Here is a 45,157-nt window from a genome sequence, read left to right on the forward strand (position 1 = left end):
CCGTCATCAACCGCAAGGACTTCGGCATCAGCATCGACATGCCGCTCGAGGGTGGCGGCGCCGTCGTCGGCGACAAGATCACCATCAACCTCGAGTCCGGACGCCGTGCCGAACTGCTCGCCATCGCAGCCGACCTGTTCGCCTCCCGAGGCGTGCGCGCGACCACCGTCCGTGACATCGCCGACGCGGCGGGCATCCTGTCCGGCAGCCTCTACCACCACTTCGATTCGAAGGAATCGATGGTCGACGAGATCCTCCGCGGATTCCTCGACGACCTGTTCGGCCGCTACCGCAAGATCGTCGCCGCCGGACTCGACTCCCGCGCGACCCTCGAAGGACTCATCACGGCGTCCTACGAGTCGATCGACCGATCCCACTCGGCGGTCGCGATCTATCAGGACGAGGCCAAGCACCTCGTCGGCAACGAACGCTTCGCGTACATCGCCGAACTGAACACCGAATTCCGCGACCTCTGGGTCGGTGTCATCGAACGCGGCATCGAGGACGGAAGCTTCCGCCCCGATCTCGACGTCGAACTGGTCTTCCGGTTCCTGCGCGACACCGTGTGGGTCGCGGTGCGCTGGTACAGGCCCGGCGGGACCCTCACCGCCGACCGCGTGGCCCAGCAGTACCTCAGCATCGTCCTCGACGGCCTGTCGAGACCCGAATCCTCATAGGAGCAAACATGACCGAGGCATACATCGTCGACGCGGTGCGCACCCCGATCGGCAAGAAGAACGGCGGCCTCGCCGGAGTGCACCCCGCCGACCTGGGCGCCCACGTGATCAAGGCGGTCGTCGAACGCACCGGCATCGACCCCGCCGACGTCGACGACGTCGTGTTCGGCTGCGTCGACGCCATCGGCGGGCAGGCCGGCAACATCGCCCGCACTGCGTGGCTCGCGGCGGGCTACCCGCAGCACGTCCCCGGCGTCACCGTCGACCGCCAGTGCGGCTCGAGCCAGCAGGCGATCCACTTCGGTGCCCAGGCCATCCTGGGCAACACCGCGGACCTCATCATCGCCGGTGGCGTGCAGAACATGTCGCAGATCCCGATCTCGTCGGCGATGACCGCCGGTCAGCAGTACGGGTTCGACACCCCCTTCGGCGGGTCGAAGGGCTGGACCGAGCGCTACGGCAGCGACGAGGTGTCCCAGTTCAAGGGCGCCGAGATGATCGCCGAGAAGTGGGACCTCAGCCGCGAGGAACTCGAGAAGTGGGCGCTGCAGAGCCACGAACGCGCGAAGGCCGCGATCGCCGCCGGCCGCTTCGACAACGAGGTCGTGCCGCTCGGCGACGCGACCGTCGACGAGGGCCCGCGTGAGACCAGCCTCGAGAAGATGGCGGGCCTGCAGCCGCTCGTCGAGGGTGGCCGCCTCACCGCGGCGGTCGCGAGCCAGATCTCCGACGGCGCATCCGCACTGCTGCTCGCGTCCGACGAGGCGGTGAAGAAGCACAACCTGAAGCCCCGCGCCCGCATCCATCACCTCAGCGCCCGCGGCGACGACCCGATCTTCATGCTCACCGCCCCGATCCCGGCGACGCAGTACGCCCTCGAGAAGGCCGGTCTGACGATCGACGACATCGACCTGGTCGAGATCAACGAGGCGTTCGCGCCCGTCGTGCTCGCGTGGATCAAGGAGATCGGCGCCGACCCGGCCAAGGTCAACGTCAACGGCGGCGCCATCGCCCTCGGCCACCCGCTCGGCGCGACCGGCACCAAGCTGATGGCGACGCTGCTCAACGAGCTCGAGCGCATCGGCGGCCGCTACGGCCTGCTCACCATCTGCGAGGGCGGCGGCACCGCCAACGTCACCATCATCGAGCGCCTCGAGGCCTGACGCGGAGCAGGTGTCCGTCCCGGCCGACAGGGGGGGCCGGGACGGACACCTACCGCAGTGTCGGGTCGGTGACGCGGTCGCTGCTGCCGGCGGTGCGGAACACGATGTCGGCGGCATCGGCCAGCGGATCGGCGGGCAGCACGTGGACGATGTTCTGGTAGATGACGCCGCCGTCGGGGCACCACACCAGAACGCGGCGGGGACCGGGTGCGACGTTGTGCGCGACCATCGTGCCGGACGGTTCCAGCGGCAGGCTCTGGGTGTTCCCGTCCGCATCGGGGTCGACCCGGCAGCTTTCCGGATGCACCGGCACCCCGTGCACGGTCACCTTGATCCGGGTGCGTCCCGGGACGACATCCGCCGTCGCCGCGGCACCCGCGACTCCCGGAGTGGTCAGGGCGATCGCCGCGGCGGACAGCACGGCCACGGCGGCGCTCACGCGTCGGACTCTCATTCGGCTCCCTTCCGAAAGTGGTCGGGTCGACCCTACGGGGGATGTGGGGCATACGCCCGTATTTTGCGCGGTGGTGTCGGGCGGCGGGACTACCCTCGGAGCCATGTGCCGGAACATCACCGAACTCCGCGGACTCGAACCTGCTGCCACGGCGGAGGAGATCGAAGCCGCCGCGCGCCAATACGTGCGTAAGGTCAGCGGCATCCACAAGCTGTCCGACGCGACCCGGGAACCGTTCGAACAGGCGGTCGCGGAGGTCGCCGCGACCACCACGCGACTGCTCGCGGCCCTGCCGGAGCGACGACAACCCCCGGCGAGCGTCCCGCCGTTGCGGCGCCCCGAGGTGCAGGCGCGCATCGCGGCGCGCGGCTGACTCGCCGCTGGCCGGGTAGCGAGCTCAGCGGGCGCGCACCGACACCGTGGGACACAGGTCCCGCGGCATCAGGGTGAGCCGCTCGGCGACCCGCAGCCGATAACTCGGATCGAGGTCGAAATCGAAGCGCCGCAACAGGCTTCCCAGAACCAGGGTGGCCTCGTGCAGGGCGAACTGCCGCCCGATGCAGGCACGCTCACCCGTGCCGAACGGCTTGTACACGTGCCCCGGCCGGGCTCGAACCCGTTCCGGCAGAAAACGATCCGGATCGAACGTCTCGGCGTCGGGGCCCCACACCTCGGGATCGCGGTGCACCGCCGGGAGCAGCACGAGAACCCAGTCGCCCTTGCACAGCCGGTACCGTCCGCCCAGCGTCGTGTCCTCGCGTGCCTCGCGGGCGTACCCGGGCGCGGTCGGCCACAGCCGCAGTGCCTCGTCGAGCACCCGCCGCACGTACCGCAGCTTCGCGACCTGTTCGAAGGCCGGAACGTCCTCGCCCCACACCGCGTCGACCTCGGCCCGCGCGCGGGCGAACACCTCGGGGTTGCGCATCAGGTAATACAGCGCGAACGACAGTGCACCGGAAGTGGTTTCGTGGCCGGCGACCAGGAAGGTGAGAACCTGGTTGCGGATGTTCTCGTCGTCGATCCGGTTCGGGTCGTTCTCCCGCGCCGCCCGCAGCATGAGTTCGAGCAGATCGTCGTGCCCGGTCTCGCCGGCGGCCTGCCTCTCGCGGATCACCTCGTCGACGACCCGATGCAGATACGCGCGATCCAGGAGGTACTGCCGCTTCTGCCGAGGGAACAAGTGCCGCCCGACGACCGGCAACCTCCGTAGGGCGCTGCGCTGCGAGAACGCCAGACCACCGACCATCGCCTCGACGAACGGATGCGGACGGTCGCGCTCGAACGGGGCGAACGAATAGCTGAATCCGGTGCGGCCGATCGTCTCGAGGGTCAGTTTCGTCATGTCGGCGGCCACGTCCACGCGTCCGTCCTCGGCCGCGCGCCGATCCCAGTGCGCGAGCAGATCGGCGGTCACATCCAGCATCGTCGCGTGGTAGGAGCGCATGGCCGACTGCGTGAAGGCGGGGGCGAGCAGGTCGTGCGCGCGGCGCCAGTTTGGTTCGTCGTTGTATGCGGTGAACAGTCCGTCCCCGCCCAGGCTGCGCAGCGCTTCGACTCCGGGTGCCAGGTGTTTGGCGAAGCGGCGGTCGTCGGACAGTTCGGCGGTGAGTTCGCCGGAGCACACGAACACGAACCGCAGGTCGAACGGCCGACGTTCGAAGACCGGGCCGAGCCGGCGGTGCAACTCCATCGAATCCTGCACCGGCGTGCTCACGGACATTCCCAGCACGTCGCCGAGTACGGGCAGGCGCCACGGCGGGTGCGGGATCTCGGTGTCGAACACGTGTGATGTGGCCACGGCCATCTGTTCGTCCCCCGGACAGTTCGAACTCTTATTGAACCGACGTACAGTAGTCACGCTACGCCCGGATCCGGCGCTGTCAAGACGCTAGATTGGCGACGTGGCATCACCACGGCGACGACTGAGCCCCGACCAGCGGCGCACCGAGCTGCTGGACATCGGTGCCCGGTTGTTCTCGCAGCACGCCTACGAGGACGTGCGCATCGAGGAGGTCGCGGAGCTCGCCGGTGTCTCGCGAGGCCTGATGTACCACTACTTTCCGACCAAGCGCGACTTCATGGCGGCGGTCGTGCAACGCGAGTCCGACCGGTTGCTCGCCGTCACCGAACCCGATCCGGCGCTGTCGGTGCACGACCGGATCGCCGCGGGACTCGACGCCTATCTGGACTACATCGAGTCGCACGCGCAGGGTGTGCTGGCGGTCAACCGCGGTGCCGCCTCCGCCGATGCGAGCATCCGCGGCATCGTCGACGCGGAACTCGACGTGCAGCAGCGGCGCATCGTCGACGCGCTCGCGCCGTCCGACGGAGACCGCGAACTCGTCGAACTCGCGGTGCGCGGGTGGATCGCGTTCGTGCGCAGTGTGTGTGTCGACTGGCTGGACCGCCCTGGCGTCACCACCGTGCAAATGCGCGAACTGTGCCTCGCTGCGCTCGCCGGACTGCTCGGCGATCGGCTCGGTTGAGTCGTGACCCGGCTGCCGCCTCAGATCTCCGTGACTCCGTAGGTCTTGAGCTTGCGGTACAACGAGCTTCGCGCCATCCCGAGCATTTCTGCGGCGCGGACGCGGTTTCCGTCGCACTCGCGGAGCGCGGCGACGATCGCGTCCCGTTCGGCAGCCTCGAGCACACTGAGGGTGCGAGTACTCGTCGACCGGCAGTAGCCGGGGAGATCATCGGCCTGGATCTCACCGACCGGACGTTTCAGCACGGCGCTGTGAAGCGCTTCGCGCAGCTGAGTCATGTTCCGTGGCCACGAGTAGGCGCCCAGGACACGCATCGCCTCCGGACTCAGTCGGATCCGGCGCTCGGGGGCGATTTCGCGGAGCGTCCTGTCGACGAGACGAGGGAAGTCGACGGATCGGAACCGGATCGCGGGGACGGTCACCGACTGGTCGAAGTTCGCCAGGACGTCTTTGCAGGGCAGGTCGGACTCGATGCCGGTGTCCGACAGTGTCGCGGCGACGATGAAGTTTCTCGTATCGAGATCCAGGGAATCGAAGAACTCGTTGAGAACGTCGACGCCGTAGGTGGTGAGCCGGTCGAGATTCCGGACGATCAGCAATGTCGAGGTGGTCGTGTCGACCGCAGTGAGCTCACCCTGCCGCGTCACGCTGTCCGCGTCGATCGCGATGCTCCGGCCGGACGGGTACATCCGATGGAACAGCTCCGCGAGGAGAGTGAACTTCCCTGTCCCGGGTTCGCCGAGGACGAGCAGGTTCTCCCGTCGTCCGAGTGACTCGATGATCGAGTCGCACGCCTGTTTCCATGCCGGACAGCGGCTTTCGGTGATCGATGGTGGCGGGTTGTGAAGTCCGGATGCGATGGCGGTGGTTCGGGGGTCCGGTGCGTCGACCGCGGGAAGCGTCCGGTCGACCGCCGGAGTGCCGGCCTTGTCCGGGGTGTTGTCGTCGAGAAGCAGAACCATTCCCGCAACCTCGTCGCCGCACAGGATCCTGGTGGCGCGGATGTGGACGGTCCGGCCCGAAGGCAGCGAAATCGATTCCGCGCTGCGGTCGCGTCGGGTCATGAGGAAACGCGCGTGCTCGTGGATCGCGAGTTGTTCCTCCGGGGTGAACATGTTCTGTGAGCGCCGGTTCATGATCACGGTCTCGCCGATCGCCATGACCGCTTGACGCGGACGCGAATCGGCCTTGACGTACATCTCGAACAACGCCTGCTCCGCCTGGTTCCGGTCGAGGAGCAGATTGCGGCCTATGTCCATGGCTGCGGACTTGACCAGGGCGTGCAGGAGCGGGGACCAGCTCTCGGCGAGCATGCTGACGTCGAGGACGCCTTCGATCCTGCCGGAGATGGGATCCAGAATCGGCGCGCCGGTGCAGGCGAACTGCACCAGTGCGTCGTTGAAATGTTCGGGGCCCACAATGCTGATCGCAGAACCGGATTCGAAGACGGTGCCGATACCGTTGGTTCCCACACCCTGTTCTGCGTAGCTGAACCCGGGCAGGAAATCGACCCGATCGAGCAGCCTGCCGACGAAATTGGAGCAGTCGCGGCGATCGACGATGCGGGCGTGGGCGTCGGTGAGCGCGATACCGACGGGGACATCCGCGATGTCGGCGGAGAGTCGCTCGAGGACCGGTCGTGCGCACCGTACCAGTCGCGAATCGAAGTCGATGTCGTCGTGATACTCCACGTGGAACGTTGCGTAATCGACGCCGGCGGACTGGCTGCGCTGCCACGAGGCGGCAACGACGTCGGGAACCCCGGCTGCTCCGGCGCTCCCGTATTCGAGGAAGTCCGCTCGCGCCGCGGCAATGCGCAGTCGCTCGCGCTCGTCGACCATGGATGCACCCTTCTTGCGATTCGATTTGTCCGAAAATGAGACCTGCGTCACATCATTATCGGCTCGTTTCCCGAGTCTGGCGACCTCCCGGCTGTCCGATCTTGGGACAGTCCGGCCTCTTGGGACAGCGGAAGCATTGTTCGCAGTCGTGATCCACATCACAGGAAAGGGTCGAACAATGGCTATCGGTACACCAACTGCCCACCGCACCCTGGACGCCCTGATCATCGGCGCGGGGGTGGCCGGCCTCTACCAACTGCACCTGTTGCGGGAACAGGGACTGAACGTCCGCGTGTTCGAGACCGCCGCCGACGTGGGGGGGACGTGGTACTGGAACCGTTACCCCGGTGCGCGCTTCGATTCGGAGGCCTACATCTACCAGTACCTGTTCTCGGAAGAGCTCTACAAGAACTGGAGTTGGAGCCAGCGGTTCCCCGCTCAGCCCGAGATCGAACGGTGGATGCACTACGTGGCCGATGCGCTCGACCTTCGCCGGGACATCTCGTTCTCCACGACCGTCACGAGCGCCGAATACGACGAGAAGTCGGGCCGGTGGACCGTGCGGACCGACAGCGGAGAGGTCGTGGACACGCAGTTCCTCATCACGTGCTGCGGGATGCTCTCGGCGCCGCTGCAGGACCTGTTCCCGGGACAGCAGGACTTCGCGGGGCAGATCTTCCACACCTCGCGCTGGCCGCGTGAGGGAGCCGAGATCGCGGGCAAGCGGGTCGGCGTCATCGGCACCGGCGCCACGGGTATCCAGGTCATCCAGACCATCGTCGACGAGGTCGCGGACCTGACCGTGTTCGTCCGCACGCCGCAGTATGTGCTCCCGATGAAGAACCCGTCGTACAACGCTGACGACGTGGCGGCGTACAAGGCCCGCTTCGAGGAACTCCGCAGCACGCTGCCGCACACCTTCACCGGTTTCGAATACGACTTCCGATACGTGTGGGACGAGTTGACGCCCGAGCAACGACGCGAGGTGCTCGAGGAGATCTACGAGAACGGATCGCTGCAGCTGTGGCTGGCGTCGTTCGCCGAGATGTTCTTCGACGAGGCCGTCAGCGACGAGATCTCCGAGTTCGTGCGGGAGAAGATGCGGGCGCGGCTGGTCGACCCGGAACTGTGCCGGCTCCTGATCCCCGAGGACTACGGGTTCGGCACCCACCGGGTGCCGCTCGAAACCGGCTACCTCGAGGTCTACCACCGACCCCACGTCACGGCGGTGGGCGTGCGCGAGAACCCGATCTCCCGCATCGTGCCCGAAGGGGTGCTGCTCGCCGACGGCACCCTGTACGAGCTGGACGTGATCATCCTGGCCACCGGTTTCGACGCGGGCACCGGCGCCTTGACCCGCATCGACATCCGCGGTGTCGGCGGACGGTTGCTGAAGGACGACTGGTCGCGGGACATCCGCACGACGATGGGGCTGATGGTGCACGGCTACCCGAACATGCTCACCACCGCTGTTCCCCTCGCCCCGTCCGCGGCGCTGTGCAACATGACCACCTGCCTGCAGCAGCAGACCGAGTGGATCGACGAGTGCATCCGGTACATGCGGAAGAACGGCTACACCGTGATCGAGGCGACCGAGGAGGGGGAGGCCGCGTGGGTCGCCCACCATGACGAGACCGCCGCCGCGAACCTGATCTCGAAGACGAACTCCTGGTACACCGGCTCGAATGTCGAGGGCAAGCCGCGCCGGGTGCTGTCGTACACCGGCGGTGTCGGCACCTATCGGGAGAAGACGCTCGAGGCCGCCGCTGCCGGCTACAAGGGATTCGAACTGCGATGAGCACCGACACCGTGAAGGGACGACAGATCATGACCGAAGCACTTCGCGCATCCGTCGATGCGATCCTGAACAAGACTGTCACCGCCGAGGCGCCGGTGCCGGGAGTGGTCGCGATGGTGACCGACCGGGAAGGCAACGTCTACGAGGGCGCGGCGGGAAAGCGCCGAATCGACCAGGACGCGGCGATGACGACGGACGATGTCTTCGCGCTCTTCTCGACGACGAAGGCCTTCACCGCGACCGCGGCACTGCAGCTGGTGGAGCAGAACCGCCTCGACCTCGACGCGCCGGCGGGCAAGTACGTTCCGGAGCTGGGAAGCGTCCAGGTCATCGAGGGGTTCGACGACTCCGGCGAACCGGTGCTTCGAGAACCCCGCCGCGACATCACCACCCGCATGTTGCTCACCCACACCGCCGGATTCGGCTACGACTTCTTCAACGAGAAGTACCGGCGCCTGGCGGAGGAGAAGGGACAGCCGAGCGTCATCACCGCCACGAAGCAGGCACTGGACACTCCGCTGTTGTTCGACCCCGGGGACCGTTGGGAGTACGGCAGCAACCTCGACTGGTGCGGCCGGGTGATCGAGGCGATCACCGGGAACCGGCTCGGCGACGTGTTCTCTGCCGGGATCTTCGAGCCGCTCGGCATCGAGAGCATGACCTTCGAACTCGACGACACGCGCCGTGCCGATCTGGCCGGGATGCACGCCCGCAATTCCGACGGATCGCTTTCCGTGATGGACTTCGAACTGCCGTCCCCGCCGGAAGTGCACATGGGGGGTCACGGCCTGTACGGCACTGTCGGTGACTACATGCGGTTCATCCGGATGTGGCTGAACGACGGAAAGGGTGAACACGGGCAGGTCCTGCGACCGGAGACGGTCCGGATGGCCGTGCAGAATCATCTCGGGGAACTTCCCGTGACACCGCTGCCCGGCGTCATCCCGTCGCTGTCGAACGACGCCGAGTTCTTCCCCGGGATCTCGAAATCGTGGTCGCTGCCGTTCATGATCAACAACCAGCAGGCTCCCACCGGGCGACCCGCCGGTGCACTGGGGTGGGCGGGGCTCGCCAACCTGTTCTACTGGATCGATCGACAGTCCGGATACGGGGGATTCTGGGCGACCCAGATCCTGCCGTTCGGTGATCCCACCTCGTTCGGTGGCTACCTCGAATTCGAATCGGCGCTGTACGCGTCGCTCGACCGACGGTGAGCCGGGGGGACGCGCTCGGGCTCGGCCCGAGCGCGTCCCTGCGTGTGCCGGTCGGGGAACTACCGCACGATCGGGACGGTGGCGAAGCTCGGCGCGGACGGATCGAGCCGGATGTGCTGCGGTTTCAGACCGCTGTCGTGAAGCATCGGACCCAGTGGCAGCGACCGCGGCACGCTCGACGCGTACACGTCGATCCGGAGCCGGTGACCCGGTTGCAGGATCGCGTCGGTGAGCACCGTCGAGATGTCCAGGCGGGTGGGCACACCGGTCTCGAGGGTCTCCCGCGTGTCGAGCGTCAGGTACGGGACGGCGTGGGCGTAGTCGCCGGCGGGGGTGAAGGTGCTGCGGGAGTCGTCGATCGCGCGCAGCGACGCGACGAGCGAACCGGAGGTCAGGACGGTCGAACGGCCGTCGGGCGCCACGTCGTTCACGGTCACCGACCAGAAGCCGTCGGGGGCGTCGAGGACGGTGTTCAGGTGCACGTTGATCGCGCCGGAGATCTCGGTCGGTTCGGTGACCGGGGCGCCGGTGAACGTCAGACCCTCCGCCTCGTTGAAGCGGGCGTCCTTGGTGCAGTTCGAACCGAGCAGCACCGTGATTCCGGCGGTGCCGACGGCCGATTCGCGCGAGCAGAACCCGCGCAGACCCGGCGCGATCGTCAGATCCTGGGTGCCGGAGGGCGCCTCGGGCGTGAGGCTTCCGTCGAAGGCGGCGTGGCCCGCGGTGCCGCTCGGGGCGCCGGACAGATAGAACTTCTCGAATTCGGCACCGGCACGGGGGAACTGATCGGTGGTGGTCCATCCGCCGCCCTGCTGGAACAGGGTGACCGGCCCGTAGTTCTCGATGCCGTTGTCGATTCCTTTGAGCCAGTGGTCGAACCAGGCGCGCTGCAGGGTGCCGAGCTTCGGCGGGAAGCCCGGCCTGCCGAAGTCGGTACCGGCGACGACGTGGTAGCCGTCGCCCATCATCAGCTGCTTCTCGCCCGGCGCGACCGGGATGCGGTTGTAGATGTCCGGCTCGCTGTTGGCGAAGATGTCGTGCCAGCCCCCGTACACGAAACTGGGCACTTCGATCGACTCGAGATTCGCGGTGCGGTCCTGGTAGAACGGTCCGTCCTGCGCGACCTCGAGTGCGTTGGGGGAGACCCCTTCGACGGTGGGGGCTGTGACCGCCTCGACGAGTTCGGGAAGTTTGGTGGCGGGGTCGGCCATCCGGTCGCGCAGCCACTGCGCGTCGAAGTTGCCCTGCAGCAGCGCCTGCACGTCCGGGATCCACTTGAGCCCGTTGACGAGAGCGAGCCACATCGGCATGAATCCGATACCGAGTGCGCCGCCGGTGCCGACGATGTCGCGCAGCAGGTCGTTACCGGGTTCCACCGCGAAAATCGCGTCGAGCGCGTCCGGTTGCAGACCCGCACCCTGCAACTGGTTGATCGCCGAGTAGGACACGCCGCTGGTGCCGACGCGGCCGTTCGACCACGGCTGCTTCGACGCCCAGTCGATGACCTCGACGGTGTCCTGCTGTTCGCGCGGGCCGAGGACCTGCCATTCACCCTGCGAGAATCCGGTGCCGCGGACGTCGACGATGACCTGCGTGTAGCCGTTCTGCACGAGGTCGCGGTTGAGTCCGAAGACCTGCACGAGTCCGCCGCCGGTCGTCTTCGCGAGCTCGGTGACCCCGTCGTACGGGGCGGCGAAGTTCAGCGTGTCGCCGAGGCCCTCGACCAGCGGGGCGAGGGTGGGGTCGTCGGCCACGACGGTTCCCAGGGTCGAGAGCAGCTTGGTGTAGGGCGTGAGGTTGAGGACGACGGGGGTGGGCTCCGCGATCGGTGTCCCGTTCGCGTCCGCGGGGCGGAAGACGTTGGCGCGCAGGACGGTGCCGTCGCTCATCGTGATGGGGACGTCCCATTCGACGGCGGTGTTCGGGTACGCGTCGGGTGCGTCGACCGCGGCCTGCCAGGCGGCAGCGTCGGTCCCGCCGGACGGATCGGCGCCGGCAACCGGTGTCGCGGTGATCGCGGCGGCGACTGTGGTGGCGGCGACGGCCACCGACGCGATCGCCCCGCGCAGGAATCGTCTCTTCACCCGGAACCCCCATCTCGACGGTGAAAACCCCGGAAAACGTATCCCGATCGGTGGGGTGGGTCAACGATCTGCGCACGGGTGTCCGCTATTTGTTCAGCGGAATCCGCCGTCGGACCGGACGATGGTCCCGGTGGTGAAACTCGACGCGTCGCTCGCGAGAAACAATGCAGCGCCCACGATTTCGTGGGGTTCACCGATCCGCTTCAGGTGCACGGCCTCACCCGACTGCCGGATCTGTTCCGGGGTCCAGGCATTGGAGATGTCCGTGCGGTAGGGGCCGGGCATGAGGGTGTTGACGCGCACCTCGGGCGCGAGCAGGTCGGCGAAACCCTCGGTCATGGCGTTGAGACCGCGCTTGGCGGAGGCGTAGTGGATGAACGCGCCGGAAGGGTGCAGCGAGCCGCTGCTGCTCACGTTGATGATCGAGCCGCTGCCCTGCTCCTTCATTCGGGGACCGACGAGCTGGGTGAGCCGGAACGGCCCTTTGAGATTCAGTCCCAGCACGCTGTCCCACAGCGCCTCGGTGACGTCGGCGATGTTCCGGTAGACGGGGGACATACCGGCGTTGTTGACGAGGATGTCGATGCGTCCGAAGGTCGCGTAGGCGGCGTCGACGAGTCCTTCGATCTCGTCCCAGTGGCCCATGTGGCAGGCATAGGCGAGGGCGCGCCGGCCGGTGGTCTCCTCGATCTCGGCGACGACCTTCTCGCAGTTCTCGATCTTGCGGCTCGCGACGACGACGTCGGCGCCGGCCTGTGCGAACGCGAGCGCGATCTCCTTGCCCATGCCGCGGCTGCCGCCGGTTATCAGCGCGACCTTGCCGTCGAGACGGAATCGGTCGAACGGTGCGGGTATCGCGTCGGTCATCGAGCTGCCCTCTCGTCAGAAAATGGTGTTCTCGTTCTCAAGAACGTTATTCTTGACGTTAACGGACGACGGTGGCTCTGGGAAGTACCCCGCACGCCGAAGCGCCGCCCCGCGACGGAAAAGCGGGACGGCGCTCGGGTTCTGTGAAGCTCCGGTGCTGCGAATACTCGCGTACTGCGCAATCAGCGCAGCGCAGCCAGTGCGTCGATGCGTTCGACGGCCTCGGCCACGATGCGGTCGATCAGTTCCCGGCAGCTCGGCAGGTCGTCGATCATGCCGACCACCTGACCGGACGCCAGCACCCCGGCTTCGGTGTTGCCCTCGACCAGTCCGGCCTTGAGCAGCATCGGGGTGTTCGCGGCCATGATGATCTGCTGCCACGTCCGGTCGCCGGACCGCTTCATCGCCAGGCCGTCCTTGACGAGCGTCGACCACTTCATGCCGGTCATCGACTTGAACTTCATCGCGTTCTTCGTCGCCGCCACGAGTCCCTTCGCATAGCTGGACTTCTCGAGCGCGTCGACCAGGTCCGTGTTGAGGACCCGATGCGGCATGCCGTCGACCTTCACGGACACCGTGGTGTCCTGCAGCCCGCGCGAAAGGTACTGCTGCTTCACCGAATCCGGCACCGCGGAGTCGCTGGTGAGCAGAAACCGGGTACCCATGGCCACGCCCGCCGCACCGTACGCCAGCGCCGCCGCGAGCCCGCGGCCGTCGAAGAATCCGCCCCCGGCGACCACCGGGATGTCGACGGCGTCGAGCACGGACGGCAGCAGCAGCGTCGTGGCGACACCACCGGTGTGGCCGCCGCCCTCGCCGCCCTGGACGATCACCGCGTCGGCGCCCCACGACGCGACCTTCACCGCGTGCTTGGCGGCGCCGATCGACGGGATCACGACGATGCCGTGATCCTTGAGCTTGGCGATCAGATCCTTCTTCGGTGCCAGCGCGAACGAGGCGACCTTGACGTTCTCGCGGATGAGCAGGTCGATGCGCTGCGCGGCGTCCGACGCGTCGGCGCGGATGTTCACGCCGAAAGGCTTGTCCGTCAACGACTTCGTCTTCGCGACGGCGGCCTCGAGCTCGTCGTAGGTCATCGTCGCGGACGCCAGGATGCCGAGCCCGCCGGCATTGCAGGTGGCCGCGGTGAGGCGGGGGCCGGACACCCAGCCCATGCCGGTCTGCACGATCGGATGTTCGATGCCGACCAGCTTCGTCAGCGCCGTCTCGATCCGGGGGGCACTCATGCGGCGACCTCGCGGTCGCGCAGGTTCCTCGGATCCAGGACCTCACGGATGATCCGCAGTTCCTCGGCGGTGGGTTCGCGGGTGACCCCGGCGTCGGCCAGGTCCGCGACCTCGAAGGAGGTGTTGTCCGCGACCTCGTCGGCGGTGACGCCGGGGTGCAGGCTCAGCGCGCGGAAGGTGTGGCCCGGGCCGCCGAAGTCGAAGACGCCGAGGTTGGTGACGACGCGGTACACGTTCAGGTACTTGTATGCCGGGTTCTCCGGATCGACCTTGTCCCAGCCCACACCGGCGACGACGTCGACCTTGTCGCAGAACACGCGCTTGTTGTGCTTGCCGACCCAGTAGCTGGTGGCGTGGTTGATGGTGTTGCCCGGGGCGCCGCGGACGCCGAACATCTGGCGGGTCGGCTGCTGCAGCGGACCGAACGCAGACAGGTTCTGGTTGCCGTAGCGGTCGATCTGGTTGGCACCCATGACGACATGGCGCCGGCCGGAGGCGACGACGTCGAACACCTTGCGGAACGGCATCCAGCCCTCGATCGCACCCTTCGCACCGACCGCGGGGGTGTCGGCGAGGATCAGTGCCTCGCCGTCGGTGATGAGCAGGTCGGGCTCGGTGGTCAGGCGCGCCAGGCGCGCACCGATCTGCGACATCGTCGACATCGGGCTGGCCATGATCTCGCCGGCCCCGGCGAAGATGTCGGCGCACGCGATCGCGCAGTACTCGGCGCGCGTGATGGTCTCGGTGGAGGTCATGCTTGCTCCCCAGTCTTTTCGGAATCCGCGTGGAATTTCTCGACGGCGGCCTGGTAGTCGTCCTCGGATCCGGACAGGAACCGGTCGACGAACGCCTGCCACGACGCGGGGGTCTTGGCGGCCTCGGCGTAGTGGCGCTGGAACTTCTCGTCCCGGCCGTAGGACTCGCCGGCGAGGGTGAAGTGGGCGCCGTTCGGGGCCTCGACGACACCGTCGACCATCATGCGGTTGAGGATCAGCTGCTGCAGCGGAACCTCTTTGACGAGCTGCTCGGTCTCGACGATCTTCTCCACGGAGACGAAGCGCTTCTCGGCGGCCAGGCAGTACAGGTCGTCGAAGTACGGGTCGACGCCCTGGTAACCCGCATTGCCGTGGGCGTCACCGATGTTCAGGTGCACGAAGGCCGCGTCCAGGTTCAGGGCGGGCATCGCGATCAGCGTCTCGTGCTTGCCGGAGGCGTCCGGGTAGGGGGAGGTGACGGTCTGCAGTTCGTCGCCCCAGAAGTTCTGCACGTCCGAGCCGAGGCCGGCGCGGATCGGCAGGAACGGCAGGCGCGCGGCGGCGGCTTCGAGGCCGCACTTGACCATGCCCTCGTCCATCTCGCGGGCGACGATGGCGCCCTCGGTGCGGGCCTTGGAGAACCACGGATCGTAGAACGGGGCCGAATCGAGCGACACGAAACCGTAGTACGCCTTCCTGACCTTGCCGGCCGAGCACAGCAGGCCCAGGTCCGGTCCGCCGTAGGTGACGACGGTCAGATCCTTCACGTCCGAGCGCAGGATCGCGCGCACGAACGCCATCGGCTTGCGTCGCGAACCCCAGCCGCCGAGTCCGATGGTCATGCCGCTGCGCAGCTGCCCGACGGCGTCGTCGAGAGTAATCCTCTTGTCACGCACTGTTTTTCTCTCCCTACTTGTTCGCGCGCGGCTTGCCGGTCGCGACGAATTCGTCGCGGTGCTCGTCGGCGACGCCGGCGAGGTTCAGCTCGAAGGTGAATCCCTGTTCGAGGCGGTAGGCGTTCTTCACGTCCACCGGGTCGATGCGGTTGATCGCTTCCTTCGCGCGGCGGATCACGCGGGTGTCCTTCGCGGCGATCAGGCCGGCGACCTCGCGGGCGGCGGCGTCGAGTTCGGCGCGCGGCACCACCTTGTAGACGGAGCCGAAGTGGTGCAGCTGCTGCGCGGTGACGTTCTGCGCCGTGTAGTACAGGGTGCGCATCAGGTGCTGCGGGACCAGGCGCGACAGGTGGGTGGCGGCGCCGAGCGCGCCGCGGTCGACCTCGGGAAGCCCGAAGACCGCGTCGTCGGACGCGACGATGACGTCTGCGTTGCCGACCAGGCCGATGCCGCCGCCCACGCAGAAGCCGTTGACGGCGACCACGACCGGGACCTCGCAGTCGTAGACGGCGGAGAACGCGGCGGCGCAGCCGTGGTTGGCGGCGATGAGCGCGTCGTACCCCTCGGTGGCCTGCATTTCCTTGATGTCCACGCCGGCGTTGAAGCCGCGACCCTCGGACCGCAGGATCACGACGTGGGTGTCCGGGTCCTTGCCGGCGGCGAGGACCGCGTCGGCCAGTTCGAACCACCCGGCGGACGGAATGGCGTTCACGGGCGGGTAGTCGACGGTGACCGTGGTGATTCCCGCGCCGTCGGAGGTGGAGGTGATGCCCATGGCATGTTCCTTACGTCGGTACCGAACCAAGCGATTGCTTGGTAAGCTAGCACACGCCCGCTCCGCGGCACAGGGTCCGCCATGTGGTGGTGGAGCCGGACTCAGTGCCCGGACGGGTCTTCCGTCCAGGGGTGACGCCGGACGATCTTGCCGGTTGTGTTGCGCGGCAGAAGATTCCGCGTGATCTTCCAGCGGGTGGGCACCTTGAAGTACGCGAGCCGATCGGCGAGATAGGCGGTCAGTTCCTCCTTCGTCGCCTCCCTTCCGGGGGCGAGAACGACGACCGCGCACACCTCCTCACCCCACTCGGGATGCGGATCGCCGATGACCAGGCATTCCCGCACGGCGGGGTGCCCGCCGAGTACCCGTTCGATCTCCGACGGGTAGATGTCCTCGCCGTTCTGCCGGATCAAATCGGCACGCCTGCCCAGCAGGCGCAGCCGGCCGTTCTCGACCACGCCCAGGTCACCGGTCCGCAGCCACCGATCGGGGGTGATCGCCGCCGCGGTCGCGGCCTCGTCGCCCCAGTAGCCGAGCATCACGAACGGGCTGCGCACGCACACCTCGCCGACGTGACCGTCCGGCAGCCACCCGCCGTGCTCGTCCCGGATCTCCATGCTCACCGTGATCACCGGTGGACCCACCGTGCCCGGATACCGCTCGAGATCCTGCGCGCTGGCCACCGCGATCGACGTGCTGCACTCGGTCATGCTGTAGCTGTCGACGACCGTGTACCGGCCGAACGGCAGCCGCTCCCGCAGCCGCTGCTTGAACTCGGGGGACGTCGGTTCCGACGACAGGGTGAACCGGGTCAGCGAACCCAGGTCGTACCGGTCCAGGTCGGGGATCTCGAGCATCCGCGCGGCCATCGAGGGGACCGCGTTCCAATGCGTGATCTGCTCGTTCTCGATGATCTCGAGGACGCGGTGCACGTCGAACCATCCCTGGTTCATCACGACGGTGCTGCCGGTCGCGAGCCGCGGGACGATCGTGTTGTGCAGGCTGGTGATGTGGCACAGGGGAGAAGTCAGCAGGTACCGCGCCTCGTACGGGGCGTCCCGGTCGTACACCTCCCCGCACCAAGTCGTGGAGATCGCATCGGCGAACCGGTGATAGTCCGTGACCGCCAACAGATTCCGCTGTGAATGCAACGCGCCCTTCGGGTCGCCGCTCGTACCCGAGGTGTAGAGCAGGACGGCCGGATCGTCCTCGTCCACGCGCGGCGGCGGCGGTCGCATCCCGGCGAACTCGGCGATCAGCCGCGGGAGATCACCCTCGACGGTCAGCACGATCGTGCCGTCCGGGCTGCGCCCGGAGAGGGCCTCGGCGCGCGGCTCGTCCGCGAACACCACCCGCGGCGCGGAGTTGCGGATCCCGAAGTCGATCTCGGGCTGCGCCCACCACGCGTTCAATCCGACGGTGATCGCACCGAGCGCCTGCGTCGCCCAGAACGCGGTGACCCACTCGGGCCGGTTCGCCGACAGGATCGCGACGCGGTCGCCGACCCCGACGCCGTACCGCTGCTGCAGGGCCGCCGCGAGCGCGTACGCATCCCGCGCGTGCTCGGCGAACGAGATCCGCCGCGTCGCCGTCACGAGATACTCCCGGTCGCCCCAGGCCTGTGACCGCTCCAGCAGATCCGCGACGGCGGTGTCACGGTTGCGCATGACGGGCATCTCGGTGCCCAGCACGTCGCTCATCACGATCTCGAAGGCGCCGCCGCGCCCCGTCAGACGCGAGACCAGCTGGTCGAGGAACTGCTCCGGATCGGGTGGCACGGTCATCGCGGGCCTCCCTTCTCGACCGAACGTCCGGCCGAAGACTCTCACGCCCGTCGCGCCGCCATCCGAACGTACCGGTGAGTGGGACCTGCACAGATGCCCGGGGTGGCCGCGCTCCTAACGTGCTTGCCCGGGCGTCCGCGTGCGGGCGCCGGCAACGATTCGGAGGTGGCAGTGCAGACGTTCGCCGAAGTCGTACGTGCCCGCAAGGGCGACGACAAGGTCGGAGTGCGGTTCGAGGACCGGCAGTGGACCTGGGACGAGGTGGTGCAGCAGAGCGCGGATCGTGCCGCCGCGCTCGTCGCGGCCGTGCCCGCCCCGGCCGGCCGGCAACGCCACATCGGGGTGCTGCTCGAGAACGTGCCGGACTTCGTGTTCTGGATCGGGGCCGGTGCCCTCGCCGGAGCCGTGGTCGTGGGGATCAACGCCAGCCGCAGCGGCCCGGAGCTCGCCGAGGACATCCGCCAGGCCGACGTGGATCTCCTCGTCACCGAATCACGCCTGGCGCACCTCGTCGACGGCACCGGCCACGGACTGCCCGCCGACCGCATCCTCGACATCGATACGCCCGCCTACACGCGGTTCCTCGAACCGCACCGCGGGTCCGCTCTCCCCGACACGGTGCCCGCGGCCGACGACATCGCGCTGCTGCTGTTCAGCTCCGGGTCCACCGGCCGCCCCAAGGCGGTGATCGTCACGCAGGGCCGGCTCGGGCGGCTCGTCGACGTGCTCGTCGAACGCACCCACATGCGCCGCGACTCGGTCGCGTACCTGTGCATGCCGCTGTTCCACGGGAACGCCGTCATGCTCAACCTCGGCACCGCGATGCGGGTCGGCGCGACCGTCGGCCTGATCCGCAAGTTCTCCGCGAGCCGCTTCTCGGAGGACATCCACCGGTTCGGCGCGACCTTCGTCAACTACGTCGGCCGCGCCCTGTCGTACGTGCTGAACCGGCCCGAGGACCCCCGCGACCGCACCGGAACCCTCGAGGTGGCGTTCGGCACCGAAGCATCCGAGGTCGACGTCGCCCGGTTCTCCGAGCGGTTCGGCTGCACCGTCATCGAGGGCTACGGCTCGAGCGAAGGCGTCCTGCGCATCAACCGCACCCCCGACACTCCGCCCGGGTCGCTCGGGGTCGCCGCCGGCGGCACCGACGCCCGCATCCTCGACGAGAACACGGGGCTCGAATGCCCCCGGGCTCGGTTCGACGAGACGGGCCGGCTGCTGAACCCGGAGGCGCTCGGGCAGATCGTCGCGATCGGTGCGGCCGCCTCGTTCGAGGGCTACTACAAGAACCCGGGTGCCGCCGCGGACCGGATCCGCGGCGACGACTTCTGGACCGGCGACCTCGGTTACCGCGACGCCGACGGCTACTTCTACTTCGCGGGACGGGCCTCGGACTGGCTGCGCGTGGACAGCGAGAACTTCGCCGCCGCGCCCGTCGAACGGATCCTGCAGCGCCTTCCCGGCGTGCTGTCGGCCCCGGTGTTCGCGGTGCCGGACCCGACGACCGGCGATCAGGTGATGTGCGCCGTCGAACTCGACGCCGGTGCCGTGTTCGACCCGGTCGCCTTCGGCCGTGAGCTGGCCGAACAACCGGACATGGGGGACAAGTGGTGGCCGCGGTTCGTGCGGGTCACCGACCGGATTCCGCTGACCGGCAGCAACAAGATCGACAAGGCGCCGTTGCGGGCGGTCGCGTGGTACACCGACGACCCCGTCTACGTGCGTGTCGGGCGCACCCCCGAATACGTTCTGCTCGACGAGTCCGCCCGCGCCGACATCGAACGCGACTTCGTCGCGAACGGTCGCGCGGCGCTGCTCCCGGCGCCGGTCGGCTGAGCCCGACCCCGGATCCCGGCGAGTGGGACCTGCGATTCCGCCGCTTCCGGACTCACCTACCGTGAGGATCGAAGGAGCACGGAAACCTCAGTAGCACTTTCGATCCCACCGACCACCACTGCCGAAAGGACGGCCAGCCGTGAGCTTGGAAACCACCGGTACTTCCGACATCCGCGAGATCGTCACCGGTACCGCTCCCACCCGCTTCGCCCGCGGCTGGCACTGCCTCGGTCTGGCGGAGAGCTTCCGGGACGGGAAGCCGCACTCCGTCGAGGCGTTCGGCACCAAACTCGTCGTGTGGGCCGACACCGCCGGGGAACTCCAGGTTCTCGACGGGTACTGCCGGCACATGGGCGGCGACCTCAGCCAGGGAACGATCAAGGGCGACGACATCGCCTGCCCGTTCCACGACTGGCGCTGGGGCGGCAAGGGCAAGTGCACCAACATCCCCTACGCCCGCCGGGTCCCGCCGCTCGCGAAGACCCGCGCGTGGCGCACCCTCGACCAGGACGGTCTGTTCTTCGTCTGGCACGACCCCGAGGGCAACCCGCCGCCGGCCGACGTCACGATCCCGCGCATCGAGGGTGCCACCAGCGACGAGTGGACCGACTGGGTCTGGTACACCACCGAGGTCGACACCAACTGCCGCGAGATCATCGACAACATCGTCGACATGGCGCACTTCTTCTACGTGCACTACTCGTTCCCGACGTTCTTCAAGAACATCTTCGAAGGTCACGTCGCGACCCAGGTCATGCACGGCAAGGCACGTGACGACATGCGCCCGAACACCGAGGGGCAGCCGAAGATGCTGGGCAGCCGCTCGGAGGCCTCGTACTTCGGACCGTCGTTCATGATCGACGACCTGAAGTACGAGTACGAGGGCTACGACATCGAGTCGGTTCTGCTCAACTGCCACTACCCGGTCTCGGCCGACAAGTTCGTGCTGATGTACGGCATGATCGTCAAGAAGTCGCCGCAGCTGCCCGACGACGTCGCCCTCGAAACCGCCAGGAAGTTCGGTGATTTCATCGCCCGCGGTTTCGAGCAGGACATCGAGATCTGGAAGAACAAGACCCGCATCGAGAACCCGCTGCTGTGCGAGGAGGACGGCCCGGTCTACCAGCTGCGCCGCTGGTACGAGCAGTTCTACGTCGACGTCGCGGACGTGACCCCGGAGATGACCGACCGGTTCGAGTTCGAGATGGACACCACGCGTCCGGTCGCGGCGTGGATGAAGGAAGTCGAAGCGAACGTCGCCGCCCGGGCGGCCCGCGCGGCGAAGGCGGACACGGATGCAGCCCCTGCGGTGCAGTGAGTGCCAGGCCCAGGTGCTCGTGCGGAAGAACAGCTGGGAGCACACCGAGGTCCAGTGGAACGCGCAGGCGCGCAGCCGCTGTCATGAACTCGGGGGTGCGGCGGGATCGGGTCGCCGGCCGGGCGCACCGGTCCTGACGTGTTCGGCGTTGGAAGCCGGTGTGGCCCGCGCCGCAACCGAGGGGCTGATCGACGTCCTCGACGACGCGCCTATTCCCGGCCCGATCCTCCAGTAGTTCGATCCGATTCGTGTCGGCTCGCGTAACAACGGAAATCCGAAGGACAGTGATGAGCGAAACCCTGCAGATCGACAGTGCCCGTTACGGCAGGTGGGCGGTGATCGCCGGTGGCTCCGAGGGAGTCGGCGCTGCCTTCGCCGACGAACTCGGCCGCGCCGGGTTCGATCTGCTGCTGATCGCCCGCAAGCCGGGACCGCTCGAGGACACCGCCGCCGCGGTGCGCGAGCACGGCGTCGAGGTGCGCACGCTCGCACTGGATCTGCTCGCCGACGACGCCGTCGAGCAGATCCGCACGGCCACCGCGGACCTCGAGGTGGGACTGTTCATCTTCAACGCCGGCGCCAACAGCTACGGCCACGAGTTCGTCACCGGCGACCTCGACGGTTTCCGCGGCGTCATCGATCTGAACGTGCACCGGCAGGTCGAGCTCGCGCACCTGTTCGGGGCGCGCATGAAGGACATGGGTCGCGGCGGGATCATGTTGCTCGGATCCCTTGCCGGGTACATGGGTTCGGAGCACCAGAGCATCTACGCGGCGTCGAAGGCCTTCAGCCGGGTGTTCGCGGAGAGCCTGTGGCTCGAGCTCGCGCCGTACGGCGTCGACGTTCTCGAACTGGTTCTCGGTGTCACCCGTACCCCCGCGATGGAACGTGCCGGGCTGAACTTCGACGTGCCGGGCATGCTCGTGTCCGAGCCGGAGGAGGTCGCCCGCGAAGGTCTCGAGCACCTCGCCGACGGCCCGGTGTGGGTTGCGGGCGGCAACTACAAGGCTGCGGTCAAGCGCAGCGGATTCCCGCGCGACGCACTGGTCCGCGGCGCGGCCGAGGCGATGCGCGCGCTGCTGAACCGCTGACCCCGCCCCCGTGCGCGTTTTCGGTAGTTCCCGCTACCGAAAACGCGCACGAGAAGTTTCGAGGAAGACGCCCACGACATACGTTGGGCGTCTTCCTTTTTTGGTTCCTGCTGAGTGAGACCGCGGAGGCGGCAGGCACATTCGGAGCGGGAAAGTGATGTGGGACACGGCTGTTGCCGTCGTTCCCTCCCTCTCCCTTCACCCGCGTACCGCAATACGCGGTGCGCCGAAAAGTCTGGAACCGAATCTGTGACTTCCGATGCGACTCGAGTCGAACCTCTGATTCCCGATCCACCGGCCAAGGGGCGCTACGCCCGCCAACGTCCCGTCTGGGTGATCGTGGCGGTGCTGATCGCCGTCGAGATCATCAGCGCCTTCGAAACATCGATGATGTACGCCGCGATCCCCACGCTCATCAAGGATTTCGGCAGCGACGCCACCACGGTCGGCTGGGCCGTCACGGCGTTCCTCCTGGTGGCCGCGGCGTCCGCGGCCGCATGTGGCCGGCTGGGCGACATGTACGGCCGCGAACGCGTGTTGGTCGTCCTGCTCGCCCTCGCAGCCCTCGGCTCGCTCATCAGCGCCCTGGGCGACAGCCTCGGCAGCATCATCGTCGGCCGGACGATCCAGGGCGTGGCCGGCGCGATCCTGCCGCTGTGCATCGGCCTGGCACGTGAGCACCTTCCCCCCGCGCGTGTACCCGTCGCCGTCGCGCTGATCTCGGGCACCGCGGTGACCGCCGGTGCCGCCTCGCTGCTCGTCGCCGGGCTGCTCATCGACTACGCGAGCTGGCACATGATCTTCGTGGTCGCTGCAGCCTACTCGCTGTTCGCGTTGTTCCTCGTGCTGTTCGTTCTGCCCTGGCGACCCCCGAAGGGAACGAAGGAGGCGATCGACTACATCGGCGCCGTCCTGTTCGCCGCATCCGTCGCCGCGGTGCTGCTGGGCATCAACAAGGTCGGCGCGTGGGGCTGGTCCGACCCGCGGTTCCTCGCGCTCGTCATCGGTGGACTCGCCGGGCTCGCGTTGCTCGTGCGGTGGGAACTGAAGGTCCCGAACCCGCTCATCAGCGTGCGCCTGTTCGCCGATCGCAAGTTCTCCCTGACGATGCTCGCGACGCTCGCGATCGCGATGGGTCCGCTGGGCGTGGTGACCATGATCATCCCGATCGTGATGCAGTCCCCGACGACCGGGTCGTTCGGGCTGGGTCTGTCCGCGACGCACGCCGGGTGGCTGTCGTTCATAGGTTCGCTGTTCGGATTCGCGTGCACACCGATCAGCGGCCGGATCGCCGCGGCCGTGGGCGCGCGGATGTCGATGCTGCTCGGCAGCGCGCTGTTCGTCGTCGGTGTCGTCGTGATGCTGACCGCGCACAGTTCGGAACTTGCGATGACCGCGATGGTGGTCGTGGTGTCGGTCGCGACGGCGTTCGCATACACCGCGCTGCCCATCCTCGTCGTCGAGTCCGTGCCGGAACGCAACACCAGCGAGACGACCGGCACCCAGACCGTGCTGCGGATGGCGGGCCAGGGCGTCGGCACGTCGCTCGCGACGATGATCCTGACCGCGACGGTCACGTCGCAGGGTGCGATGACGATCACCGGCCTGAACCTCGTCGGTGCCATGATCGTGATCTGCACGGTCGTGGCCATCGCGCTCACGGTGATGATCCCGAAGCGTACCGCCGACTGAGTCGAATCCCACTGCCCGTGCGCGTTTCTGGTAGTTCCGACTACCGAAAACGCGCACGGGTGCGGGGGTCAGGTCAGGGTGCGCGCGTGCACGCCCTGATCGAACTCGGGGAGAGGGCCACCGGCACGCAGGGTCGTGGCGAGCTGCGGATCGGCGAGATGCAGGCGCCCGATCGCGGCGAGATCGAATTCTCCTGCGGCGAGCCGTCGTTCGAGTTCGGGAATGTTGTCGCGGGACGGTGCGGCCACGCCGAGGCGGGTCTCGCGCAACGTGGTCGCGATACCGACGCTGCCGACGGCCATCGACATCGCGCCGGTGAGTTTCTTCGCCCACCCCGCGAGCGACAGGTCGCTGCCCTCGAACGCGGCGACGTCGAAGCGGCGGATGCTCGCGTCGAACACGTCCACTCCCGCGTCGGCGAGGGCGCCGAGGATCGTGCCCAGCTCGTCCGGGGTCTCCGCGATGCGTGCGGTGTAGTCCTGCTGCTTGTGCTGCGAGAACCGGAAGAAGATCGGGGCGTCCTCGCCGATCCCGGCGCGGATCGCCGCGACCACCGCGGCCGGGAACCGGGTACGTCGCTGCAGGTCGCCGCCCCACTCGTCGTCGCGGCGATTGGTGCTCGCCCACAGGAACGCGTCGAGCAGGTAGCCGTGGCCGCCGTGCAGCGCGACCCCGTCGAACCCGACGTCCAGCGCGGCCCGCGCCGCGCGCGCGTAGGCGGAGATGACGTCGGTGATGTCGTCGTCGGTCATCGGCCGGCAGGGCCGCGAGGCCTGCGCGACGTACTCGTCCGAATAGGTCGTGACGCCGGGCTCGCCCCACACACCCGACGGGCGCATCGGCGTCAGAGCCGGGTCGACGTTGCTCGTCATCGCGCCCCACAGCGGCCCGACATGCCACAGCTGCGGGATGATCCGGCCGCCCTCGGCGTGGACGGCGTCGACGACGCGCCGCCACCCGTCGAGGGCGTCCTCGCCGTGCATCCGCGGGACCCGCGGGTTGTCGACGGCCGTCGGGTGGTCGATCGCGACGCCCTCGGTGACGATCAGGCCGGTTCCGCCGGCGGCGCGTCGCCGGTAGTACTCGGCGACGTCGGGCCCCGGCACGCCGCCGGGGGAGTGCGACCGGGTCATCGGCGACATCACGATCCGGTTGGGCAGCTCGAGCGAGCGCACCGTCAGGGGCCGGAAGAGTGGGGACAGGGTTCTCGTCATACGTTATCGGGAGCTTTCGTCGATTTCGGAAGGCGTTTTCGGAGAAGCGGATTCGAATTCGGCTCCGGCTTCGCCGGCGATCTCGCGCAGCGCCGCGAGCTGATCGCAGTAGTGGTCCGCGCCGGTGGCGGCGAAGGTCGCGCTCACGATCGTGGCGCCGATCGCGCGGCGTCGTTCGAGGGCCCGCAGGGTGGCGTCGCGGTCGCCGAGCGGATCGAGCGGGCGACCGGCGTCGAGGACGACGTCGAATCCCTCCGGCGGATCCACCTTGCGCAACATCTCGGCGATCTGCTGCACGGTGAGACCGAACGGCAGCCAGCCGTCACCGAGCGTGACCGCCCGACGCAGCGACCGACCGGTGCGGCCGCCGATCCAGAACGGCACCCGCGGCTGCACCGCGTGCGGGCGTACCTCGACGTCCTCGTAGTCGTAGTAGGTGCCGTGGAACTCGGGATTCGGGGTCGACAGTCCGGCACGCAGCGCGCGGAGCGCTTCGTCGGCACGGGCGCCGCGGTCCTCGAAGGACGCCCCGAGCAGTGCGAATTCCTCCTCGAGGCTGCCGACGCCCAGGCCGAGGATCAGCCGGCCGCCGCTGACGGCGTCGAGGGTGCCGTACCGCTTGGCGATCTCGAGGGGATGGTGGTAGCCGAGCACGAGCACCCGGGTGTTGAGCCTGATCCGGCGGGTGCGTGCGGCGAGGTATCCGAAGGTCGCCAGCGGGTCCCAGTAGACGCCGCCGCGTTCGGCGGCGATCCGGGTGGGGACGGCGACGTGTTCGCTGCAGGTGACGTGGTGGTAGCCGAGGCGATCGGCGGTCTCGGCGACGCGCGCGAGTTCGTCGATGCCGGCGTGGCGCTCCCATTCGGCGCGGGAGGCGGGGTGGCCGATGACCACGGGCGATGTGACACCTATGTACATGCGATCGAACCCCTCGTACGCGAACCCGGCGCGCGCCCGGGCGGCGGCCCGGGTGTGAAGCGCGTGATCGTCCTTCCCGACCGTTCTACCGGTCGGGGAACGGGTGGCCGGTGTGCTTCCTGTTCAGTGGGATGTTGTCAATCACGGCCCGATCGGCAATACTTGTTACGTCGGTCACAAGAATGAATTTCAGTCTCTTGGGGTCTCCCTCGGTCCGAGGGGTTGGAGGAGGTTACGTCGATGCCCGAATTCGATGCTGCTGCAGAGGAATACGAGACCACATCGGAGTCGACCCGGGGATCGTCGGCGCCGCAGCGCGAACTGCCCGCCTCCATGGTCGAGCGCATGACGCTGATCCTCGACGCCTTCGACAACGCCTCCTCCCGGCTCACCCTCGAAGAGGTGGCCTGCCGCACCGGGCTGCCCCGCTCCACCGTCCACCGCATCCTCGACCAGATGGTCCGGCTCGAATGGGTCGACCACGCGTCGTTCGGTTACTGTCTCGGCCGCCGCGCCAAGTCGCTCGGCGCCGGGGACAACGGTCACGGCCGCATCCGCGAGGCGGCGGCCCCGGTGCTCCACGAACTGCACCTGCAGACCGGGATGGTCGCGCATCTCGCGGTCCTCGACCGCAACGAGATCGTCTACCTCGACAAGGTCGGCGGGCAGCTCGCCGCCACCCTGACCTCCCGCGTCGGCGGCCGCGTGTCCGCCCACGCGACCGCGTGCGGCAAGGCCATCCTCGCCGGCCTGCAGCCCGAGCACGTCGACGCGCTGTACAGCGCCGGTCTGCCGCGCCGCACCGACCGCACCATCTCCGACCTCGGGATGCTGCACCGCGAGCTGGGCCGTATCCGGCAGCGGCACGGACTCGCCTTCGAGACCGGCGAGGCGATGAACGGCATGGCCTGCGTCGGCGCGCCCGTCCGCAGCCCGCAGGGCCCGGTCGCGGGCATCTCGCTGTGCGGCCCGGCCCGTCCCGGTCACCTCGAACGCATTGCACCGATCGTCGCCGATGCCGCGCGCGACATCTCGCGCATGCTCTACCCCGAACTCGGGGCGCCGCGTCGCGCGCGTCGTCTCGCCGACGATCCAGTGTCCTTCACGGTTCCCGACACGGCCGAGCAGTTCGTCGCCGGCGGAGCCGGAGCATGGGCCTAGCGGCGGGTCCCGTTCACCGGGAGCCTCCGCGCACGGTGCCCGTGTCGCTGGGAATGTACTGGTCATGACGACGGAACTGAGCTATGAGGAGACCGCGCGATCCGTTACGACGGACCGTGGCGTGCTCCGATACCACGAAGCCGGTGACGGACCGCCCCTGCTGTTGCTGCACGGCTCCGGCCCGGGAGTGACCGGCTGGCGCAACTACCGGGGTGTGCTCGCCGACCTTGCAGAACACTTCCGTTGCCTCGTACTCGAATTCCCCGGTTTCGGCGTCAGCGATCCGTGCGCGGGTCATCCCATGGTGATGGCCCGGCACGCGGTGACCGACTTCCTCGATGCACTCGGCCTCGACCGCGTCTCGATCATCGGAAACTCGATGGGCGGCATCGTCGGAACCCAGTTCGCCATCGCGGAACCCGACCGGGTGCACAAGCTCGTCACGATCGGCGGCGCCGGCCGGTCGGTGTTCGCGCCGTCGCCCGGCGAGGGCATCCGGCTGCTGATGGAATTCACCGACGACCCGACGCGCGAGAAGCTGGTGCGCTGGCTCCACTCGATGGTGTACGACCCCGCGATCGTCACCGACGAATTGATCCAGGAGCGTTGGGAACTCGCCACCGAACCCAAGACGCTCGAGATCGCCCGCCGGATGTACAGCACGGCTGCGTTCGAAGCCGGTGCCCGCGCCGCCCTCGCGTCCACCGAAACGCCCTACTGGGCGCAACTCGGCAAGATCACCGCACCGACCCTCATCACGTGGGGTCGCGACGATCGCGTCAGCCCCGTCGACATGGCGATGCTCCCGATGCGCGAGCTGCGCAACGGCGAACTGCACGTGTTCCCGAACTGCGGGCACTGGACGATGATCGAGGCCCGCGACGCGTGGCTCGCCACCGTCCTCTCCTTCCTCAACCGTAAGGACGCGTGAGCGATACCGCTCACCGCACTCCGATCCCGCTCGGCGGGCGCGACTCCCACGGACGTCCGCCCCGACTACCGGGCGCCGTACAGAAAGCCGGAAGATCATGGGACAGGTTCTCGATTCGCTCATCCCGTTCGCCGACGAGATCCGCGCCGACGGCACCGAAGGCGACACGCTGATGCGCCTGACCGATCGCAGCGCCAAGCGACTGCGGGACTCCGGAGTCATCCGGATGCTCCAGCCCGCCGAGTTCGGCGGCCTCGAGGTGCACCCGCGCGAATTCGCCGAGACGGCAATGGGTCTCGGCGCCATGGACGGTGCGACCGGCTGGGTCTCCGGCATCGTCGGCGTGCATCCCTGGGAGATGGCGTTCTTCGACCCGAAGGCCCAGCAGGAGGTGTGGGGCGAGGATCCCGACACCTGGATCGCCTCGCCGTACGCGCCGATGGGCGTCGCCACCCCCGTCGACGGCGGCTACATCCTCAACGGCCGCTGGTCCTTCTCGTCCGGCACCGACCACTGCAACTGGGTCATGATCGGCGCCGCGGTCGGCGACAAGGACGGCAACCGGCTGAACCCGCCCAAGTCCCTGCACGTGCTTGTGCCGCGCTCGGATTACCGCATCGACCACGACAGCTGGAACGTCGTGGGTCTGCGCGGCACCGGGTCGAAGGATCTGATCATCGAGAACGCCTTCCTGCCCGAGTACCGGACGCTGTCCGCCGAACGCGTCATGGGCGGTGTCGCCTGGAAGGACGCCGGACGCGACGAGACGCTCTACCGGTTCCCGTTCTCGTGCATCTTCCCGCTCGGCATCACTTCCTCGCTGATCGGCATCGCCGAAGGGGCCCTCAACTGCTACATCGAAACGCAGAAGTCGCGGGTGACGGTGTCCGGCACCGCGATCAAGCAGGACCCGTACGTGCTGTCCGCGCTCGGTGACGCGGCCGCCGAGATCGCCGCGTCGCGTGCCGCCATCCTCGAGACCGTCGATCGCTTCTGGGACCTGACCGAGAAGGGCCAGGAGGTCACGTTCGAGATGCGGGCCATCGGCCGGCGCACCCAGACCGCCGCGGCCTGGCGTGCCGTGCGCGCCGTCGACGAGATCTTCGCGCGGGCCGGTGGCGGCGCGCTGCAGCTCACCAATCCGCTGCAGCGGTTCTGGCGTGACGCCCACGCAGGTCTGAGCCACGCCATCCACGTGCCCGGCTCGATCTTCCACGCGGCCACGCTCACCCAGCTGGGCGAGGAGCCGCAGGGCATGATGCGCTCGATGATCTGATCGCCGAATCCAACTGTCACGAAGGAACATCGAACAATGACGGACATCAGGGGCCTGGGATATCTCAGGATCCAGACCACAGACATCGCACGATGGCGTGAACTCGTCGTCGACGGACTCGGCATGGCGATCGGCTCCGGCCCGGAACCGGACGGGCTGTACCTACGGATCGACGAACGTCGCGCACGCCTGATCGTGCTGCCCGGCGAGACCGACAAGGCACTCGCCGTCGGCTGGGAGGTCCGCGACCAGTTCGCGCTCGAACGGGTGCGCGAGGCCGTGGAGAAGGCCGGTATCGCCGTCGAGGTGCTGTCGGAGCAGGAGTCGTTGTATCGCGACGCCGAGCAGGTCATCGCGTTCGACGATCCGGGCGGCACCCGCGTCGAGGTGTTCTTCGGCCCGGTGCTCGACCACAGCCCGGTCGTGACCCCGTTCGCCGGCCGATTCCACACCGGTGAGGAAGGACTCGGGCACGTCGTGCTGCCGTGCTTCCGGTTCGACCGGGTGTACGAGTTCTACACCGAGGTCCTCGGCTTCCTGCCGCGCGGTGCGATGCGCGTCGGCGGTCCGTCGGCACCGCCGCCGGCGCGGCGGGTGCGGTTCCTCGGTGTCAACCGGCGTCACCACAGCCTCGCGTTGTGCCCGGCACCGCCGAGCGAGCAGCCCGGCCTGGTGCACCTGATGCTCGAGGTCGAAACTCTCGACGCGGTCGGCCAGGCTCTGGATCGTGTTCGCGAGCTGGGCTTCTCGATCTCGTCGACGCTCGGTCGCCACACGAACGACAAGATGATCTCGTTCTACGTGCGGGCCCCCGGCGGCTGGGACATCGAGTTCGGCACCGAGGGCATGCTCGTCGACGAGACGTTCTACACCGCCGAGGAGATCACCGCAGACAGCTACTGGGGCCACGACTGGTCCGGTTCCGAACCGCTCGCCGCGTTCGCGCCGCCGAGCGCGCAATCGTAGGGAGGGGCGATGACCGATACGACCACACTCGTCGAGCAACTCGTCCGACGCGTCGAACTGCTCGAGGACACCCTCGCGATCCAGCAGCTCATCACGACCTACGGGCCGGCCGTGGACAGCGGCTCGGCCGAGGCGGTCGGCGCGCTGTGGACCGAGGACGGGGTGTACGAAGTCGATTCGGGTGCGTACCGGGGCCGTGACGCGATCATGGCGATGGTGCGTTCCGAGGCACATCAGGGCTACATCCACGGTGGCTGCGGCCATCTGCTCGATCCGTTGAACATCCGGATCGACGGGGACACCGCGGTCGTCACCTGCCATTCGCAGCTGATTCTCAACACGGACAAGGGTTTCCGTGTGAAGCGCGTGACCGCGAACAGGTGGGAGCTGGTGCGTGCGGACGGCCGGTGGCAGGTGAAACTGCGCATCGCGCGCGTTCTCGACGGTCGCGCCGACGCTCGCGACCTCCTCGCCGCGGGCGTGGCCTGACCCGGATTCGCCGGCGGTCGCGGATCCCGAACGCGACGCGGTAGAACAGCATCGGCCGGGCCGTCGAGGCGTCGGAACTCGACGGCCCGGCCGACCACCATGTCGTGATCCCCGCGACGCGCACGTGATCCGCGGCCGGTTCCCGCTCTGCGGACGCACGTGTTGCCGCGCGCCGGAACGACCGTCCAGGGCCCGCTCGGTGGGACAATCGGTCGCGATCGGAACGGAAAGGGGAGCGACAATGTCCAGGATCGGTGTGGCGCGGGACGGCGCCGAACCGTCTTCGGCGGACCAGTGGGAGCGGCACGTCCGCATTCTGGATGCGGCTGCGCACCTCGCGACCGAACACGACCTCGCGCACGTGCAGATGACCGAGGTCGCCAAGCGGGCCGGCGTGGCGATCGGAACGCTCTACCGATACTTCCCGTCGAAGACGCACCTGTTCGTGGGTGTGATGCTGCACCGACTCGAACGATTCGCCGGGTACCGCCGGAACCCGGCGCCCGATCGTGGTCTTTCCGCGCAGGACGCGATCTGCGAGGCGCTGATCGAGATGACCCGCGAACTCGTCGCGCGCCCGACGCTGGCGTTGGCGATGTTGCAGTCCAACAGCACCGCGGCCGCCGGTGCGGTACCCGACGCGGTCAAGATCGAGGAGCAGTTCCAGAGCATCGTGCTCGACGCCGCCGGCATCACCCATCCCACCGACGCGGACCGCGACGTGCTGCGGCTGCTGTCGATGCTCTGGTACGGCGTCATCATCGCGCACCTAAACGGCCGATCGAGCCTCGAGGAGGCCGAAAGCGACATCAGGCGCAGCTGCCGCCTGCTGTTGGTGAATCTCGCGGCGTAGCCGCCCGTGTGCCCTTTTGGCGGTCCTGACCGCCGGAAGTACACACCGGCCTTAACAAACCAAGCGATTGCTTGGTAAGTTCCTGAGTGCGCCCCGCGGAATCTGGGGCACCAATCGGAGTGGAGGCACGGATGGATCTGGGACTCGACGGCGCAGTTGTGCTGATCACCGGAGGTGTACGCGGGGTCGGCGCCGGTATCACCCGGACGTTCCTGCGGGCCGGCGCGACGGTCGTGACGTGCGCGCGGAACCGGCCCGAGCGGGACATCGAAATCGACGGCCGCACCGCAGAATTCCTCGAATGCGACGTGCGTGACCCGGATCGGGTGCGTGAACTCGTCGACACCATCGTGGCCCGCCACGGCAGGCTCGACGTGCTGGTCAACAACGCCGGTGGCTCGCCCTTCGCGCTCGCCGCCGACGCCAGCCCCAAGTTCCACGCCAAGATCGTCGAACTCAACCTGCTCGCGCCGCTGATCGTCGCGCAGGCCGCGAACGCGGTGATGCAGCAGCAGGACAACGGCGGCTCGATCGTGAACATCTCGAGCGTGAGCGCGCACCGCCCGACACCCGGCACCGCGGCCTACGGTGCCGCGAAGGCGGGCCTCGACAGCCTCTCGACGACACTGGGCGTCGAATGGGCACCGAAGGTGCGGGTCAACTCGGTCGTGGTCGGCATGGTCGACACCGAACAGTCGCACCTGTTCTACGGCGACGAGGAAGGTATCGCCGCCGTCGGCGCGACCGTCCCGGCGGGCCGGCTGGCCACCCCGGACGACATCGGCAACTGCGCCGCATTTCTCGCATCCCCGCTGGCGGCGTACGTCAGCGGATCCACACTGACCGTCCACGGCGGCGGCGAACGCCCTGCCTATCTGGCAGCGGCCCGAACGAAGGAGGCAAAGTGAGTGGACTGCTGGACGGTCGCGTCGTCATCGTGACAGGCGCCGGGCGGGGGCTCGGCAGGGCGCACGCGCTGGCGTTCGCCGCGGAAGGCGCCAAGGTCGTGGTCAACGACATCGGTGTCGGCAGCGACGGGTCGGTGACCGGGGAGACCCCCGGGGAACAGGTCGTCGCGGAGATCCGCGCGGCCGGTGGCGAAGCCGTGGTCAACGGCGACGACGTCGCCGACTGGGACGGCGCCGCGAACCTGATCAAGACCGCGCTCGACAACTTCGGCCGCCTCGACGTCCTCGTCAACAACGCCGGATTCCTCCGCGACCGCATGCTCGCGAACATGAGCGAAGAGGAGTGGGACGCGGTCATCCGCGTGCACCTCAAGGGTCATTTCGCGCCCATGCGGCACGCGATGACCTACTGGCGCAGCGAGTCCAAGGCCGGCAATCCCGTCGACGCCCGGATCATCAACACCAGCTCCGGTGCGGGGCTGATGGGCAGCATCGGCCAGGGCAACTACGCCGCCGCAAAGGCCGGCATCGCCGCCCTGACGATCCAGGCCGCCGCCGAGTTCGGCCGCTACGGTGTCACCGTCAACGCGATCGCGCCGTCCGCGCGGACCCGCATGACCGTCGGTGCCGGCGGGGCGATGGCCGAGATGATGGCCGCACCCGAGGAAGGCTTCGACGCGATGGCGCCGGAGAACGTTTCGCCGCTGGTCGTGTGGCTCGGCAGCGCCGAATCCAAGGACGTCACCGGCCGCGTCTTCGAGGTCGAGGGCGGCAAGGTGTCCGTGGCCGACGGCTGGCGTCACGGCGAGGTCGTCGACAAGGGCGATCGCTGGGATCCGAAGGAACTCGGTCCGGTCGTCGAGAAGCTCGTCGCCGGATCTCAGCCGCCGACCCCGGTCTACGGCGCCTGAACGACTCGTGCGCGGTTTCGGTGGCAGTGGCTACCGAAACCGCGCACGAGCACGGGCTATGCGGGGGTACGGATGATCAGCGTCGAACCCGGGAAATACGCGGCCAGCTCGGTGCGGGCCTGCTTGAGGGTCGCGGTGCCGTAGCCCTGCTTGCGGAGCTCGGGGCGGACCCAGATGCGGACCTCCACCTCGTGCCCGGTCAGCTCACCGAACGCGAATCCGACCGGCTTGGGCTCGTCCCCGGTCAGATCCTCCGCCACGAGCCACATCGCCGTCTCGTCGTCGATGCGTTCGGCCGCCGCGGCGCGTTCGCTCGCGATCCTTTCGTCGCTGGAGTCGCCGAGCTGCTCGGCGCAACGCTCCTTGAACAGCTCCGTGTCCGCGGTGCTGTCGCCGATCGGCCGCATCCGGAAATGCGCGCCCGTCGCATAGGGCCGCTCGGCCGGGGTCCAGGTGAGCACCGCGTCCAGATCCTCGAGCTCTGCGCGGATCTTCTTGCGCTCGGCCTTCGTCAGCCGCCGGAACGGCAGATTGAGCACGGCCTCCGCACACTGCTCGTTCGTGTCGAGCAGCTGCGCGATCGTGGCGATCGCGTCGGACCGATCATCGCTCTCGACGATGGCATCGAGGACCTCGTGGCGCCGTTCGAGCGCGCGCAGCAGGGCCGCGGCGATCTCGCGACGATCGAGTACCTGATCATGATTGGTGGTTGTCACGGGTGACATCCCTTCTCGAGAGCGGGCAGAACTTCCTCCAGTATTGCCGGTTCGGGCCCAAGGGGAAGAGGCGAAGGTTCAATCACACACGACGACCGGGATCGTGCGCTCCGTCCACGACTGGTACTTGTCGAAATCCGGGTACATCGCAACGAGTCTCGGCCAGTACGCGGCACGCTCCTCCGGTGTCGCGACGCGGGCGCGCATCGTCCGCACCCGCGACCGGATCTGGATCGTCACCTCCGGGTTCGCCTGGATGTTGCGGTACCACAGGGGATGTTTGGGCTGCCCGCCCTGCGAGGCGACGAGCACGACGCGGTCGCCGTCCTCGAGGAACAGCAGCGGCAACGTGCGCGGCTGCCCGGTCTTGCGGCCCGTCGTGGTCAGCAGGCACACCGGCAGGCCCCACGGAAAGGCACTGCCCACCCGCCACTTTCCGCCGATCCTGCCTCCGGTGGCGCGATAGGCCTTCACGTTCGCCCGTGACATCCACTTGATGATCGAGACGGTCCACTTGGAGTCCAGGCCGGGCGGTGCGGCGGGTGTCGTGCTCACCTCAGATCCGCTCGATGATGGTGCCGGTCGCGAGGGCGCCGCCGGCGCACATCGTGACGAGCGCCGTCGACGCGTCGCGTCGCTCGAGCTCGTGCAGCGCGGTCGTGATCAGCCGCGAACCGGTCGAGCCGACCGGGTGGCCGAGCGCGATCGCACCGCCGTTGACGTTCACCTTGTCCATGTCCGGCCCGTGGACCTGCGCCCACGACAGCAGTACCGACGCGAACGCCTCGTTGACCTCGAACAGGTCCAGGTCGCCGATGCTCATCCCGGACTTCTCCAGGACCTTCGCGGTGGCCTGCACGGGACCGTCCAGGTGGAACTCGGGTTCGGCGCCGACGAGGGCCTGCGCGACGATGCGGGCACGCGGCTTCAGGCCGAGTGCCTTCGCCTTCGCCTCGTCCATGAGCAGCACCGCGGCGGCACCGTCGGAGATCTGCGACGACGTGCCGGCGGTGTGCACGCCACCCTCGACGACCGGCTTCAGCTTCGCGAGCGACTCGGCGGTCGTCTCGCGCAGCCCCTGGTCGCGGGTGACGGTCTGCTTCTCGCCGGTGAGGTTGCCTTCCTTGTCGACGACGGGCGCGACGACCTGCAGCACCTCGCGGTCGAAGCGGCCCTCCTCCCACGCCTGCTTGGCCAGTGCCTGCGAGCGGACACCGAGCGCGTCGACGTCCTCGCGGGTGATGCCGCGGCGACGCGCGATCCGCTCGGCGGCGCCGAACTGGTCCGGCATGTCGATGTTCCAGGACGCGGGACGCCGGGGGCCTGCATGCTCACCGACGTTGGCGCCCAACGGGACCTGCGACATGGCCTCGATACCGCAGGCGATGCCGACGTCGATGGCGCCGGTCGCGATGAGGCCGGCGATCATGTGGTTGGCCTGCTGCGCGGAACCGCACTGGCAGTCGACGGTGGTGGCGCCGGTCTGCCAGGGGAGTCCGGCGTGCAGCCACGCGGTGCGGGTGATGTTGTTGGACTGGGCCCCGGCCTGGGTGACGCAGCCGCCGATGACCTGCTCGACGAGCATCGGGTCGATGCCGGCGCGTTCGACGAGTCCGCTCTGCGCGGCCCCGAGGATCTCGGCGGCGTGCAGACCGGCGAGCCATCCGCCGCGCTTGCCGATCGGGGTGCGTGCCGCCTCGACGATGACTGGTGTGCCCACGGCGGGCTCCTTTCTGTCCTGTCTTCGCAAAATAGAACAGGTTCCCTAGGAGGACAAGGCGTGTCCGAGTGACCGGGAGCCACGGATTCCTTGGTCTCGCGGCTCGCCTGTGTTTGAATGGATCTAGAACGTGTTCCACATCACGGGTGTGTGATGTACCGGCCAGGGTAGGAGAGAGTTCAGTGGTGGCGCAGCCCAACATTCCCGAAGACATCGACTTCACCGACCCCGACCTCTACGAAGGGCGCATGCCGTTCGAAGAGTTCGCCGAGCTGCGTCGCACGGCGCCGGTCTGGTGGAACAAGAAGTCCCCCGACAAGGGTGGTTTCCACGACGAGGGCTTCTGGGTCGTTTCCCGGCACGAGGAGGTCCGCGAGGTCTCCCGGCGCAGCGACGTGTTCTCGAACTGGGAGAACACCGCGATCCCGCGCTTCAGCGACGACATGGAGCGCGCCAACATCGAACTGCAGCGCCACGTCCTGCTCAACAAGGACGCCCCGGAACACACCAAGCTCCGCAAGCTCGTCGCCCGCGGCTTCACCCCCCGCGCCATCAACGCGCTGCGTGAGGACCTCGAGCGCCGCGCCCGCACGATCGTCGAAGCCGCTGCCAAGGAAGGCAACGGCGACTTCGTCACCCAGATCGCGGCGGAGCTTCCGCTGCAGGCCATCGCCGACCTGATCGGTGTGCCGCAGGAGGACCGCACCAAGATCTTCGAGTGGTCGAACCAGATGACCGGCTACGACGATCCGGAGAACACCGCCGACCCGGCCATGGCGTCGATGGAAGTTCTCGGCTACGCCTACCAGATGGCTGCTGCCCGTAAGGAATGCCCGGCCGACGACATCGTCACCAAGCTCATCGAGGCCGACATCGACGGCGACGAACTCTCGCCCGAGGAGTTCGGATTCTTCTTCATCGTCCTCGCGGTCGCCGGAAACGAGACCACCCGCAACGCCACCACGCACGGCATGCTCGCGTTCCTCGAGCATCCCGAGCAGTGGGAGATCTTCAAGCGCGATCGCCCGAAGACCGCGGTCGACGAGATCATTCGCTGGGCCACGCCGGTCACCTCGTTCCAGCGCACCGCCCTCGAGGACACCGAACTCGGCGGCCAGAAGATCCGCAAGGGTGACCGTGTCGTGATGCTGTACGCGTCGGCGAACAACGACGAAGAGGTGTTCGAGAACCCGCGGGAGTTCAACATCCTGCGTGATCCCAACCCGCACTTGGCTTTCGGTGGCACCGGCGCGCACTTCTGCCTCGGCGCGAACCTGGCCCGCATGGAGATCGAGATCATCTTCAACGCGATCGCCGACCTCGTCCCGGACATCACCAAGGTCGCCGACCCGAAGCGTCTGCGTTCGGCGTGGCTCAACGGCATCAAGGAATTCCAGGTCGATTACAAGACCCAGGGTGGCTGCCCCGTCAAGCACTGACCCCCGCGGCTCCCGGTGATGGGTGCCTCTCCGTCGTCGAGCGGAGAGGCACCCATCATCCGTTCCGGGGGTCGTCGAGGAGATGCAGGTCCTCTGGAGTGTCGATATCCGCCGCGTCGGCGAGGGACGAGCAGTCGAGACGTCGCACGCGGTCGCGATTGCGTGCCAGGAACGACCGGGCGCCCTCGTCGCCGGTGGCCTGCGCGGCGGCGGCGACCGCGTCGACGCGGTCGAACACGACGGGATGGCCCGGGCGGTCGCCGAACACCGGCAGCGTCACCGTCCCGGGCTCGTGGGCCGACAGCACGGTGCGCACGAGTTCTGCGGTGATTCCGGGGAAGTCCACCACGGTCAACGCCACCGTCGAGTGCCCGGACGACGCATCGACGCCCGCCCGCAACGACGTCGACATCCCTTCCGCCCAAAGCGGATTGCGCACCACGATCACGTTCGGGTCGCACTGGGCGGCGACGTCCTCTCCGTAGGCACCGACGACCACGACGACCTCGTCGCAACCGCCCTGTCGCAGCGCATCGACGACGGTATGCAACAGGGGACGGCCCCGGTGGGGCAGAAGCGCTTTCGCGCGACCACCCAACCGCGAGCCGTCCCCTGCGGCGAGAACGATCCCGGCCACGGTCATGGGCCGAGGATACCGGCTACTCGACGGGACGGGCCGTCTTCATGGCCCGCTCGACCTCCCAGAACGCGCGCAGCGACGCGATCTTGCCGTCGCCGTCGGTCCGGTACACGAACACGCCCTCGGCGTCGATGACGGTGCCGGCCAGCGTGGTGCGGATCGTGCCGATGTTGACGCACTCGTCGCCGCACACCAGCACATCGTCGATGAGGAACTCGAGTTTCTCGGTGTTCGCGATCGTCATGTCGTAGAACGCGGAGATCGCGTCCCGGCCGCGGTGACCCTTGCCCTCCGGATCGAAACCGGACGGGCCGACCGGGTCCTCGACGCAGCCGTCCTCGGCGAACAGCGCCAGCCAATCGTCCTTGCGGCGGGCGCTGGCCGCGGCTTGCGACGCGCGCGCCGCGACCCGGGCGGGATGTTCCTCGCTCATACGGCGTCCCTTCCGTGAATGTATTTGTCGGCGAAGCGATGCAGCGACTCCTTCTTCGCCTCGAGCGGTGAGTCGAAACCGTGGCCGTCGAAGATCCACGGCACCACGATGATGTCGGTGACCCCGGCGTCGGCGAGTTCGGCGTAGCCGGAGGAACCGAACCGGTCGACGGACACCGCCTGGATCTCGAACGGTAGGTCGCTGCGGCCGTACTCGGCGCGCAGCACCCGCAGGCGGTCGATCACGGCGGTCAGCTCGTCGAACTTGATCATCGCCGAGGTCCACCCGTCGCCGACCCGTGCCGCGCGACGCAATGCCGCGTCGGTGTGCCCGCCGATGTAGAACGGCACGGGCTTGCTCGGTGCCGGGCTCATCTGCAACCGGTCGAAGTCGAAGAACTCACCGTGGTGCTCGACCATGCCGCCGCCGAGGATCAGTTTGATGACCTCGATCATCTCGTCGACGCGCTTGCCCCGCTTCGCGTAGGGCGCGCCGCACCACTCGAATTCCTCCGGTGCCCAACCGATTCCGACGCCGAATCCGAAGCGGTTGCCGGTGAGGTTCGCAACCGACCCGACCTGCCGGGCCAGGAGCACCGGGTTCCGGGAACCCAGCTTGAGCACCTGGGTGTAGAACTCGATCGTCGAGGTCACCGCCCCCATCGCGGCGGCGGCGATCAACGGATCGACCCACGGGGTGTCCGGGGTCCACATCCGCGAACCGTCCGGCGTGTACGGATAGTCGACCGTCTGCTTCTCCATGAAGAACAGCGAATCCGGCAGCGCGATCGACGAGAATCCGCACTCCTCGGCGGTTCTCGCGAGTCCCAGGAGCTGGTCCAGCGGCGTCATCGCGACACCGACGGTGAACTTGACCATGACCCGTCCCTTCTAGTGCGTCGGACGTTCGGAGGAGACGACCCACATCGAGAAGTACTGGGAGCCACCACCGTACGCGTGGCCGAGGGCCTTGCGCGCACCGTCGACCTGATGCTCGCCGGCCTTGCCCATCACCTGGATCGCGGCCTCCGCGAACCGGATCATGCCGGACGCGCCGATCGGATTCGACGAGAGCACGCCGCCCGACATGTTCAGCGGGATGCGACCGCCGATCGCGGTCTCGCCGGCCTCGGTGAGCTTCCAGCCGGAGCCCTCCTCGGCGAACCCGAGGTTCTCGAGCCACATCGGCTCGAACCACGAGAACGGCACATAGATTTCGCCGCAGTCGATCTCGGTGATCGGGTCGGTGATGCCCGCGTCCTTCCACAGCGCGGCCGCAGCGACGCGGCCCGCCTCCGGATTCACCTGGTCGCGGCCGGAGTAGGTGGTGGGTTCGGTGCGCATCGCCGTCGCATGGATCCACGCGACCTTGTGCCCGGCGGATTCGCGGGCCGCGGCCGTGTCGGCGTCTCCGATCACGATGGCGCACGCGCCGTCGGAGGACGGGCACGTCTCGTCGTAGCGGATCGGGTCCCACAGCATCTGGGACGCCTGCACCGATTCGAGGGTGATGTCGGGCTGCTTGAGGTGCGCGTAGGGGTTCTTGGCGCCGTTGAGGCGGTCCTTGACCGCGACCATCGCGCCGATGTGCTCGGGGGCGCCGGAACGGCGAATGTACGAACGCACGTGCGGCGCGAAGTAGCCGCCGGCCCCCGCGCCGACGGGCATCGTGAACGGCACGGGCGTCGACAGCGCCCACATCGCGTTCGACTCGGACTGCTTCTCCCAGGCGACGGCCAGTACGCGGCGGTGCACGCCGGACTGCACGAGGCTCGCGGCGACGTTCGCGGTGGAACCACCCACGGAACCGGCGGTGTGCACGCGCAGCATGGGCTTGCCGGTCGCGCCGATCGCGTCGACCATCGCGAGTTCGGGCATCATCGAACCCTCGAACAGGTCCGGTGCCTTGCCGATGACGACGGCGTCGATGTCGTCCCAGCCGACCTGCGCGTCGAGCATCGCGCGGTCGATGGCCTCACGGACCAGGCCGGCCATTGAGACGTCGTGCCGTTTGGCGACGTAGTGGGTCTGTCCCGTACCGAGGACTGCTGCCGGTTGTTTGGCCATGTCAGTTGCGTCCCTCCAGAACGGCTACCAGATTCTGTTGCAGTACAGGCCCACTCGTCGCGTGTGCGAGTGCGCGGCCGGCGCGGCCGTCGATGATCGCCTGCGCGGCGTACCCGATGCGTTCGAGTCCGCCGGAGAACATCGGGTTGCCGGTCAGCGGGCCACCCGACGGGTTGATCACGGTGGAATCGCCCAGGCCGATGGCTTCGCGCAGGATCAGTTCCTGATGGGTGAAGGGCGCGTGCAGTTCCGCGATGTCGAAGGCGGTGTCACCGCCGGTCGCCGCCTGCGCCGCGGCCTGCGCGGACGGTGCGACGGTGAGGTCGCGCGCGCCGAGATTCGGTGAGTCGATGCGGTGTTCGATACCGGTGATCCAGGCCGGGTTCTCGCAGAGTTCGCGGGCGCGGTCGCCGGACGCGAGGACGATCGCGGCGGCACCGTCGGTGACGGGCGCGCAGTCGTGCTTGCGCAGCGGGTCGGCGACGAACGGCTGCGCGAGCAGGTCGTCGACGTCGAAATCGCCGCTGATCTGCGACTTCGGGTTGTCCTTGGCGGCGGCACGGCTGCGCACCGCGATCTCCGCCATCTCGCGTTCGGTCCACTTGCCGGACTCGAGGCCGAAGCGCGCCTGCAGACCGGCGAGGGCGAGCGAGTCGACGCCGAGCGGCGCGACCAGATACGGATCGAGCTGCATGGTCAGGGTGCGGCGCAGGTTGCCCGCGGAGGACTTGCCGAAGCCGTACACGAGCGCCGTGTCGACCTCGCCGGTGATCAGCTTGACCCACGCCTCGTACAGGGCCCAGGCCGCGTCCATCTCGACGTGCGATTCGTTGATCGGCGGCACGGCACCGATCGCGTCGACCGCGGAGATGAAGGAGAACGCTCGTCCGGCAAGGTAATCCGACGAGCCGGAGCACCAGAAACCGATGTCGCTCTTGGTGATTCCGAGGCGCTCGTACAGTTCGTGGAAGCACGGGACGAGCATTTCGACGCCGTTGGTGGTGCCGGTGGTCTCACGCACGTGGGGTGCGTGGGTGAAGCCGACGACTGCGATGTCTGTCATTGATCCCGATGCTCCCTAGAGGTGGTGTTTGAACGTGTCGTAGTCCGCATCGGGTTCGCCCGTGGGACGGAAGTATTCGACGTTGCGCAGGGTGTGCCCCCACTCCTCGCGCGGTCGCCACTTGGCCTGGACGCGCATGCCCATGCGTACATCGGCGGCGTCGCACTCGAGGATCAGATGCAGGAACGGGATGTCCGCGCCGTCGAGCAGCACGTAGGCCGCGACGTAGGGCGGCTTGATCTGCTGCCCCAGGAACGGGACGTTGACGATGCAGAACGTGGTGACCGTGCCCTTGTCGGACAGCTCCACCTGCTCCTTGGTCGGGATGCCGTCGGTCGGGCTCGAGCCGCGGGGCGGAATGTAGACGGGGTCGCCCGGGCCGGTGCGCCCGCCGATGAACTTGCCTTCGGCGAGACCGCGCAGGTAGTAGGACTCCTCGGCGGAGGCGGTGTGCTTGTAGTGCAGGTCGATCGGGGTGACGATCATCGAGACCGGATCGCCCTCACCGGCGGCCGGCGTCTCGGTGGCCTCACCGGGTTCGAACGCCGCGATGTCGTCGATGTGCCCGACGCGCTCGTCGGCCCAGCGGACCCGCACCCGCATGCCGGTCTCGATGTCCTCGGGGGATTCGACGTCCACCGCGTGCAGGATCGAGGAATCGGCGCCGTCGAGCCGGATGAACGCCCACGCGAACGGGCGGTCGAACGGCTGGCCCGGAAGCGGCAGCTCGTTCCACGTCCAGCTGACGACCGTTCCGGCCTGCCCGACCTCGACGAAATCCAGCAGCGGTTCGTGGGTGACCGGGTCGTACTCCGGCGGCGGAACGAGCACCCGGCCGTCGGATGCGCGTGCCCCCACGATCCGTCCGTCGCGCAGACCGGTGACGAAGGCTCCCACGGTCGGTCCGGTGGATCGGGTGTAGTCGAACTTCAGATTCAGTGGTGCGCTCAGCGGTGGCTCGACAACCGCGCTCTTTCCCAGGCTCACAACTTCGAGTAGAACAGGTTCTAGGATTTGAGGCAAGGGTAGCGTCCGACCAGGCCGGTTCCGCACCGGCGACCATCGCGAAAGGTGCCACATGAAACTGGGATTGCAGCTCGGATACTGGGGCGCGCAGCCTCCGGCGAACGCACCGGAACTCGTTGCCGCCGCCGAAGCCGCGGGCTACGACGCCGTCTTCACCGCGGAGTCCTGGGGTTCGGACGCGTACACCCCCCTGGCCTGGTGGGGCGCCGAGACCGAACGCCTCCGCCTGGGCACCTCCGTCGTCCAGTTGTCGGCCCGCACGCCGACCGCCACCGCGATGGCGTCACTGACCCTCGACCACCTCAGCGGCGGCCGGCACATCCTCGGACTCGGCGTGTCCGGCCCGCAGGTCGTCGAGGGCTGGTACGGGCAACCGTTCGCCAAGCCGCTCGCCCGCACCCGCGAATACGTCGAGATCGTCCGGAAGGTCCTGGAACGCAAGGAACCGGTCACCAGCGACGGGCCGCACTACCCGATGCCCTACACCGGTGACGGCGCGAGCGGACTCGGCAAGCCGCTCAAGTCCATCACCCATCCGCTCCGCGCCGACATCCCGATCTGGCTCGGCGCCGAAGGACCGAAGAACGTGGCGCTCACCGCGGAGATCGCCGACGGCTGGCTCGCCATCTACTACTCGCCGCGCCTCGCGCCCATGTACAACAAGTGGCTCGACGAGGGCTTCGCCCGTCCCGGCGCCCGGCGCACCCGCGAGGACTTCGAGATCGCCGCGACCTGCCAGGTCGTCGTCACCGACGACAAGGCCGCGACCCTCGCCGCGCAGAAACCGATCATGGCCCTGTACATCGGCGGAATGGGCGCCCCCGAACTGAACTTCCACGCCCAGGTCTACCGGCGCATGGGCTACGACGCGGTCGTCGAGGAGGTGACCACGTTGTTCCGGTCCGGTCGCAAAGACGAAGCGGCCGCGGTCATTCCGGACGAAATGGTGGCCGAGACGATGATCGTGGGCGACCGGGACGAGGTTCGCGACGGAGTGCGTCGGTGGGAGGACGCGGGGGTGACGATGCTGCTCGTCGCCTGCCGAAACGCCGACCACGTGAGGTCGCTGGCGGACGTCGTGCTGGGCTGACGTCGGGGCGCTCCTGTCCGCCCGCTTGTCCGAGCGAACGTACCGTTCCGCCTCCGGCGGTCCGAGCGAGTGTATCCCTCGTCTCCTTCAATCGACTGGGTGTACCATTCGCTCTGCCGAAGGGGGCGGGGGCCACCCCGAATCGGGGTCGTTGTCCACAGGCGCGCGGTCTATCCACAGATACCGCGGCATCGGCGTCTCGACGTCTCGCGGCCGCCCGGCGGCATCGCATGATCGGCGCATGAGACGAGGAGAATGGGCAGAGGACCCCGAGACGTTGCTCAGGATCGCGAACCACGAAATCATCGCGGATTCGACGTTACGGAGTGTCGGGGTTTCGGGTTCGGCAATCCACGACAGGTGTAGGCCGGGCGGTCCGTGGGAGCGTGTTCTTCCCGGGATCATCCACTTGAAGAACGGGCGGCTGACGGATCACCAACGATCCGTCGCGGCACTGATGTACAGCGGGGAAACGGCCGTCCTGACCGGGCATGCGGCTCTGCGCGAGTACGGATTCGACACCGCCGGATACGAAGCGCACATCCTGCTTCCGGCGGAACAACGCATCCAATCGAAGGGCTTCGTGCTGGTGGAACGTACGCGCCGCATGCCGGATCACGTGGGTCGCCGAGGACTTCGCTGTGCGCCGCTCGTTCGTGCCGTCCTCGATGCGGCTCGCCGCTGCACGACGCTGGACGCGACTCGAGCGCTGATCGCTCAGGTCGTGCAGCGGGGAGCAGTGACGGTGCCCCAGTTGTCGGAGGAACTCGAGGCAGGCAGCGGTCGAGGTTCGGCCTTCCCTCGAAAGGTGCTGCGGGAGGTCGCGGCAAACGTACATTCGGTCCCGGAAGTGCACGCACGGAAGCTCTGGCTGCGCAGTGGGCTACCGGAGATGGTGTTCAACCGGGACGTCGTCGATGCTCACGGCAGGTTCGTCGCGCGTCCCGACGGCTGGATCGACGAGGTCGCGATGGCGTGGGAGATCGACTCGCTCGCATGGCATCTCTCGCCGGCCGACTACAAGAGGACGCTGGAGCGACGGACGAGAATGCAGGGTCTGGGCATCATCGTTCTGGCGACCGCACCCAGTGCACTTCGGGACAGCCCGGATCGGGTTCTGGCCGAACTGGTCCGGCACTTCGAACTGGCGCGGTCGCGTCCACGCCCGAACGTTCGAGTCGTGATTCCCGACGAGGAATCGGGGATCATGGCCGCCACACCCTCCCTCGCACGTGAGCGAGTGGTACACCCAGTCGATTGACGGGCTGTTGCAGAATCGCGGGTCGGTCTCGCCGTGACGCGGCGGGGCCGACCTGCGGCTTTGTGTAGAATCCGTTGGTGGCCAAAGGATATCGA

The 45,157-nt window shown here is 68.1% G+C and carries 43 protein-coding genes; 22 read left to right on the plus strand and 21 right to left on the minus strand.

Annotated features, from left to right (window positions below):
- Nucleotides 1-38 precede the first annotated feature (38 nt).
- A complete protein-coding gene (locus ACWDTS_RS25460) occupies nucleotides 39-677 on the plus strand; it encodes a TetR/AcrR family transcriptional regulator (RefSeq protein WP_450119278.1) in 639 nt (212 codons plus the stop codon).
- A gap of 8 nt (nucleotides 678-685) precedes the next feature.
- Nucleotides 686-1,840, plus strand: coding sequence for an acetyl-CoA C-acetyltransferase (locus ACWDTS_RS25465; RefSeq protein WP_450119260.1), 1,155 nt, complete (start codon nucleotides 686-688; stop codon nucleotides 1,838-1,840).
- A gap of 49 nt (nucleotides 1,841-1,889) precedes the next feature.
- Here the strand turns inward: ACWDTS_RS25465 and ACWDTS_RS25470 are convergent, their stop codons facing one another.
- A complete protein-coding gene (locus ACWDTS_RS25470) occupies nucleotides 1,890-2,279 on the minus strand; it encodes a hypothetical protein (protein WP_450109770.1) in 390 nt (129 codons plus the stop codon).
- A gap of 118 nt (nucleotides 2,280-2,397) precedes the next feature.
- Here ACWDTS_RS25470 and ACWDTS_RS25475 point away from each other — a divergent pair, with 118 nt between their 5' ends.
- Nucleotides 2,398-2,667 (plus strand): DUF2277 domain-containing protein, encoded by a 270-nt coding sequence (locus tag ACWDTS_RS25475; RefSeq protein ID WP_420749138.1) that lies wholly within the window; start codon nucleotides 2,398-2,400, stop codon nucleotides 2,665-2,667.
- A 24-nt stretch (nucleotides 2,668-2,691) separates the two neighbouring features.
- Here the strand turns inward: ACWDTS_RS25475 and ACWDTS_RS25480 are convergent, their stop codons facing one another.
- Nucleotides 2,692-4,098 carry a cytochrome P450 gene (locus tag ACWDTS_RS25480; protein WP_450119261.1) on the minus strand — a complete coding sequence of 469 codons (1,407 nt, stop codon included), beginning with the start codon at nucleotides 4,096-4,098 and terminating at the stop codon, nucleotides 2,692-2,694.
- 97 nt (nucleotides 4,099-4,195) lie between these two features.
- Between ACWDTS_RS25480 and ACWDTS_RS25485 the strand changes: the two genes are divergently transcribed.
- Nucleotides 4,196-4,780 carry a TetR/AcrR family transcriptional regulator gene (locus ACWDTS_RS25485; protein WP_450119262.1) on the plus strand — a complete coding sequence of 195 codons (585 nt, stop codon included), beginning with the start codon at nucleotides 4,196-4,198 and terminating at the stop codon, nucleotides 4,778-4,780.
- A 20-nt stretch (nucleotides 4,781-4,800) separates the two neighbouring features.
- On the opposite strand, the gene ACWDTS_RS25490 is transcribed toward ACWDTS_RS25485, so the two are convergent.
- On the minus strand, nucleotides 4,801-6,621 hold the full coding sequence (locus ACWDTS_RS25490; protein WP_450109773.1) for a sigma-54-dependent Fis family transcriptional regulator: 1,821 nt from the start codon (nucleotides 6,619-6,621) through the stop codon (nucleotides 4,801-4,803).
- A 178-nt stretch (nucleotides 6,622-6,799) separates the two neighbouring features.
- On the opposite strand from ACWDTS_RS25490, the gene ACWDTS_RS25495 reads away from it, so the two are divergent.
- Nucleotides 6,800-8,419 carry a flavin-containing monooxygenase gene (locus ACWDTS_RS25495; protein ID WP_450119263.1) on the plus strand — a complete coding sequence of 540 codons (1,620 nt, stop codon included), beginning with the start codon at nucleotides 6,800-6,802 and terminating at the stop codon, nucleotides 8,417-8,419.
- 29 nt (nucleotides 8,420-8,448) lie between these two features.
- On the plus strand, nucleotides 8,449-9,633 hold the full coding sequence (locus ACWDTS_RS25500; RefSeq protein WP_248674992.1) for a serine hydrolase domain-containing protein: 1,185 nt from the start codon (nucleotides 8,449-8,451) through the stop codon (nucleotides 9,631-9,633).
- Nucleotides 9,634-9,692: 59 nt separating this feature from the next.
- On the opposite strand, the gene ACWDTS_RS25505 is transcribed toward ACWDTS_RS25500, so the two are convergent.
- The 7 genes from ACWDTS_RS25505 to ACWDTS_RS25535 form a co-directional block, all read right to left on the minus strand.
- Nucleotides 9,693-11,717, minus strand: coding sequence for a CocE/NonD family hydrolase (locus tag ACWDTS_RS25505; protein WP_450119264.1), 2,025 nt, complete (start codon nucleotides 11,715-11,717; stop codon nucleotides 9,693-9,695).
- Nucleotides 11,718-11,810: 93 nt separating this feature from the next.
- Entirely contained in the window at nucleotides 11,811-12,584 is a 774-nt protein-coding gene (locus ACWDTS_RS25510) for an SDR family NAD(P)-dependent oxidoreductase (RefSeq protein ID WP_450109776.1), read from the minus strand.
- A 182-nt stretch (nucleotides 12,585-12,766) separates the two neighbouring features.
- A complete protein-coding gene (locus ACWDTS_RS25515) occupies nucleotides 12,767-13,831 on the minus strand; it encodes an NAD(P)H-dependent flavin oxidoreductase (RefSeq protein WP_450119265.1) in 1,065 nt (354 codons plus the stop codon).
- Nucleotides 13,828-14,586 (minus strand): cholesterol ring-cleaving hydrolase subunit IpdB, encoded by a 759-nt coding sequence (gene ipdB, locus ACWDTS_RS25520; RefSeq protein ID WP_450119266.1) that lies wholly within the window; start codon nucleotides 14,584-14,586, stop codon nucleotides 13,828-13,830. The genes ACWDTS_RS25515 and ipdB overlap by 4 nt, the downstream gene beginning before the upstream one ends.
- The gene (gene ipdA, locus ACWDTS_RS25525) at nucleotides 14,583-15,482 is read right to left on the minus strand and encodes a cholesterol ring-cleaving hydrolase subunit IpdA (protein WP_450119267.1); all 900 of its coding nucleotides are present in this window, start codon (nucleotides 15,480-15,482) and stop codon (nucleotides 14,583-14,585) included. The genes ipdB and ipdA overlap by 4 nt, the downstream gene beginning before the upstream one ends.
- A gap of 13 nt (nucleotides 15,483-15,495) precedes the next feature.
- A complete protein-coding gene (gene echA20, locus ACWDTS_RS25530; protein WP_197251744.1) occupies nucleotides 15,496-16,257 on the minus strand; it encodes a (7aS)-7a-methyl-1,5-dioxo-2,3,5,6,7,7a-hexahydro-1H-indene-carboxyl-CoA hydrolase in 762 nt (253 codons plus the stop codon).
- Nucleotides 16,258-16,358: 101 nt separating this feature from the next.
- A complete protein-coding gene (locus ACWDTS_RS25535; RefSeq protein ID WP_450119268.1) occupies nucleotides 16,359-18,041 on the minus strand; it encodes a class I adenylate-forming enzyme family protein in 1,683 nt (560 codons plus the stop codon).
- Nucleotides 18,042-18,212: 171 nt separating this feature from the next.
- Here ACWDTS_RS25535 and ACWDTS_RS25540 point away from each other — a divergent pair, with 171 nt between their 5' ends.
- From ACWDTS_RS25540 to ACWDTS_RS25560, 5 genes are all read left to right on the plus strand, one after another.
- A complete protein-coding gene (locus ACWDTS_RS25540) occupies nucleotides 18,213-19,880 on the plus strand; it encodes an AMP-binding protein (RefSeq protein WP_450119279.1) in 1,668 nt (555 codons plus the stop codon).
- Nucleotides 19,881-20,019: 139 nt separating this feature from the next.
- Nucleotides 20,020-21,198 carry a Rieske 2Fe-2S domain-containing protein gene (locus ACWDTS_RS25545; protein ID WP_248674980.1) on the plus strand — a complete coding sequence of 393 codons (1,179 nt, stop codon included), beginning with the start codon at nucleotides 20,020-20,022 and terminating at the stop codon, nucleotides 21,196-21,198.
- Between the two features lie 19 nt (nucleotides 21,199-21,217).
- Nucleotides 21,218-21,433 carry a hypothetical protein gene (locus tag ACWDTS_RS25550; protein ID WP_450119269.1) on the plus strand — a complete coding sequence of 72 codons (216 nt, stop codon included), beginning with the start codon at nucleotides 21,218-21,220 and terminating at the stop codon, nucleotides 21,431-21,433.
- A 52-nt stretch (nucleotides 21,434-21,485) separates the two neighbouring features.
- Complete coding sequence (locus tag ACWDTS_RS25555; RefSeq protein WP_197251748.1) at nucleotides 21,486-22,289, plus strand: SDR family NAD(P)-dependent oxidoreductase; 804 nt, start codon at nucleotides 21,486-21,488, stop codon at nucleotides 22,287-22,289.
- 333 nt (nucleotides 22,290-22,622) lie between these two features.
- Nucleotides 22,623-23,981 carry an MFS transporter gene (locus ACWDTS_RS25560; protein ID WP_450119280.1) on the plus strand — a complete coding sequence of 453 codons (1,359 nt, stop codon included), beginning with the start codon at nucleotides 22,623-22,625 and terminating at the stop codon, nucleotides 23,979-23,981.
- Between the two features lie 68 nt (nucleotides 23,982-24,049).
- Here the strand turns inward: ACWDTS_RS25560 and ACWDTS_RS25565 are convergent, their stop codons facing one another.
- The gene (locus ACWDTS_RS25565) at nucleotides 24,050-25,195 is read right to left on the minus strand and encodes an NADH:flavin oxidoreductase (protein WP_450119270.1); all 1,146 of its coding nucleotides are present in this window, start codon (nucleotides 25,193-25,195) and stop codon (nucleotides 24,050-24,052) included.
- 3 nt (nucleotides 25,196-25,198) lie between these two features.
- Nucleotides 25,199-26,113: an LLM class F420-dependent oxidoreductase gene (locus ACWDTS_RS25570; RefSeq protein ID WP_450119271.1), complete on the minus strand. Its 915-nt coding sequence runs from the start codon at nucleotides 26,111-26,113 to the stop codon at nucleotides 25,199-25,201.
- 333 nt (nucleotides 26,114-26,446) lie between these two features.
- On the opposite strand from ACWDTS_RS25570, the gene ACWDTS_RS25575 reads away from it, so the two are divergent.
- The 8 genes from ACWDTS_RS25575 (at nucleotide 26,447) to ACWDTS_RS25610 (ending at nucleotide 33,608) form a co-directional block, all read left to right on the plus strand.
- Complete coding sequence (locus ACWDTS_RS25575) at nucleotides 26,447-27,274, plus strand: IclR family transcriptional regulator (RefSeq protein ID WP_450119281.1); 828 nt, start codon at nucleotides 26,447-26,449, stop codon at nucleotides 27,272-27,274.
- A 64-nt stretch (nucleotides 27,275-27,338) separates the two neighbouring features.
- The gene (locus ACWDTS_RS25580) at nucleotides 27,339-28,205 is read left to right on the plus strand and encodes an alpha/beta fold hydrolase (RefSeq protein WP_450119272.1); all 867 of its coding nucleotides are present in this window, start codon (nucleotides 27,339-27,341) and stop codon (nucleotides 28,203-28,205) included.
- A 97-nt stretch (nucleotides 28,206-28,302) separates the two neighbouring features.
- Nucleotides 28,303-29,481, plus strand: a complete 1,179-nt coding sequence (locus ACWDTS_RS25585) for an acyl-CoA dehydrogenase family protein (RefSeq protein ID WP_450119273.1) — start codon at nucleotides 28,303-28,305, stop codon at nucleotides 29,479-29,481.
- A 36-nt stretch (nucleotides 29,482-29,517) separates the two neighbouring features.
- Nucleotides 29,518-30,447: a VOC family protein gene (locus ACWDTS_RS25590; RefSeq protein ID WP_450119274.1), complete on the plus strand. Its 930-nt coding sequence runs from the start codon at nucleotides 29,518-29,520 to the stop codon at nucleotides 30,445-30,447.
- 9 nt (nucleotides 30,448-30,456) lie between these two features.
- Nucleotides 30,457-30,936, plus strand: coding sequence for a nuclear transport factor 2 family protein (locus ACWDTS_RS25595; RefSeq protein WP_197251757.1), 480 nt, complete (start codon nucleotides 30,457-30,459; stop codon nucleotides 30,934-30,936).
- A 241-nt stretch (nucleotides 30,937-31,177) separates the two neighbouring features.
- Nucleotides 31,178-31,789, plus strand: a complete 612-nt coding sequence (locus ACWDTS_RS25600; RefSeq protein WP_450119275.1) for a TetR family transcriptional regulator — start codon at nucleotides 31,178-31,180, stop codon at nucleotides 31,787-31,789.
- A gap of 131 nt (nucleotides 31,790-31,920) precedes the next feature.
- Nucleotides 31,921-32,697, plus strand: coding sequence for an SDR family oxidoreductase (locus ACWDTS_RS25605; RefSeq protein ID WP_450119276.1), 777 nt, complete (start codon nucleotides 31,921-31,923; stop codon nucleotides 32,695-32,697).
- Nucleotides 32,694-33,608, plus strand: coding sequence for an SDR family oxidoreductase (locus ACWDTS_RS25610; protein ID WP_450109782.1), 915 nt, complete (start codon nucleotides 32,694-32,696; stop codon nucleotides 33,606-33,608). The genes ACWDTS_RS25605 and ACWDTS_RS25610 overlap by 4 nt, the downstream gene beginning before the upstream one ends.
- 56 nt (nucleotides 33,609-33,664) lie before the next feature.
- Here the strand turns inward: ACWDTS_RS25610 and ACWDTS_RS25615 are convergent, their stop codons facing one another.
- The 3 genes from ACWDTS_RS25615 to ACWDTS_RS25625 form a co-directional block, all read right to left on the minus strand.
- The gene (locus ACWDTS_RS25615) at nucleotides 33,665-34,324 is read right to left on the minus strand and encodes a GNAT family N-acetyltransferase (RefSeq protein ID WP_197251760.1); all 660 of its coding nucleotides are present in this window, start codon (nucleotides 34,322-34,324) and stop codon (nucleotides 33,665-33,667) included.
- 78 nt (nucleotides 34,325-34,402) lie between these two features.
- Complete coding sequence (locus tag ACWDTS_RS25620) at nucleotides 34,403-34,813, minus strand: nitroreductase family deazaflavin-dependent oxidoreductase (RefSeq protein ID WP_450109829.1); 411 nt, start codon at nucleotides 34,811-34,813, stop codon at nucleotides 34,403-34,405.
- A gap of 67 nt (nucleotides 34,814-34,880) precedes the next feature.
- On the minus strand, nucleotides 34,881-36,044 hold the full coding sequence (locus ACWDTS_RS25625; protein WP_450109783.1) for a steroid 3-ketoacyl-CoA thiolase: 1,164 nt from the start codon (nucleotides 36,042-36,044) through the stop codon (nucleotides 34,881-34,883).
- 185 nt (nucleotides 36,045-36,229) lie between these two features.
- Between ACWDTS_RS25625 and ACWDTS_RS25630 the strand changes: the two genes are divergently transcribed.
- Entirely contained in the window at nucleotides 36,230-37,483 is a 1,254-nt protein-coding gene (locus tag ACWDTS_RS25630; protein WP_450109784.1) for a cytochrome P450, read from the plus strand.
- Between the two features lie 55 nt (nucleotides 37,484-37,538).
- On the opposite strand, the gene ACWDTS_RS25635 is transcribed toward ACWDTS_RS25630, so the two are convergent.
- From ACWDTS_RS25635 to ACWDTS_RS25660, 6 genes are read right to left on the minus strand one after another with little or no spacing between them, the layout of a single operon-like run.
- Nucleotides 37,539-38,126, minus strand: coding sequence for a nucleotidyltransferase family protein (locus tag ACWDTS_RS25635; RefSeq protein ID WP_450109785.1), 588 nt, complete (start codon nucleotides 38,124-38,126; stop codon nucleotides 37,539-37,541).
- Between the two features lie 16 nt (nucleotides 38,127-38,142).
- On the minus strand, nucleotides 38,143-38,556 hold the full coding sequence (locus ACWDTS_RS25640; RefSeq protein WP_450109786.1) for a nuclear transport factor 2 family protein: 414 nt from the start codon (nucleotides 38,554-38,556) through the stop codon (nucleotides 38,143-38,145).
- Nucleotides 38,553-39,434 carry a TIGR03619 family F420-dependent LLM class oxidoreductase gene (locus ACWDTS_RS25645; RefSeq protein ID WP_450109787.1) on the minus strand — a complete coding sequence of 294 codons (882 nt, stop codon included), beginning with the start codon at nucleotides 39,432-39,434 and terminating at the stop codon, nucleotides 38,553-38,555. The genes ACWDTS_RS25640 and ACWDTS_RS25645 overlap by 4 nt, the downstream gene beginning before the upstream one ends.
- Before the next feature lie 12 nt (nucleotides 39,435-39,446).
- Nucleotides 39,447-40,622 carry a thiolase domain-containing protein gene (locus ACWDTS_RS25650; RefSeq protein ID WP_450109788.1) on the minus strand — a complete coding sequence of 392 codons (1,176 nt, stop codon included), beginning with the start codon at nucleotides 40,620-40,622 and terminating at the stop codon, nucleotides 39,447-39,449.
- Between the two features lies 1 nt (nucleotide 40,623).
- Nucleotides 40,624-41,685, minus strand: coding sequence for a thiolase domain-containing protein (locus ACWDTS_RS25655; RefSeq protein ID WP_450109789.1), 1,062 nt, complete (start codon nucleotides 41,683-41,685; stop codon nucleotides 40,624-40,626).
- Between the two features lie 15 nt (nucleotides 41,686-41,700).
- Nucleotides 41,701-42,672 carry a Zn-ribbon domain-containing OB-fold protein gene (locus ACWDTS_RS25660; protein ID WP_450109790.1) on the minus strand — a complete coding sequence of 324 codons (972 nt, stop codon included), beginning with the start codon at nucleotides 42,670-42,672 and terminating at the stop codon, nucleotides 41,701-41,703.
- Between the two features lie 91 nt (nucleotides 42,673-42,763).
- On the opposite strand from ACWDTS_RS25660, the gene ACWDTS_RS25665 reads away from it, so the two are divergent.
- Entirely contained in the window at nucleotides 42,764-43,801 is a 1,038-nt protein-coding gene (locus tag ACWDTS_RS25665; protein WP_248674991.1) for an LLM class F420-dependent oxidoreductase, read from the plus strand.
- Between the two features lie 241 nt (nucleotides 43,802-44,042).
- Nucleotides 44,043-45,062: a hypothetical protein gene (locus ACWDTS_RS25670; protein WP_450119277.1), complete on the plus strand. Its 1,020-nt coding sequence runs from the start codon at nucleotides 44,043-44,045 to the stop codon at nucleotides 45,060-45,062.
- The last annotated feature ends 95 nt before the right edge of the window (nucleotides 45,063-45,157 follow it).

This window comes from Rhodococcus sp. NPDC003383, from assembly GCF_053589115.1.

Bases quoted from the DNA above. Each gene is read 5' to 3' on its own strand.
- ACWDTS_RS25590 (WP_450119274.1), top strand. From the start codon at position 29,518: ATGACGGACATCAGGGGCCTGGGATATCTCAGGATCCAGACCACAGAC.
- ACWDTS_RS25480 (WP_450119261.1), bottom strand. From the start codon at position 4,098: ATGGCCGTGGCCACATCACACGTGTTCGACACCGAGATCCCGCACCCG.
- ACWDTS_RS25585 (WP_450119273.1), top strand. From the start codon at position 28,303: ATGGGACAGGTTCTCGATTCGCTCATCCCGTTCGCCGACGAGATCCGC.
- ACWDTS_RS25600 (WP_450119275.1), top strand. From the start codon at position 31,178: ATGTCCAGGATCGGTGTGGCGCGGGACGGCGCCGAACCGTCTTCGGCG.
- ACWDTS_RS25460 (WP_450119278.1), top strand. From the start codon at position 39: ATGCCGCTCGAGGGTGGCGGCGCCGTCGTCGGCGACAAGATCACCATC.
- ACWDTS_RS25580 (WP_450119272.1), top strand. From the start codon at position 27,339: ATGACGACGGAACTGAGCTATGAGGAGACCGCGCGATCCGTTACGACG.
- ACWDTS_RS25640 (WP_450109786.1), bottom strand. From the start codon at position 38,556: ATGAGCGAGGAACATCCCGCCCGGGTCGCGGCGCGCGCGTCGCAAGCC.
- ACWDTS_RS25670 (WP_450119277.1), top strand. From the start codon at position 44,043: ATGAGACGAGGAGAATGGGCAGAGGACCCCGAGACGTTGCTCAGGATC.
- ACWDTS_RS25535 (WP_450119268.1), bottom strand. From the start codon at position 18,041: ATGACCGTGCCACCCGATCCGGAGCAGTTCCTCGACCAGCTGGTCTCG.
- ACWDTS_RS25500 (WP_248674992.1), top strand. From the start codon at position 8,449: ATGACCGAAGCACTTCGCGCATCCGTCGATGCGATCCTGAACAAGACT.
- ACWDTS_RS25665 (WP_248674991.1), top strand. From the start codon at position 42,764: ATGAAACTGGGATTGCAGCTCGGATACTGGGGCGCGCAGCCTCCGGCG.
- ACWDTS_RS25555 (WP_197251748.1), top strand. From the start codon at position 21,486: ATGAGCGAAACCCTGCAGATCGACAGTGCCCGTTACGGCAGGTGGGCG.
- ACWDTS_RS25595 (WP_197251757.1), top strand. From the start codon at position 30,457: ATGACCGATACGACCACACTCGTCGAGCAACTCGTCCGACGCGTCGAA.
- ACWDTS_RS25645 (WP_450109787.1), bottom strand. From the start codon at position 39,434: ATGGTCAAGTTCACCGTCGGTGTCGCGATGACGCCGCTGGACCAGCTC.
- ACWDTS_RS25465 (WP_450119260.1), top strand. From the start codon at position 686: ATGACCGAGGCATACATCGTCGACGCGGTGCGCACCCCGATCGGCAAG.
- ipdB (WP_450119266.1), bottom strand. From the start codon at position 14,586: ATGACCTCCACCGAGACCATCACGCGCGCCGAGTACTGCGCGATCGCG.
- ACWDTS_RS25570 (WP_450119271.1), bottom strand. From the start codon at position 26,113: ATGTACATAGGTGTCACATCGCCCGTGGTCATCGGCCACCCCGCCTCC.
- ACWDTS_RS25635 (WP_450109785.1), bottom strand. From the start codon at position 38,126: ATGACCGTGGCCGGGATCGTTCTCGCCGCAGGGGACGGCTCGCGGTTG.
- ACWDTS_RS25605 (WP_450119276.1), top strand. From the start codon at position 31,921: ATGGATCTGGGACTCGACGGCGCAGTTGTGCTGATCACCGGAGGTGTA.
- ACWDTS_RS25475 (WP_420749138.1), top strand. From the start codon at position 2,398: ATGTGCCGGAACATCACCGAACTCCGCGGACTCGAACCTGCTGCCACG.
- echA20 (WP_197251744.1), bottom strand. From the start codon at position 16,257: ATGGGCATCACCTCCACCTCCGACGGCGCGGGAATCACCACGGTCACC.
- ACWDTS_RS25490 (WP_450109773.1), bottom strand. From the start codon at position 6,621: ATGGTCGACGAGCGCGAGCGACTGCGCATTGCCGCGGCGCGAGCGGAC.
- ACWDTS_RS25515 (WP_450119265.1), bottom strand. From the start codon at position 13,831: ATGAGTGCCCCCCGGATCGAGACGGCGCTGACGAAGCTGGTCGGCATC.
- ACWDTS_RS25565 (WP_450119270.1), bottom strand. From the start codon at position 25,195: ATGACGAGAACCCTGTCCCCACTCTTCCGGCCCCTGACGGTGCGCTCG.
- ACWDTS_RS25575 (WP_450119281.1), top strand. From the start codon at position 26,447: ATGGTCGAGCGCATGACGCTGATCCTCGACGCCTTCGACAACGCCTCC.
- ACWDTS_RS25650 (WP_450109788.1), bottom strand. From the start codon at position 40,622: ATGGCCAAACAACCGGCAGCAGTCCTCGGTACGGGACAGACCCACTAC.
- ACWDTS_RS25655 (WP_450109789.1), bottom strand. From the start codon at position 41,685: ATGACAGACATCGCAGTCGTCGGCTTCACCCACGCACCCCACGTGCGT.
- ACWDTS_RS25510 (WP_450109776.1), bottom strand. From the start codon at position 12,584: ATGACCGACGCGATACCCGCACCGTTCGACCGATTCCGTCTCGACGGC.
- ACWDTS_RS25495 (WP_450119263.1), top strand. From the start codon at position 6,800: ATGGCTATCGGTACACCAACTGCCCACCGCACCCTGGACGCCCTGATC.
- ACWDTS_RS25620 (WP_450109829.1), bottom strand. From the start codon at position 34,813: ATGTCACGGGCGAACGTGAAGGCCTATCGCGCCACCGGAGGCAGGATC.